The sequence below is a fragment of the Bacillus sp. FSL K6-2869 genome (genome assembly GCF_040869405.1).
In the GTDB taxonomy this organism is placed as follows: domain Bacteria; phylum Bacillota; class Bacilli; order Bacillales; family Bacillaceae; genus Bacillus; species Bacillus altitudinis.
In genome coordinates, this window is record NZ_CP152035.1 from 947672 (window position 1) to 1004951 (window position 57280).

62 protein-coding genes and 1 pseudogene (2 of these 63 cut by a window edge) are annotated in these 57280 nt (G+C 40.0%); 30 read left to right on the forward strand and 33 right to left on the reverse strand.

What is annotated here, in order from left to right; translation table 11 throughout:
• The 3 genes from MHI58_RS04725 to MHI58_RS04735 all read left to right on the forward strand — a co-directional run.
• On the forward strand, positions 1–812 hold the end of the coding sequence (locus MHI58_RS04725) for a phospho-sugar mutase (RefSeq protein WP_045034836.1). The gene continues 934 nt to the left of window position 1, outside the view; 812 of the gene's 1746 nt are visible here — the last part of the coding sequence; the start codon falls outside the window, past its left edge; the stop codon is at positions 810–812.
• 151 nt (positions 813–963) lie between these two features.
• The gene (locus tag MHI58_RS04730) at positions 964–2109 is read left to right on the forward strand and encodes a GAF domain-containing sensor histidine kinase (RefSeq protein WP_041507534.1); all 1146 of its coding nucleotides are present in this window, start codon (positions 964–966) and stop codon (positions 2107–2109) included.
• A complete protein-coding gene (locus MHI58_RS04735) occupies positions 2106–2756 on the forward strand; it encodes a response regulator transcription factor (RefSeq protein ID WP_007497084.1) in 651 nt (216 codons plus the stop codon). Before MHI58_RS04730 ends, MHI58_RS04735 begins: the two co-directional genes overlap by 4 nt.
• A 158-nt stretch (positions 2757–2914) precedes the next feature.
• Here the strand turns inward: MHI58_RS04735 and MHI58_RS04740 are convergent, their stop codons facing one another.
• Positions 2915–3163, reverse strand: a complete 249-nt coding sequence (locus MHI58_RS04740) for a YhdB family protein (protein WP_008349000.1) — start codon at positions 3161–3163, stop codon at positions 2915–2917.
• 128 nt (positions 3164–3291) lie between these two features.
• Between MHI58_RS04740 and MHI58_RS04745 the strand changes: the two genes are divergently transcribed.
• Positions 3292–3675 carry a YqzG/YhdC family protein gene (locus MHI58_RS04745; RefSeq protein ID WP_045034837.1) on the forward strand — a complete coding sequence of 128 codons (384 nt, stop codon included), beginning with the start codon at positions 3292–3294 and terminating at the stop codon, positions 3673–3675.
• Positions 3676–3720: 45 nt separating this feature from the next.
• Here the strand turns inward: MHI58_RS04745 and MHI58_RS04750 are convergent, their stop codons facing one another.
• Complete coding sequence (locus MHI58_RS04750) at positions 3721–5196, reverse strand: catalase (protein WP_045034838.1); 1476 nt, start codon at positions 5194–5196, stop codon at positions 3721–3723.
• 160 nt (positions 5197–5356) lie between these two features.
• Positions 5357–5788, reverse strand: a complete 432-nt coding sequence (locus tag MHI58_RS04755) for an Rrf2 family transcriptional regulator (protein WP_041507532.1) — start codon at positions 5786–5788, stop codon at positions 5357–5359.
• 183 nt (positions 5789–5971) lie between these two features.
• On the opposite strand from MHI58_RS04755, the gene MHI58_RS04760 reads away from it, so the two are divergent.
• A complete protein-coding gene (locus tag MHI58_RS04760; protein WP_045034839.1) occupies positions 5972–7171 on the forward strand; it encodes a globin domain-containing protein in 1200 nt (399 codons plus the stop codon).
• Between the two features lie 76 nt (positions 7172–7247).
• The gene (locus tag MHI58_RS04765; RefSeq protein WP_045034840.1) at positions 7248–8663 is read left to right on the forward strand and encodes a SpoVR family protein; all 1416 of its coding nucleotides are present in this window, start codon (positions 7248–7250) and stop codon (positions 8661–8663) included.
• 50 nt (positions 8664–8713) lie between these two features.
• Here the strand turns inward: MHI58_RS04765 and MHI58_RS04770 are convergent, their stop codons facing one another.
• Positions 8714–10078: an alkaline phosphatase gene (locus tag MHI58_RS04770; protein WP_041507529.1), complete on the reverse strand. Its 1365-nt coding sequence runs from the start codon at positions 10076–10078 to the stop codon at positions 8714–8716.
• Between the two features lie 354 nt (positions 10079–10432).
• Between MHI58_RS04770 and MHI58_RS04775 the strand changes: the two genes are divergently transcribed.
• Positions 10433–11263 (forward strand): C40 family peptidase, encoded by an 831-nt coding sequence (locus MHI58_RS04775; protein ID WP_007497097.1) that lies wholly within the window; start codon positions 10433–10435, stop codon positions 11261–11263.
• Between the two features lie 200 nt (positions 11264–11463).
• Here MHI58_RS04775 and MHI58_RS04780 read toward each other — a convergent pair whose 3' ends face one another.
• The 3 genes from MHI58_RS04780 to MHI58_RS04790 are packed head-to-tail and all read right to left on the reverse strand — an operon-like array spanning position 11464 to position 13284.
• Positions 11464–11754 carry a hypothetical protein gene (locus MHI58_RS04780; RefSeq protein ID WP_008348984.1) on the reverse strand — a complete coding sequence of 97 codons (291 nt, stop codon included), beginning with the start codon at positions 11752–11754 and terminating at the stop codon, positions 11464–11466.
• Entirely contained in the window at positions 11742–12800 is a 1059-nt protein-coding gene (locus MHI58_RS04785) for an anti-sigma factor (RefSeq protein WP_024719964.1), read from the reverse strand. Before MHI58_RS04785 ends, MHI58_RS04780 begins: the two co-directional genes overlap by 13 nt.
• Positions 12793–13284, reverse strand: a complete 492-nt coding sequence (locus tag MHI58_RS04790; protein WP_008348979.1) for a sigma-70 family RNA polymerase sigma factor — start codon at positions 13282–13284, stop codon at positions 12793–12795. Before MHI58_RS04790 ends, MHI58_RS04785 begins: the two co-directional genes overlap by 8 nt.
• Before the next feature lie 386 nt (positions 13285–13670).
• Here MHI58_RS04790 and MHI58_RS04795 point away from each other — a divergent pair, with 386 nt between their 5' ends.
• Positions 13671–14273 carry a 1-acyl-sn-glycerol-3-phosphate acyltransferase gene (locus MHI58_RS04795; protein ID WP_045034841.1) on the forward strand — a complete coding sequence of 201 codons (603 nt, stop codon included), beginning with the start codon at positions 13671–13673 and terminating at the stop codon, positions 14271–14273.
• Positions 14274–14313: 40 nt separating this feature from the next.
• On the opposite strand, the gene MHI58_RS04800 is transcribed toward MHI58_RS04795, so the two are convergent.
• The gene (locus MHI58_RS04800; protein WP_007497105.1) at positions 14314–15645 is read right to left on the reverse strand and encodes a hemolysin family protein; all 1332 of its coding nucleotides are present in this window, start codon (positions 15643–15645) and stop codon (positions 14314–14316) included.
• Between the two features lie 58 nt (positions 15646–15703).
• The gene (locus tag MHI58_RS04805; protein ID WP_008348973.1) at positions 15704–16144 is read right to left on the reverse strand and encodes a MerR family transcriptional regulator; all 441 of its coding nucleotides are present in this window, start codon (positions 16142–16144) and stop codon (positions 15704–15706) included.
• Positions 16145–16479: 335 nt separating this feature from the next.
• Here MHI58_RS04805 and MHI58_RS04810 point away from each other — a divergent pair, with 335 nt between their 5' ends.
• Both MHI58_RS04810 and MHI58_RS04815 read left to right on the forward strand, forming a co-directional pair.
• Complete coding sequence (locus MHI58_RS04810) at positions 16480–17862, forward strand: hemolysin family protein (protein ID WP_045034842.1); 1383 nt, start codon at positions 16480–16482, stop codon at positions 17860–17862.
• A gap of 89 nt (positions 17863–17951) precedes the next feature.
• Entirely contained in the window at positions 17952–18344 is a 393-nt protein-coding gene (locus MHI58_RS04815) for a hypothetical protein (protein ID WP_024719967.1), read from the forward strand.
• Here the strand turns inward: MHI58_RS04815 and MHI58_RS04820 are convergent.
• The 3 genes and pseudogenes from MHI58_RS04820 to MHI58_RS04830 all read right to left on the reverse strand — a co-directional run bounded on the left by MHI58_RS04820 (position 18341) and on the right by MHI58_RS04830 (position 19824).
• Positions 18341–18706, reverse strand: coding sequence for a CrcB family protein (locus MHI58_RS04820; protein ID WP_045034843.1), 366 nt, complete (start codon positions 18704–18706; stop codon positions 18341–18343). The genes MHI58_RS04815 and MHI58_RS04820 overlap by 4 nt on opposite strands.
• A complete protein-coding gene (crcB, locus tag MHI58_RS04825) occupies positions 18707–19108 on the reverse strand; it encodes a fluoride efflux transporter CrcB (protein WP_045034844.1) in 402 nt (133 codons plus the stop codon). It abuts the gene before it with no gap.
• Positions 19044–19824: pseudogene (locus MHI58_RS04830) on the reverse strand (glycerophosphodiester phosphodiesterase). The gene crcB and the pseudogene MHI58_RS04830 overlap by 65 nt, the downstream one beginning before the upstream one ends.
• Positions 19825–20130: 306 nt before the next feature.
• Between MHI58_RS04830 and MHI58_RS04835 the strand changes: the two are divergent.
• From MHI58_RS04835 to MHI58_RS04845, 3 genes are all read left to right on the forward strand, one after another.
• Positions 20131–20232: a YhdX family protein gene (locus tag MHI58_RS04835; protein WP_017360338.1), complete on the forward strand. Its 102-nt coding sequence runs from the start codon at positions 20131–20133 to the stop codon at positions 20230–20232.
• A gap of 164 nt (positions 20233–20396) precedes the next feature.
• Positions 20397–21485, forward strand: a complete 1089-nt coding sequence (locus MHI58_RS04840; RefSeq protein WP_024719970.1) for a mechanosensitive ion channel family protein — start codon at positions 20397–20399, stop codon at positions 21483–21485.
• 14 nt (positions 21486–21499) lie between these two features.
• Positions 21500–22246 carry an NAD-dependent protein deacylase gene (locus MHI58_RS04845; protein WP_045034846.1) on the forward strand — a complete coding sequence of 249 codons (747 nt, stop codon included), beginning with the start codon at positions 21500–21502 and terminating at the stop codon, positions 22244–22246.
• Between the two features lie 38 nt (positions 22247–22284).
• Here MHI58_RS04845 and MHI58_RS04850 read toward each other — a convergent pair whose 3' ends face one another.
• Complete coding sequence (locus MHI58_RS04850; RefSeq protein ID WP_024719972.1) at positions 22285–23139, reverse strand: polysaccharide deacetylase family protein; 855 nt, start codon at positions 23137–23139, stop codon at positions 22285–22287.
• A gap of 295 nt (positions 23140–23434) precedes the next feature.
• On the opposite strand from MHI58_RS04850, the gene dat reads away from it, so the two are divergent.
• Positions 23435–24289 (forward strand): D-amino-acid transaminase, encoded by an 855-nt coding sequence (dat, locus tag MHI58_RS04855; protein WP_024719973.1) that lies wholly within the window; start codon positions 23435–23437, stop codon positions 24287–24289.
• 47 nt (positions 24290–24336) lie between these two features.
• Here the strand turns inward: dat and MHI58_RS04860 are convergent, their stop codons facing one another.
• The gene (locus tag MHI58_RS04860; protein WP_017360333.1) at positions 24337–24843 is read right to left on the reverse strand and encodes a universal stress protein; all 507 of its coding nucleotides are present in this window, start codon (positions 24841–24843) and stop codon (positions 24337–24339) included.
• Between the two features lie 559 nt (positions 24844–25402).
• Between MHI58_RS04860 and MHI58_RS04865 the strand changes: the two genes are divergently transcribed.
• On the forward strand, positions 25403–27160 hold the full coding sequence (locus MHI58_RS04865) for an ABC transporter ATP-binding protein (RefSeq protein WP_024719974.1): 1758 nt from the start codon (positions 25403–25405) through the stop codon (positions 27158–27160).
• Positions 27157–29172, forward strand: a complete 2016-nt coding sequence (locus MHI58_RS04870) for an ABC transporter ATP-binding protein (protein ID WP_045034847.1) — start codon at positions 27157–27159, stop codon at positions 29170–29172. The genes MHI58_RS04865 and MHI58_RS04870 overlap by 4 nt, the downstream gene beginning before the upstream one ends.
• Before the next feature lie 126 nt (positions 29173–29298).
• On the opposite strand, the gene MHI58_RS04875 is transcribed toward MHI58_RS04870, so the two are convergent.
• From MHI58_RS04875 to MHI58_RS04905, 7 genes are all read right to left on the reverse strand, one after another.
• Positions 29299–29916, reverse strand: coding sequence for an NAD(P)-dependent oxidoreductase (locus tag MHI58_RS04875; protein ID WP_008348943.1), 618 nt, complete (start codon positions 29914–29916; stop codon positions 29299–29301).
• A 284-nt stretch (positions 29917–30200) separates the two neighbouring features.
• The gene (locus MHI58_RS04880; RefSeq protein ID WP_008348940.1) at positions 30201–30404 is read right to left on the reverse strand and encodes an alpha/beta-type small acid-soluble spore protein; all 204 of its coding nucleotides are present in this window, start codon (positions 30402–30404) and stop codon (positions 30201–30203) included.
• 226 nt (positions 30405–30630) lie between these two features.
• The gene (locus MHI58_RS04885; protein WP_008348937.1) at positions 30631–31737 is read right to left on the reverse strand and encodes an ABC transporter ATP-binding protein; all 1107 of its coding nucleotides are present in this window, start codon (positions 31735–31737) and stop codon (positions 30631–30633) included.
• A gap of 138 nt (positions 31738–31875) precedes the next feature.
• A complete protein-coding gene (locus tag MHI58_RS04890; RefSeq protein WP_045034848.1) occupies positions 31876–32751 on the reverse strand; it encodes a helix-turn-helix domain-containing protein in 876 nt (291 codons plus the stop codon).
• Between the two features lie 20 nt (positions 32752–32771).
• A complete protein-coding gene (locus MHI58_RS04895) occupies positions 32772–32981 on the reverse strand; it encodes a YheE family protein (RefSeq protein WP_008348933.1) in 210 nt (69 codons plus the stop codon).
• 145 nt (positions 32982–33126) lie between these two features.
• Complete coding sequence (locus MHI58_RS04900; RefSeq protein WP_045034849.1) at positions 33127–34485, reverse strand: YheC/YheD family protein; 1359 nt, start codon at positions 34483–34485, stop codon at positions 33127–33129.
• On the reverse strand, positions 34442–35548 hold the full coding sequence (locus MHI58_RS04905) for a YheC/YheD family protein (RefSeq protein ID WP_045034850.1): 1107 nt from the start codon (positions 35546–35548) through the stop codon (positions 34442–34444). The genes MHI58_RS04900 and MHI58_RS04905 overlap by 44 nt, the downstream gene beginning before the upstream one ends.
• Positions 35549–35762: 214 nt before the next feature.
• On the opposite strand from MHI58_RS04905, the gene MHI58_RS04910 reads away from it, so the two are divergent.
• From MHI58_RS04910 to MHI58_RS04930, 5 genes are all read left to right on the forward strand, one after another.
• On the forward strand, positions 35763–36896 hold the full coding sequence (locus MHI58_RS04910) for a DUF445 domain-containing protein (protein ID WP_024719981.1): 1134 nt from the start codon (positions 35763–35765) through the stop codon (positions 36894–36896).
• A 122-nt stretch (positions 36897–37018) separates the two neighbouring features.
• On the forward strand, positions 37019–37375 hold the full coding sequence (locus MHI58_RS04915; RefSeq protein ID WP_008348927.1) for a YlbF family regulator: 357 nt from the start codon (positions 37019–37021) through the stop codon (positions 37373–37375).
• Between the two features lie 446 nt (positions 37376–37821).
• Positions 37822–38688, forward strand: a complete 867-nt coding sequence (locus MHI58_RS04920) for a Cof-type HAD-IIB family hydrolase (protein WP_008348923.1) — start codon at positions 37822–37824, stop codon at positions 38686–38688.
• A gap of 113 nt (positions 38689–38801) precedes the next feature.
• Positions 38802–40301 carry a coproporphyrinogen III oxidase gene (locus MHI58_RS04925; RefSeq protein ID WP_045034852.1) on the forward strand — a complete coding sequence of 500 codons (1500 nt, stop codon included), beginning with the start codon at positions 38802–38804 and terminating at the stop codon, positions 40299–40301.
• A 75-nt stretch (positions 40302–40376) separates the two neighbouring features.
• Positions 40377–41651 (forward strand): lysine N(6)-hydroxylase/L-ornithine N(5)-oxygenase family protein, encoded by a 1275-nt coding sequence (locus tag MHI58_RS04930; RefSeq protein ID WP_045034853.1) that lies wholly within the window; start codon positions 40377–40379, stop codon positions 41649–41651.
• A 36-nt stretch (positions 41652–41687) separates the two neighbouring features.
• Here the strand turns inward: MHI58_RS04930 and MHI58_RS04935 are convergent, their stop codons facing one another.
• The 3 genes from MHI58_RS04935 to MHI58_RS04945 form a co-directional block, all read right to left on the reverse strand.
• Complete coding sequence (locus MHI58_RS04935) at positions 41688–42911, reverse strand: cation:proton antiporter (RefSeq protein ID WP_045034854.1); 1224 nt, start codon at positions 42909–42911, stop codon at positions 41688–41690.
• Positions 42912–42914: 3 nt separating this feature from the next.
• A complete protein-coding gene (locus tag MHI58_RS04940; protein ID WP_017366937.1) occupies positions 42915–43412 on the reverse strand; it encodes a cation:proton antiporter regulatory subunit in 498 nt (165 codons plus the stop codon).
• A gap of 64 nt (positions 43413–43476) precedes the next feature.
• Positions 43477–43803 (reverse strand): potassium:proton antiporter, encoded by a 327-nt coding sequence (locus MHI58_RS04945; protein ID WP_234710318.1) that lies wholly within the window; start codon positions 43801–43803, stop codon positions 43477–43479.
• Positions 43804–43938: 135 nt separating this feature from the next.
• Between MHI58_RS04945 and MHI58_RS04950 the strand changes: the two genes are divergently transcribed.
• Positions 43939–44754 (forward strand): enoyl-CoA hydratase, encoded by an 816-nt coding sequence (locus MHI58_RS04950; protein WP_080673864.1) that lies wholly within the window; start codon positions 43939–43941, stop codon positions 44752–44754.
• A gap of 35 nt (positions 44755–44789) precedes the next feature.
• Here MHI58_RS04950 and MHI58_RS04955 read toward each other — a convergent pair whose 3' ends face one another.
• Positions 44790–44978, reverse strand: coding sequence for a YhzD family protein (locus MHI58_RS04955; protein WP_024719988.1), 189 nt, complete (start codon positions 44976–44978; stop codon positions 44790–44792).
• A 173-nt stretch (positions 44979–45151) separates the two neighbouring features.
• On the opposite strand from MHI58_RS04955, the gene MHI58_RS04960 reads away from it, so the two are divergent.
• The 4 genes from MHI58_RS04960 (at position 45152) to MHI58_RS04975 (ending at position 50524) form a co-directional block, all read left to right on the forward strand.
• Entirely contained in the window at positions 45152–46366 is a 1215-nt protein-coding gene (locus MHI58_RS04960) for a DNA repair exonuclease (protein ID WP_045034855.1), read from the forward strand.
• Between the two features lie 16 nt (positions 46367–46382).
• Positions 46383–49169, forward strand: coding sequence for an AAA family ATPase (locus tag MHI58_RS04965; protein ID WP_045034856.1), 2787 nt, complete (start codon positions 46383–46385; stop codon positions 49167–49169).
• Between the two features lie 62 nt (positions 49170–49231).
• Positions 49232–50185 (forward strand): 3'-5' exoribonuclease YhaM, encoded by a 954-nt coding sequence (yhaM, locus tag MHI58_RS04970; RefSeq protein WP_007497151.1) that lies wholly within the window; start codon positions 49232–49234, stop codon positions 50183–50185.
• Positions 50186–50293: 108 nt separating this feature from the next.
• A complete protein-coding gene (locus MHI58_RS04975; RefSeq protein ID WP_017360318.1) occupies positions 50294–50524 on the forward strand; it encodes a sporulation YhaL family protein in 231 nt (76 codons plus the stop codon).
• A gap of 55 nt (positions 50525–50579) precedes the next feature.
• Here MHI58_RS04975 and MHI58_RS04980 read toward each other — a convergent pair whose 3' ends face one another.
• Positions 50580–51455, reverse strand: a complete 876-nt coding sequence (locus MHI58_RS04980; RefSeq protein WP_024719991.1) for a peptidylprolyl isomerase — start codon at positions 51453–51455, stop codon at positions 50580–50582.
• A gap of 161 nt (positions 51456–51616) precedes the next feature.
• On the opposite strand from MHI58_RS04980, the gene MHI58_RS04985 reads away from it, so the two are divergent.
• Positions 51617–51703, forward strand: coding sequence for a YjcZ family sporulation protein (locus MHI58_RS04985; protein WP_008361129.1), 87 nt, complete (start codon positions 51617–51619; stop codon positions 51701–51703).
• Between the two features lie 145 nt (positions 51704–51848).
• The gene (locus MHI58_RS04990) at positions 51849–51938 is read left to right on the forward strand and encodes a YjcZ family sporulation protein (protein WP_017360317.1); all 90 of its coding nucleotides are present in this window, start codon (positions 51849–51851) and stop codon (positions 51936–51938) included.
• Between the two features lie 53 nt (positions 51939–51991).
• Here the strand turns inward: MHI58_RS04990 and MHI58_RS04995 are convergent, their stop codons facing one another.
• Positions 51992–52177, reverse strand: coding sequence for a hypothetical protein (locus MHI58_RS04995; RefSeq protein WP_072368131.1), 186 nt, complete (start codon positions 52175–52177; stop codon positions 51992–51994).
• Between the two features lie 82 nt (positions 52178–52259).
• The gene (locus MHI58_RS05000; RefSeq protein WP_008348895.1) at positions 52260–52778 is read right to left on the reverse strand and encodes a DUF3267 domain-containing protein; all 519 of its coding nucleotides are present in this window, start codon (positions 52776–52778) and stop codon (positions 52260–52262) included.
• A 235-nt stretch (positions 52779–53013) separates the two neighbouring features.
• Here MHI58_RS05000 and MHI58_RS05005 point away from each other — a divergent pair, with 235 nt between their 5' ends.
• Complete coding sequence (locus tag MHI58_RS05005) at positions 53014–53358, forward strand: YhaI family protein (RefSeq protein WP_007497157.1); 345 nt, start codon at positions 53014–53016, stop codon at positions 53356–53358.
• Here the strand turns inward: MHI58_RS05005 and MHI58_RS05010 are convergent.
• A complete protein-coding gene (locus tag MHI58_RS05010) occupies positions 53336–53950 on the reverse strand; it encodes an HTH-type transcriptional regulator Hpr (RefSeq protein WP_008348891.1) in 615 nt (204 codons plus the stop codon). The genes MHI58_RS05005 and MHI58_RS05010 overlap by 23 nt on opposite strands.
• 187 nt (positions 53951–54137) lie before the next feature.
• Entirely contained in the window at positions 54138–54494 is a 357-nt protein-coding gene (locus tag MHI58_RS05015; RefSeq protein WP_007497160.1) for a YtxH domain-containing protein, read from the reverse strand.
• 128 nt (positions 54495–54622) lie between these two features.
• Here MHI58_RS05015 and MHI58_RS05020 point away from each other — a divergent pair, with 128 nt between their 5' ends.
• The gene (locus MHI58_RS05020) at positions 54623–54814 is read left to right on the forward strand and encodes a hypothetical protein (RefSeq protein WP_008348888.1); all 192 of its coding nucleotides are present in this window, start codon (positions 54623–54625) and stop codon (positions 54812–54814) included.
• Positions 54815–55067: 253 nt separating this feature from the next.
• On the opposite strand, the gene MHI58_RS05025 is transcribed toward MHI58_RS05020, so the two are convergent.
• The 3 genes from MHI58_RS05025 to MHI58_RS05035 form a co-directional block, all read right to left on the reverse strand.
• Positions 55068–55586, reverse strand: coding sequence for a tryptophan transporter (locus tag MHI58_RS05025; protein ID WP_008348886.1), 519 nt, complete (start codon positions 55584–55586; stop codon positions 55068–55070).
• 125 nt (positions 55587–55711) lie between these two features.
• Positions 55712–56791: a 3-phosphoserine/phosphohydroxythreonine transaminase gene (gene serC, locus MHI58_RS05030; protein WP_045034858.1), complete on the reverse strand. Its 1080-nt coding sequence runs from the start codon at positions 56789–56791 to the stop codon at positions 55712–55714.
• A gap of 158 nt (positions 56792–56949) precedes the next feature.
• Positions 56950–57280 carry the 3' portion of an HIT family protein gene (locus MHI58_RS05035; RefSeq protein WP_008348883.1) on the reverse strand. 98 nt of this gene lie beyond the right edge of the window, so the window shows 331 of its 429 coding nt (coding positions 99–429); the start codon falls outside the window, past its right edge — the gene reads right to left on this strand; it ends in the stop codon at positions 56950–56952.

A 57280-nucleotide genomic window follows, 5' to 3' on the forward strand; every position in this document is an offset into this window, starting at 1 on the left:
CTGTGAAAAATCATGATGGTGAATTTACCGTTTTGACCGGCAACCAAACAGGCGCTTTACTACTTCATTATTTATTATCTGAAAAACAAAAACTAGGTCAGCTGCCGCCTCGCCCCGTTGTGATGAAAACGATTGTGACAAGTGAGCTTGGGCGTGCTGTTGCCTCAGCATTTGGAGCTGACACGATTGATACGCTCACTGGCTTTAAATTTATCGGGGAAAAAATCAAGCAGTTCGAGGAAAGCGGAGAATACACGTTTCAATTTGGCTATGAAGAAAGCTACGGCTATTTGATCGGTGATTTTGCACGAGATAAAGATGCAGTTCAAGCTGCGTTATTAGCAGTTGAAGTCGCAGCCTTTTATAAGAAACAAGGGAAGTCATTATATGATGCGCTTGTTGATATTTTTAAGGAATTTGGATTTTACAGAGAAGGGTTAAAGTCATTAACCTTAAAGGGGAAAGTAGGAGCAGAGCAGATTTCTGCTATTCTTCATACCTTTAGATCAAACCCGCCAGCTTCTATCGCCGGTCAGCGCATTACGGTCATTGAGGATTATCAATCAAGTCAAAGGCACCTTGTGGCTGAAAAGAAAGAAGAAACGATTCATCTGCCGGCATCAAACGTCCTGAAATATTTCCTTGAAGATGGCTCATGGTTTTGTTTACGACCTTCTGGTACGGAGCCTAAAGTCAAATTTTATATTGCAGTCAAAGGTACATCGTTAACAGACAGCGAAGAAAAGCTGAAACACTTATCAGAAGAAGTCATGAAAGTCGTCTATGACATTGTGGAAGAAACGGCTAAATAAAATATCACAAAGCCATCATGTCATGCATGATGGCTTTTTCTCAGTCAAAAGGATGAGAAAAAATCATCCTTTTTGAGAAAGAGCCGCACAGATGCTCATGGTATAATCAACATATTGATAAGAGAGGCAGTAAAAGCCGGGGGTACACACGATGGGAGATTACCAAGAAAAAGTCAAAACATTAAAAACGTTAAAAGAAATTGCTGAAAAGCTAAATGAAGGGATGGAAATGAAGGAAACGCTTCATGAAGTGCTTCATATGCTTATGGAAGTGACAGGCTTTCAAACAGCATGGATTTATTTTATAGAAGAAGACGGATCGTATGAACTAATGGCAGAAGTGTGCTTACCTGAAGCGTTGGCAAAGGATCGAAAGCAATTGATGTGTCAAAACGATTGCTATTGCATCAACCGCTACACGAAAGGCTCACTGCAATCAGCTACCAATATCATCAATTGTAAACGGATTGAAACGGCGATTGAGCAAAAGCTTGGAGATACAGAAGGAATTACCCATCATGCAACCGTTCCGCTCCAAGCATGTAAGCGTACGTTTGGCTTATTAAATGTGGCGGCAAAAGGGAAGGTCACATTTACACAGGAGGAGCTGAATCTGCTTGAAAGTATTGCACTGCAAATTGGTACGGCTATTCAGCGCATGAAGCTTGTGCAAAATGAGCAGCAGCATGCACTTTTAGAAGAACGAAACCGGCTTGCGCAGGATTTACACGATTCTGTGAATCAAATGCTGTTTTCCGTGAGTTTGACTGCAAAGGCAGCGCGTCAAATGACAAGTGATCAAAAATTAGGTGAAATGATTGATTTTATTCAGCATTTATCACAAGATGCCCTCATTGAAATGCGATCACTCATCTGGCAGTTAAGACCAAAAGGGCTTGAAAAAGGATTTACAACAGCGATTGAAGAGTATGCACAGCTTTTAGGTCTAAATTGTTCATTGTCTTTATCAGGCTGTATGGAAATAGATCATTCAAAGCACGAAACCTTATTTCGCGTATGCCAAGAAGCTCTAAATAATTGCCAAAAGCATGCGGGCGTTGAGAAAGTAGAGGTCAAACTGGAGCAATCAGGAGATACGTTTGGTATGAAAATCATCGATCAGGGAAAGGGATTTCAGTATGATGAACAAATGAGTCTTCCTTCATTTGGGCTGAAAGGGATGGCTGACCGTATCCGAAGAGCAGGAGGTACATTTTGCATCAATTCTGAGCTAGGGAAGGGAACGACGATTGATGTGAAAGTACCATTTTCTCAAGAAAGGAAGGGATTGTCATGAGGGTAGTCATTGCAGATGATCATCACATTGTCCGAAAAGGACTGGTCTTTTTCTTGCAAACCCAGCCAGATGTGGACATCGTTGGTGAAGCATCCAATGGAGAAGAGGCACTACAGGTAGTGAGGCAGACAAAGCCTGACATTGTCTTGATGGATCTTTCTATGCCTGTAATGAATGGGATTGAGGCGACAAAGCAAATGACGCTGGATATGCCGGATGTCCGCATTGTCATTTTGACAAGCTATGCAGATAAGGACTATGTGATCCCTGCTATCCAAGCGGGAGCAAAGGCTTATCAGCTTAAAGATGTAGCACCTGAAAAGCTTCTCACGACAATGATTGAGGTGCAAAATGGTACGTACCAGCTAGATGGTCATATTACAGCGTTTCTTGTCCAGCATCTAACTGAACCTAAAGAGCAAAAATGGGCTCTGATGAACGAGTTGACCAATAGGGAACGTGATGTTTTATTTGAGATTGCGAAAGGGAAAAGTAACAAAGAAATTGCCTCATCGCTGTTTATTTCTGAAAAGACTGTGAAAACTCACGTGTCTCATGTGTTATCAAAGTTAGAGCTGGCAGATCGAACTCAGGCCGCTCTATATGCGGTAGATTATCAAAAAAATCAGCCGAAAGAGCTGTTGTAAACAGTCATGGTGGATATTCCAAAAGACTTCATGAGTATTTCTCATGAAGTCTTTTCTTCTTTATGAAAGGTGGTGAGTAAAAGGCTGAAAACAAAGAGCTGAAATAAAGTTCATTCTAGCCCTATGTCAACAATCTGAAAGAAAATTAACCTTTTCCTTTATGTGTACATTGGTTCAGCATATGCTTCAGCAACGGCAGCCTCTGAAGCATGGTCGATATACTGCAGGAGTCCATATAAACATTTTTCAACATCTGCATCGTTCCGGTTAAATTGATACGCGTGTAAGAAATGCTCAATACGTTTCGAGAGCAAATCATCTTGCGTACGGACCATAAGAATAAGTAAATTATCCCATTGCGAGCGATGCGTATAATAAAGTGCTTTATCATAATCCGCCACATTCATTAAACCTTCTCCTTTCCCTTGAGAAGTCCTCATTAGTTTGCTCGGATCAGGTCGACTTTTTCAGGGGAAAAGTTGGTGTCTGCATAAACTGGGTACCGGGAATTATAGGCTGAATAAATGCTTGATGTATGAAAAAGAACCAACCAGCAAAACCTAAACAAAATAGATATGAAAGTGAGAATATTGATATCATGCACCCGAAATTATGGATGCTTTTTGCAGCAGGAATTGTTTTATTCGGCAGTCTCATGGTTCATCCATCTTCACAAGCAGCCGAGCAGCCGGCAGAGAATTGGGAAAGACTTGCGTATACTGCCTTGCAAGATGAATATGAAGGCGCCGCTTTAAACGATTATCATTACATTGGACGTACACAAGTGAATGAAGATCAAACAAAAGATGTGTTTCGCGTGACCGTGAAGGAAGGCTCCACACGATTTGCAGCACATGCAGAAATTTATTTTCATCCGGTGACGGGTCATTTGATTAGTATTAACGTATTTCGGCTATAAAAAAGCACCTCTTTTAAAAAGAGGTGCTCCAGCTGAAAAGAAGATTTATTTCATGCTTCCTTGAAGATATGAGCGAATATCCACACCGAGTGAATCCGCTAAACGCTGTCCATAATCTTCATCTGCACGATAGAAGTTGCAGATCGCAAGTAATTTCGTTTTTTCATTTACGTCTTTCAAGTCAGCTGTCAAGTTTTTGATCAATGCTTGTTTCTCTTCTTCAGAGTAGCTTCGATATTTTTCTCCAGCTTGTTTGAAATCGTTTGGTTTTTCGATTTTTTGTCTCACCATACGGTCACCGTGAAGAACCGGTTCACTTTCTTTGTAGTGAGGGTTTTCTTTTGGCTGATCGTCATAACGGTTTGGTTCATAGTTAATATGACCGCTTGGACGAGTTGTTGTCATAAAGCCATCCTGTTGGTTATTGTGAACAGGCGCATAAGGACAGTTCACTGGGATGCGCATGTAGTTTGCACCTAGGCGGTGACGCTGCGTGTCAGGATAAGAGAACAGACGACCTTGAAGCAGTTTGTCTTCAGATGCTTCAATTCCTGGTACTAGGGCACTTGGCGTGAAAGCAGATTGCTCTGTTTCAGCAAAGAAATTTTCTGGATTGCGGTTCAGTGTCATGCGGCCCACTTTTTGCAGCGGATAATCTTCCTCGCTCCACGTTTTCGTCGGATCACATGGATCATAATCTAGTTCATCATAATCACTGAGCGGCATAAGCTGAACGTAAAGATCCCATGCTGGATAATTTCCTTTTTCAATACGATCATACAAGTCTCTTGTCGCATGTTGGAAGTCGTTTGCTTGAATTTCTGCAGCTTCTTCCATCGATAAATTGCGAATGCCTTCTGATGGTCTCCAGTGGTATTTCACATATTTTGTTTCTCCGTATTTGTTTACCCATCTAAACGTATGAACACCAGAACCGCGCATTTCAGCGTAGTTCGCAGGAATACCTTCGTCAGAGAAGAGCCATGTGAGCATGTGAGTGGATTCAGGTGTTAACGTCATAAAATCCCAATAACGGTCAGGATCTTGAATGTTTGTTACAGGATCTGGCTTGAGAGAGTGAACCATATCAGGGAATTTGAGTGCATCACGAATAAAGAAGATCGGCAAGTTGTTCCCAACTAGATCATAGTTGCCTTCTTCTGTATAAAATTTGACAGCGAAGCCGCGAGGGTCACGTAATGTTTCAGGCGAACCTTTAGGATGAATAACCGTTGAGAAACGGACAAAAACGTCTGTTTGTTTGCCTTTTTCACTTAAGAAGGCTGCTCTTGTATGTTTCTCCATGCTATTTTCTACTTCAAATACACCATAAGCGCCGGCGCCTCTTGCATGAACGACACGCTCTGGAATACGTTCACGGTCAAAGTGTGCAAGTTTTTCAATCAAATGGTAATCATCAAGAAATGAAGGCCCCCTGTGACCAGCAGTTCTTGAGTTTTGATTATCGCCAACTGGCACGCCTTGATTCGTTGTCAAATTTTTATGATTAGAATTTGTCATTCTTTTTCTCCTCCTGTAAACAAAAAATGGTTTCTAGCAATCTATATACCCTAATTATATTGAATCAAACATGATAGTCAATATTTATTTATAATAATTTTAAATAAATTATTATTACAAGGAGGTAAAGAAAAAGACGAAAGAAATAAATTCTTTCGCCTTAGAGCAGAAGCTCTCTTAGAGCATCTTTGTTTTGTGTTAAATCATTTAATGTGTATTGGTCAAGAACGCGTAAATAAGCAGTGAGTGCTTCATGAAGTACGTGCTTTAATGAACAAATCGGGGAGATAATACAGCTGTTTTTCTTCGGATCAAAGCATTCAACCATGACTAAATCATCCTCTGTATAGCGGACAACCTCACCAATATTAATGCTTTCTGGGCTTTTCCCCAGCCTAATCCCACCATTTCTTCCGCGGATCGTTTCTACATAACCACGTTTTCCTAGATGGTAAATTACCTTTGTCAGGTGATTTTTCGAAATGCCATAAATATCGGCAATCTGCTGAATATTTGACAGTTCATTGTTTTCTCTCGAAGCTAAATAAATGAGTACCCTTAATGAGAAATCTGTATAATTCGTAAGTTTCATTTGGACGACCTCTAAACCTAATAGAGTTTTGTATCATCGTAACACATTTTAGACAAAAACTGTTCGAGAAAGTGCTAAATGTGACAACATTTAAAACATGTATTATAAATATTGCTTTTATACGTTGTCTTCCATTACGATAAAGATGTATTTAAAATACATCTTTTGAAAGAAGGAATAACGATGTTATCCACAGATCAAATGAATGCCATTAAACAATCAGCCCCTCTTCTAAAAGCTGAGGGAACAAAACTTGTGACAGTTTTTTATCAAAATATGATTAGACAGCACCCAGAGCTACTCAATCAGTTTAATAAAACAAATCTCATGAATGGAAGCCAGCCAGAGGCGCTTGCCGCAACACTCTATCAAGCTGCACTGCACATTGACCGCTTGGCAGACTTGCTTCCTGCTGTGAAACAAATTGCCCATAAGCATGTCAGTGTCATGGTGAAAAAAGAGCAGTACCCAATCGTCGGATATCACCTTCTTGAAGCAATGAAAGAGGTATTTGGGTTATCAGAGGAAGATGACACATTGTTGGCTTGGAAGGCTGCATATGACATCATTGCGAATATATTCATCACCATTGAGGCAGAAATGATGGCTGAAAATGTGAAACAAACTGGTGGATGGGCAGATGTCAAACCGTTTATTCTGAAGAAAAAGAAACAAGAATCTCCATCACTCATTTCCTTTTATTTAGTACCAGAGGATGAATCTGAGCTACCAATGTATGAAGCTGGTCAATACATTACGGTGCAGGTAGATATGCCGGGTGAAGCCTATGTATGCAGCAGACAATACAGTTTATCAGATCAATATCACCCATCTTACTATCGCATCACAGTGAAACGAGATGGGCATGTCTCCACATTCCTGCATGATGAAATGGAAGAAGGCGATGTTCTTCACGTCAGTATGCCGCAGGGAATGTTCTGCTTGCAAGATGACACAAAAGAACCCGTTTATTTGATTAGTGCCGGTTCTGGTGTCACACCAATGATTGGTTTAGTGAAAACAGCGTCGCATAACAATCAGCCATTCACGATGATTCATGCAGACAGACTAGAGGATGTAACTGCTTTTGAACAAGAGTTTGAACACGTCCTCACTTCATCTCCAGAGGGGCGTATTATCCTTTGTAACGAACAATTTGAAAAGAGTATAAAGAGTGAGCTGGTTGAGAAGGTGGCTACGCGGATTGACCGACCTTTCCTTCAATCAGTCATTGGTGAAGGAAAAGGCCAATTTTATGTTTGCGGTTCCCCAGCATTTACTCAAGAGATGATCCTTATTTTAAAAGCGTTGGACATTCCAGAAGAGAATATCCATTTTGAAGCGTTCGGCGGGCAGTCCATGAAAGAGATGGAAGTCGTCTAAACAACTGGCTGAACATCATGTTTTTTTAGGTACGCTCATATAGTAGGGATAAGTCCGATGAGGAGGGATGGTTTCCTTGAGCGTATCTGAAAAGCGTCTTTTACAACGAGCCATTGATGAAATTACAGAAATTGCAGAAGGATTTGGTCTGGATTTTTATCCGATGAGGTATGAAATCTGTCCCGCGGAGATTATTTATACATTCGGTGCATATGGCATGCCAACACGATTTAGCCACTGGAGCTTTGGAAAGCAATTTCACAAAATGAAGCTTCATTATGATTTAGGATTAAGCAAAATTTATGAGCTGGTGATTAATTCAAATCCTTGCTATGCCTTTCTCCTTGATAACAATTCGCTTGTTCAAAATAAACTAATTGTGGCTCATGTCTTGGCACACTGCGATTTCTTTAAAAACAACTGCCGTTTCCAAAACACAAAACGAGATATGGTGGAAAGTATGTCAGCGGCAGCAGAGCGAATTAAAGAATATGAACATATCCACGGTACAAAAGAAGTCGAGTCCTTTTTAGATGCTGTATTGGCATTGCAGGAGCATATTGATCCGTCGCTTGTTCGTTCAAAATTAAGCTGGAATCTCGACGATGAAGATGAATATGAAGAGGACAAACCAAAACGTCATACGCCATATGATGATTTGTGGGGAATGGATGAACCGAAAACACGTGAGAAAAAGAAAACGATCAAGCAATTCCCACCAAAGCCAGAAAAAGATATATTGCTCTTTATCGAGGCACACTCCCGGGAGCTAGAGCCTTGGCAGCGGGATGTGCTGACGATGCTGAGGGAGGAAATGCTCTATTTTTGGCCACAGCTAGAAACGAAAATCATGAATGAAGGCTGGGCATCGTATTGGCACCAGCGGATTATGCGTGAACTTGATTTAGATTCAAGTGAATCGATTGAATTTGCCAAATTAAATGCAGGTGTCGTGCAGCCATCTAAGACAGGAATCAATCCTTACTATTTAGGGCTGAAGATTTTTGAAGATATTGAAGAGCGCTACGATCATCCATGCGAGGAATTGAAAAAAGCAGGAGTGACGGAAGGGTCGGGTCGCAGTAAAATGTTTGAAGTGCGGGAAATTGAATCAGACATTTCTTTTATTCGAAATTACTTAACGAAAGACCTTGTGATGAGGGAAGATTTGTACTTGTTTCAAAAGCAGGGGAGAGACTATAAAGTCATTGATAAAGAATGGAAGGCAGTCCGTGATCAGCTAGTCAGCATGAGGGTCAATGGCGGTTTTCCGTATTTGACAGTCATCGATGGCGACTATTTAAAAAACAATGAACTCTATATTAAACATTGGTATGAAGGCATTGAGCTCGATCTCAAATACTTAGAAAAGGTGCTTCCATATTTGTATCAGCTATGGGGAAGAAGTGTGCACATCGAGTCAGTTCTTGAAGGAAAAGAAGTGATGTTTTCATACGATGGAAAAGGGGTTCATAGGAAGTATCTCACTTAATGATCAAAAAAGATGTCTACGAATAGACATCTTTTTTTGTGATTAGCACTTTATTGGTTTTTCAGCAGTTTGAAAATGTGTTTCGCTTGATCTGTATTTTCCATGAGCCCTTTTAGCTGTTCGCTTGTTGGCCCATAAGCATAAAATGGTACTTCATCCCCTGTATGACCCGATGTGGTCCAGCCTGTATGAGACCTCGTATTGATGACTTTTTCGATGGCATCATCAATTTGAACAGGATCTTTTGTTTCAGCTGCCTTTTGAATAGAGGCGATTTCCTCTTTTGTGAAATCAAGGTCGATGTATTGTTTAAGCGCAGTCTCGACCGTCATACCCCCTACAATTTTGTTTGCAATGAAATCAGGTGTCTTTTTTGCTGCTTTGACAGGCTGATAATCCCAGCTGCCCGAGCCGTCTGCCCCGAAGGAAAGGCCGCCAGTTGAATGATCTGCTGTCGTGATGACTAACGTGTTTTTATCCTTTTTTGCGAAACGAATGGCTTCTTCAAATGCTTTTTCAAAATCTTTCATCTCACTCATTGCACTGACAATATCGTGGTCATGTCCAGCCCAGTCAATTTGACTGCCTTCAACCATGAGGAAAAATCCTTTTTTGTTTTTAGACAGCTGTTTGATGGCTGAGGATGTCATGTCTTGCAAGGAAGGGGTCGTTTTATCACGATCAATTGCTTTATCGAGACCACCGTCAGCAAAAATGCCTAACAATTTTTGCTGTTTGTTTTTTTGTAAGTCCGCTTTATTGGTTACGTAACGATAGCCTGCTTTTTGAAATTCTTTCGTCAAATCACGATCTTTGCGGACAAAATCGATCAGTCCTCCGCCAAGCATGACATCGACTGTATGCTGTTTGCCAATTTTCTCATCGAAGAAATCATCAGCAATGGCTGCTGTGTTTTTTCTAGAAACATCGTGGGCGGCATACGCAGCAGGTGTCGCATTGGTTAATTCAGATGTGACGACAAGGCCAGTAGACTTTCCTTTGCGTTTTGCTTCTTCTAATACTGTTTTTAGTTTTTTGCCATTTTTGTTTACACCAATGGCGTTGTTGTATGTCTTTTGACCAGTTGCCATGGCTGTCCCAGCTGCTGCTGAATCAGTAATGTTACTTTTAGAATCATCAGGGTATGTTTTATGCATGCCAGTGAGGTAAGGGTCAAACGCTGTTTGCTTGGAAAGATCACCGTTGTGTTTAAATGAGCGGTAAGTTGAAAGGTAAGGTGTTCCCATGCCATCTCCAATGAGCACGATCACATTTTGTACGTCATTTTTTGGTTTCTTTTTAGCCTCAGCTTTGTCAGCCTGTCCAAATTCAATTCCTGAAAAAATACCAATCGATAACACTGATGCGGCTGCGATTGCAGCTATTTTCGTTTTCGAGCTTTTCAACACACTCATTCATTTTGCCTCCTCATTGTTTATGTATCGCTCTCACGTTTACAATGGTAGAACAGAAGTGTGGATTCCAAATGACAGCACCGTAAAGTTCACTTTAAAATTGTAAAGGTCCACTTTACATAGAATGAACCAAAAAGAGAAATGAATGTATGATTTATCTATGACAAGATGCATTTGTTTTGTCATGATTGTGTAATAAAAATGAAATAAAAAGAACCCTAAAAAAAAATATTTTTTGCCGAATTAATAAGCATAATGTCGTAGGAAGTCAAGACTATTTCTTCTGGTATTCGATCCTTATAATAGAAAGTAGATAAAAATTCGGATCACGATAGATACATACAGGAGGAACAAATGAAAAAACAATTGATCACAGCTGCAAGTGCAGTTCTACTTGGGACGACATTATTTGCCGGAGCTGCCTCAGCACAATCAGTAAAGGTTCAAAAAGGTGACTCTCTTTCTGTTCTAGCGAAAAAATACAAAACAACCGTGAGTAAGATTAAATCAGACAATAAACTGAAATCTAACACGATTTATGTTGGACAAACCTTAAAAGTGAATGGTACTTCTTCAAAAAAGGTAACGAAAACATCAAAAACAACAACAAAAGTAAAAGCGTCTTCAACGACAGCCACTCATAAAGTTGTCAAAGGAGATACTTTATCTAAAATCGGCAAAAAATATGGAATGACAGTGAAAGAGCTGAAATCGTTAAATAAACTCAAAACAGATCTGATTAAAATTGGACAAAAGCTGAAAGTGAAAAAGACATCCAAAGTGAAACCAACACCTGTCAAAGAAAAAACAGTTGCTACTTCTTCTTTAAATACGTCTAAACTCGTAGCAGATGCGAAAGCACAAAACGGTACACCATATAAATGGGGTGGAACGACACCGAAAGGCTTTGATTGCAGCGGTTTTATGTGGTATATCATTAACAAACAAACAAAGATTTCAAGACAAACGACTGAAGGTTTTTGGGGATCAATGAAAAGCGTTTCAACACCTAAAGTTGGAGATTTTGTCTTCTTTACAACCTATAAATCTGGCCCATCTCACATGGGTGTCTACCTTGGGAACAACAAGTTTATCCACGCTGCTTCTGATGGTGTGACGATCAGCGATATGACTTCAAGCTATTGGAAGCCAATTTACCTTGGCGCAAAGACATTTGTAAACTAACATCATCTAGAGACTGCTTATAAAGCAGTCTCAAATTGTTGACAAAGGGCTAAAATGAACTTTATTTTAGCCCTTTGTCTTCTTTTTTCAGCGTGATAGAAAACCTTTGCAGTCAATGAAAGAAAATAAAAATGATATCATAAAAAAGCCCATGCTGCTTGGTATTAGCCAAGTAACACGGGCTTTTTATCTAATGAGTTTTAAAAACCTAATTGAAGATCGACATCAATCGAGACGATCGCATAGACACAAACGATGACAAAAATATTCAGAACGACGCCTAGGAAACCTGGTCCAGTGCGGCCTTTTTTAATGAACAGTTCAATCACACCGAATGGAACTGCGGCCATTGCAAAAGGAAGCATTTGAAACGAATAAAATGTCACATTGCTAATAATGGCGAGGTTCAGCATGAGCAGCGATAAAATAGCGGTGCCGACCGAAATCCAGCCAAACACATTATGCTCTTTAAAGATTCTTACCAATTCCATAATTCCACCTCGCTCACTTTGGCCGTTTTAATGCGTTTTGTCTTCACAAATTTCTCTATTTCTTTAGAAGGACCTGTGACAACAGAACCGTAAACCGTGACACCATTTTGATTGATGTAGCGTATTCGGTTAGAGAGGTCAAGTTCAGGTCTGCCAGAGATCGTTTTTGCCCAGGATGGATGCTGGTTGACATAGGCGAGGGCATCTTTGAACTGATCAACCTCTGTTTTTGATGTGTGCTGAAGCTCTTTTAAAAATTCAGAGTCTTTCCCGGGAAAACCGATTGGACGCTGATTTCCACTTAATGAATCTTCTGTTTTTATCGCATTCCAAAGCACTTTCATATCATATTTTTTAGCAAATGAATACACGTCTTTCGGTGTGTATGCTTTGTCATAGGATACATACACTTCACTCACTGTTCCTTCAGGTAGCTTGTCTAGAGTAGTGAGTGTTTGTTTTTTAGATGTATCTGCCTGAGACGAAGGGTGCGTAAAGAAATCCTCCGTATTACGTGCGCTGTCTCCATAATAAGAGATCGTAGGCTGCTTTAATTTATCGAAAAACATTTCGATTTGTTCACTGCCGATGGCTTCTGTTTTATTGCCAATTTGTTTTTGTAGCTTAAGTTCTGTGTTCATACCAAACAGTTTGACTTGCCCTTTTAAATCCTTCATATCAATGGCGACATTCGGTTTTGTTAGGGCGACTGTTACAGCGGCCGTTTCCATAAAATGATTGCCTTTACTGTCTGCTCCGCCAACGCCGTAGTATAGATAACTACCTAGTGTACAAAGCGGTAAAATAATCAGTGTAGATATGACAGCAAGCACAGAAATACGTAAATAGGACTTTCTTTTTCCGTATTGTAAAATGGCTTTTTGTTTTTCAGGACTGATGGAGAAGTCTGTCCAATCTGAGTCATTCAGTTCTTGGCTTAAGCGTTTTTCATTTTCTTCGAGCTCTTCTTCAAACGCCATCATTTCTTCTTCATTCATCTCGCCATTATTATATTGTTCCCATCGCTTATTAAACTCTTCATTCATCATTAACACCTCTGTTATATAGTGCTTTTAGGCGCTGCCTTGCACGAAATAAAACACTTTTAAAATTTGCTTCAGTAATATTCATGACCTTGGATGCTTCTTTGTAATTCAGTTCTTTTAAATAATACAATGTCAACGCTTCCTTGTAGTTATCTGGAAGCTGCTCCAAATACATGTTGAGGACTTCTTTTATTTCAATCTGTTCAGCGGGACTTTGTACAGACGTTTGTAAAAGGCCGCCAATGAGATCATCCGATATGGTCACTTCTTTTTTATGTTTCCTGACATAATCAATAAAAGCATTTCGTGCCACCTGAAATAACCAAGGTTTCACTTTGCTATGGTCGTAGGAATGAATATGTATATAAGCACGCATAAAGGTTTCCTGCAATAAGTCCTCTGCCAAATGTTTGTCTTTTGTCATGGAGAGCAGAAACCTGTAAACATCGTTCATATACATTTGATAAATTTCATCGATCGTCACTGATTTTTCTCCCCTCTATGTTATACACGCATAAGAAAGGCATAAAGTTGCACGAAACTTCTCATAGGCCGTACATTACTCATCTCTTTCACCGAATCAAAATCATTTCTCCTTATCATAGCGAAATTTGCATCATTTATAAAGTGTTTTCAATAGAACAAATCAGGAAAAAAACTCAAAAAACGACAATTTCGGACACATTTCTTCCTCTATTCTCTCCTAAAAACACATGCTTGAATACAGAAGGAGCGGTCATCTTAAGTGAAAAGATGATTTTAGTGAACCGTCTCTATTTTATCAGCAGGAGAAAATTTTTAGTACCAGGTAATAAAAAATTTGTTATAATAGAAACAAATCCTTCATTCTTCAAACAAAGGAAGTGCACTATGTATAAATTTTCAGGCTATACCGTCAAAGCATTTTTTGCTCTCCGAGGCGGAATCAAAGTATATCAAAAAGAGAATCTGCCAACAGATCGGGGGTTTGTCATTGCTTGTACGCATGAGGGTTTTGTGGATGTTCTTGCATTAGGCGCAGGAATTCTTCCGTTTGAGATCCACTACATGGCGAAAAAAGAATTGTTTGCAAATAAATGGATCGGCGGATTTTTAAAGAAGATTCATGCTTTTCCAGTTGATCGAGAGAATCCTGGGCCAAGCAGTATTAAAACGCCCATTAAATTATTAAAAGAGGGGAAAATCGTTGGGATTTTTCCAAGCGGAACACGTACAACGGAAGATGTTCCTTTAAAAAGAGGGGCCGTTACGATTGCGCAGCTCGGCAAATCACCAATCGTACCAGCAGCGTACAAAGGACCTTCTAATGCAAAAAGCCTTTTTAAGAAGGGGAAAATGCGCTTAATCATTGGTGAACCGATTGAGCAGTCTGAATTTGATCATCTGCCGCCAAAAGAAAGATTAGGTGCGATGACAGAAGTATTAAACACAAGAATCAAAGAACTTGAAGCTAAGTTAATCGAAAAGGGATAAAGAAAACGACCACTTGCTAAGGCAAGGGTCGTTTTTTTTCTTAAGAAGCGCCTTCTTCAGCTGCTTCTAATAGTTGTTCGTTTAGTTTTTTGACTTCGATGTATGCCACATGGTGTCCATCGACTTCATTAATGATAAATTCATAGCCTTGTTCACGAATCGCGTCATTTTTCTCGACTTCATATTTTTGTGTAAGGAACCAGCCGCCGATTGTGTCGACTTCTTCGTTATCAAGTTGAATACCTAGTAGCAGGTTGACTTGATCCACAAGGACCTTTCCATCAAAGATATAGTGGTCTTCTCCCAGTTTACGCACTTCGTTGATTTCATCAATATCGAATTCATCACGAATTTCACCGACGATTTCTTCAAGGATGTCTTCAACTGTTACAAGTCCTGCTGTACCGCCATATTCATCTGATAAAATGGCCATGTGTACACGCTCACGCTGCATTTTAAGCAGTAGATCATGAACAGGAACTGTTTCAATTACATGAATAATCGGGTTTACAAAATGTTCGATCGTATCACTTGTGGAACATTCACCACTAATACATGCAGTGAGTACTTCTTTAATATTCACAACACCGATGATGTTGTCTTTATCGCCATCTTCAATTGGATAACGTGTATATTTCTCGACTTTGGTCACTTTCAGCATTTCCTCAATCGTAATATCGTGCGGGAAGCTGACAACTTCGGTACGAGGAATCATAATTTCTTTCGCCAGACGGTCATCAAATTCAAAAATTTTATTCACATATTTGAATTCAGACTGGTTAATCTCGCCGCTTTTATAGCTCTCTGATAAAATAATCCGCAATTCTTCTTCAGAGTGCGCCATGTCATGCTCAGAAACTTGCTGAAGACCGAACGCTTTTGTTAACAAACGAGCAGATCCATTTAATACCCAGATAAAAGGGAACATCACTTTGTAAAAAATCATAAGCGGTCTAGCAAATAGAAGGGACACTTGCTCAGCCTTTTGAATGGCGAGTGTTTTTGGTGCAAGCTCTCCAACCACGACGTGTAAAAACGTCATAATACTAAACGCAATAATAAAAGTGACAATATGACTGGCTGATTGAGGAATCGACAGCTCTACAAATAGTGGAGCAAGCATATGCGCAATTGTTTCTTCCCCTAACCAACCAATACCAAGGGCGGTAATGGTGATACCGAGCTGACAGGCCGACAGATACTCATCAAGGTGAGTCGTGACATGCTTGACAGCAACTGCTGTTTTATTACCTTCTGCGATTAACTGATCAATTCTTGAGCTTCTTAAGCGAATGATCGCAAACTCTGATGCAACGAAAAATGCGGTTAAAGCTATAAGCAAAGCAACTATAAGTAAATTAACTATGTCCAATTAAGGCCTTCGTTCTGACTTTGAGAACGAAGGTAACACCTCCTGTTTAGTAAAAATTTTAACTTAACAGCAGTAAAAATGATTGGACAGCCGTCATTTTTTCAGGAGTAAGCTGCTCTTTTAGTTTTTCACGTTGTTCTGGCTGAAGCTGCTTACAACGTGCCAAAATGCGGTCCATATGCTCATTCATCCGATCGATATCAGAGGTTAAATGGACAAGTTCATCAGGATCTTCCTTTTGAGAAGGGAATTGTTCATCTAATCTGGATTTGATGTCAGAAAGAGCCAATCTCTGCTGTTTGCAAAGAACGATTAATTGTAATCGTTTTAAAGCATGTTCATCGTAATAACGATAATTAGAGCAAGATCTAACAGGCGCAAGCAACCCTAGATTCGTATAATAATCTACAGTTCGTTTCGTCACCTGTGCAATCTGTGCTAGTTCACCAATACGATACTTTTTCTCAGCCCCATCTGAACATCTCCTCCTAACCGTCACGTTATAGTTTATGAAAATAGTTTAATATAATTCGAGTCTGAAATACAAGATAATTGTTCAGATTTCCTGCCAATATGAAGAAACAAAGGGCATTTCCATCAATTTAGGTTGTCATCTCTAAAATACTGTAGCGATACAGGAATTTTCAGATTATTTATGGTAAGATAAAATGAATACCGTTTCATATATATGTAGAGAGACGGATTTTACGTGAACCGGAGGTGGTTAAGTGGGGCCCTCAAAGTAGTCTTATTTAATCAGTTAACCGTTTTGCAAAAGACAACATCATCAATCAGGAGGTGACTCCTTGTTCTTCTAAGAAAGAGCAAGGTTAAATGGACGATATTGTTAATCTGAGTATAGTCGGAGTTTTGATTGCTTTAACAGCTTTCTTTGTTGCATCTGAATTTGCCATTGTAAAGGTGAGAAGTTCAAGAATTAATCAGCTTGTTGCCGAAGGGTCCAAAAAGGCTATCATGGCGAAAAAGGTGACATCAAGGCTAGATGAATATTTGTCAGCCTGCCAGCTCGGTATTACAGTGACATCCCTTGGTTTAGGGTGGATCGGTAAACCGGCAGTAAAAGAACTTTTAGTTCGAGGTTTTGGTTTGACAAACATTCCTGATTCAGCAATCAGCCTGATCTCAGCAACACTTGCGTTCTCTATTATTACCTTTTTGCATGTAGTTGTTGGCGAGCTTGCACCAAAAACACTTGCCATACAAAAGGCAGAAAAAATGACGCTTTGGCTGTCAGGACCGCTGCATGCATTTTATATCCTTATGTATCCTTTCATTTATGTGTTGAACGGGTCAGCCCGTGTGCTAACGAAAATGATGGGTATCGATATGGGGTCTGAAAAAGAACATTCCCATTCCGAAGAGGAATTAAAGATTTTATTATCTGAAAGCTTAAAAAATGGGGAAATCAACTCATCAGAGTATAATTATATGAACAAGATATTCGATTTTGATAATCGAATCGCAAGAGAAATTATGATACCGCGAAGAGAAATTTGTGCGATTCCAGAAGATATGGCGTTAGACGAAATACTGGCGATCATGACAAAGGAAAAGTACACACGCTTCCCCGTGTTTTCAGGGGATAAAGACCATGTCATTGGCATGCTCAACAAAAAGCAGCTCTTTGCAGATATTGTGTATCAAGGAGAAAAAGATCAACTGAAGCTTCAAGATTATATTTATCCAGTGATTGAAGTGATTGACACGATTCCAATTCAAGAGCTTCTCGTCAAGATGCAGCGCGATCGAATGCATATGGCGATTTTAACGGATGAATATGGCGGGACATCTGGACTTGTCACAACGGAGGATATTTTAGAAGAAATTGTTGGAGACATTCGAGATGAATTCGATGAAGATGAGCAGCCTGTCATTCAAAAGAGAGCGGAGCATCATTATATATTAGATGGAAAAGTGAGATTAGAGGAAGTTCAAGATTTGATCGAAATGTCATATCATGATGAAGAAATTGATACGATAGGCGGGCTAATCTTAAATGAGAACATTGATATCCGAGAAGGACAATCCATTTATCTTGATGATATTCGGATGAAGGTCTTGGAGATGGATGGACGCTATGTGAAAAAGATCGACCTGAAAAAAGGCGTCACATCATCAGAAAAAGAAAATACACGCACAGGGCTTGATATAAAAGAGCCGCTGTTAGTAAATGAAATGACCTTGAGCGAAAAATAAGCTCAAGGTTTTTTTAGGTATTTAGCCTCTTTTTTAAGAATATATGTTCGTATATAATAAGAACAAACGTTCGTAAAAGGGGGATGGACATGCTCTGGTATGAAACAGCAAGTATCGCGGAGAAAAAAACCTCAATGAAACGTATTGAGTTTCATTTAAAAAATTTCAAGAACTATCAAGCAGCCATTTTAAATATTGAAAGACAGCTTGAAAAGCGAAGTTCTCTCCAACATCATCATATGGCACGTCAAAAATTAGAAGAGCAGAAAAGTCAGTATGAACTGATTGTTGCTTGTATTGAAACGGCTTTAAAAGAATTGGATGAAATAGAGCAGCAGCTCATTGATTATAAGTATTTTCGAGATTGGCGCATGGCAAAATGTGCAATCGAAATCGGCTATAGTGAGAAGACACTATTTTTAATGAAGCGCCAGCTGATGGATCAACTGCTCATCAGCCTAGCTGCCATCACAGATATTTAAAACAGAAGTTGTCCTATTTGATAAAACGCCGCAAAAAGGCATAAAGAGCCGATAATTGTCACAAGTAAATAGGCAGCAAGATTTCCTATTTGACGCTGCATCAGCATCGTCGCAGATTCTACACTAAACGTAGAGAATGTGGTAAAGCCGCCAAAAAAACCAGTTCCTATGATCACTAGAAGTGGATGATTGGACGTTACAGCGCCTGTGAGAAAACCTAAACCGGCTGCACCTAATAAATTAATGAAAATAATACTGTACGGGAAAAGGGCATGGGATGGAGTTTTCTGGATTGTTTGGCTGATGAAGAAACGACATGCACTACCGATCCCTCCAGCTACAGCTGTACAAAAAACAATCATTTATCTGCTTCCTTTCTGCTGCTTATTTTGATGAAAGAGCCGTTCAGCAAGGATCAGGCCAGCTAAAGCAGCGGCTACTCCAGCAATGACTGAGAGCAGGATGTACATCATACTTAAATTGAACTGCCCTGCCTGTAACAGAAGAACTGTCTCTTTAGAAAAGGTGGACATGGTCGTAAACCCGCCGCAAAACCCTGTTCCAATCAAAGCTGCAAGATATTTTTTTCCTTTCTGAAATAGAAAGTATCCTGTCGCAAAACCAAGAAGCAGGCTGCCGGAAATGTTTTCAATCATCGTTGCATAAGGGAAGGTCTGGCTGATGACAGTTTGGCTTAGTTCATATCTGCAAAGTGTACCAATCAATCCACCGATAAAAACGGCGAAATAAGTTTTCATGTGCATCATTTCTCCTTTTGAAAAAATAGCGGGTTATCCGTTACCACACCATCAATTGGATATTTTTTGATTCGATCCGCTGTTTTTTGATCTTTTACAGTCCATATAAACACATCCATCCCGAATGTGTGGATGCGGTCTATCCACCATCTATTGATCATCGTTTTCTTCATATTAAGACAATTTGCAAACGAGCTGTATGTCGTTAACTTTCGTTTCGTTAGTTTAAATGCATCAGGCTTTATAATCAAAGCTGTGCGAAGAGAAGGGGCGAATGCTTTAATTCTTTGTAGTGCATGAACATCAAAAGATTGAATGATGATATGACGAGAATAGGCAAACCGATTGATGATGCGGGCAACGGCCTTTTCGATTCCTATCTGCCGTTTTGGGTGTTTGATCTCGATCAATATCCCAATCCGCTGACTGTATCTTTCAAGAATTTCTTGTAATGTTGGAATTCGTTCATTCGTATACTGTTGGTCAAACCAGCTTCCTGCGTCCAGTTTTTTCAACTGATCAAGTGTATAGCTTTTGACTAAGCCGTTTCCGTTCGTCGTTCGCTCAACGGTATCATCATGGATGACGACGACGTGCTGATCCATTGTCATTTGTACGTCTAATTCAATATAATCTGCTCCTTGCTCGACAGCTACATCAAACGCAGCGATTGTATTTTCTGGGGCTGCGCTTGATGACCCTCTATGTGCGATAATATACACTTGCTCCAGCTCCCTGACATAAGTTCTGGTCTTATCATATCAAATGCTTTGGTGGTTTTCCTTCTTTACTATATGGAGAAGAAGAGCGCCGTATTATCATGGAACCTCATGTACCGAAAAAGCTTGATGTATCATTTTGAAAAATTTACAGGAATAGAGCAAGCTTTGATTGAGTAAACCTGAATTACATCAATTTTTCTTCGATCAATTTTGTCCAAATCGTCAGCGTTCGTCAAAATATTAGTGCTTTCGTCATGTTGACTGAAAATTCTGATGTTTTATAATGATGAAAAGGAGGCGAGATGATTGGGTAAAGGGAGAATTAGAGTGGAAGAACGTATTAAGGCCGAAACGGATGCTGAAATGTTTAAAGCGACTCTCCTTGATCAGGCTCAGAAGAAAAAGTAGTTTGCTGCCCGTCGATATGTCTCAAGCCAAAATTTCATAATTGAACATCATGCCTCGGGATAGGTCCCGAGGCTTTTTATATAGAGGTCAGACATTTAAGAGAGGACATAAACGAAGGTTATATTATAAACTAGAGAGGATTGTTTTAAAGGAGAGAGACAGAGATGTTTACACAAAAATGGATGGATACATATTTTACAGTTGATATTGCGATCCAAATAGGCATTAGCCTTTGTATTTTATTGCTTTTTTTATTACTTCGAAAAGTATTTACGAAATACTTGTTTCACCTGCTCTTTAAGCTGACAAATCGGTCTAAAACCGAAGTCATTAACCAAATTGTCGTGGCGTTTGAAAAACCTGCGAGACTGTTTTTTGTGGCACTAGGTTTATATTTTGCGTTAAGACAAGCCCCATACTTTGAGCACCATATGGATGTCATTGTCAAATTGTATAGATCTTCTATTATTTTGATGCTGACGTGGGGGCTTTGTAATCTAACCGCAGCTTCTTCCTTCTTATTTCAAAAAGTGAATTCAAAATTTGAATTAGAGATGGATGATATTTTAGCCCCATTTTTATCAAAGGTTCTTCGGTTTATGATTATTGCACTGAGTATTAGCGTCATTGCACAAGAATTTAATTATGATGTGAACGGACTTGTGGCAGGGCTTGGCCTAGGTGGTCTTGCTTTTGCACTCGCTGCGCAGGATACAGTGGCGAACTTTTTTGGAGGAATTGTGATTATTACAGAGAAGCCTTTTACAATGGGCGATTTTGTAGAGACTCCAAGTGTACTTGGGACTGTAGAGGACATTACCTTCCGAAGCACAAAATTTAGAACACCTGCTGAAGCGGTGGTGACCGTGCCAAATTCGACCCTTTCAAAGGAGCCGATCACAAATTGGACGAGAATGAATAAACGTCAAATTACGTTCTCCGTTCGCGTATCTTACAATACACCGAAAGAAAACATTGATAAGTGCATCAAACGTCTGAAGCAAATGCTTTATGAGCATGATGGGGTTCATAAGGAAACGATTATGGTGAATTTCGATGTGCTGGCAGACAGCTATTTAAACTTATTCTTTAACTTTTATACAAACACAACGGCTTGGTCTGAAAACCTGGATATTAAGCAGGATATTAACTATCGCATTATTGATATTTTCCATGAAGAAGGGGTAGAATTTGCTTTCCCTGGACAGACCATTTATATGAAACAAAAAGGTGAGAAACAGCTCGGTGAATAAAGGAGGAATGGTGGTTGGATCAAACAAAAGTGGCAGCGCTAAGAGAGAGATTATCAAAGGCCTCACATATTACAGTCCTTTCAGGTGCTGGGATGAGCACAGAATCGGGAATTCCCGATTTTAGATCAACGGGTGGACTATGGACAGAAGATACTTCTCGCATGGAGGCAATGAGCCGGTCCTACTTTTTATCACATCCTCATCAATTTTGGCCGAAATTCAAAGAATTGTTTCAAATGAAGATGAGTGGAGAGTACGAGCCAAACGCTGGACATGCTTTTTTAGCCAATTTAGAAAAGCAAGGAAAACGCGTGGATATTTTCACGCAAAATATCGATGGTCTGCATAAAAAAGCGGGAAGCCAGCATGTGTATGAACTGCATGGTTCCATTCAAACAGCTACATGTCCATCATGCGGGTCAACATACGAACTGCCTTATTTATTACAAGAAGAGGTACCGGTTTGTGAGCGGATTTCATCAGACGGCCGCGCGTGTGGGCGAGTGCTCAAAACAGATGTTGTCCTTTTTGGAGACATGGTGAAGCACTTTGATCAAGTGGAGAAATCACTCCAGCAAACGGACATGCTACTCGTCATGGGAACTTCCTTAGAAGTGGCACCAGCCCGATATATTCCAGAAGATGCTGCTCATCATCCTTCCATCTTTAAGGTCATGATGAATTTAAGTGAAACGGAATTCGATCCGCTGTTTGATCTTGTCTTTCACGAACGAATTGGCGAGCTTGTGAATGCTTTATAAATTATAAAAAACCCGCATCCAATAGGTGCGGGTTTGCTTTATTGTTGTAGTGGCTTCATTGTTTCATCAAGGACTTCAAACGTGTAGCCCTTCGCCTTTAATTGTGTGATCAGACTGTTTAAGTATTTTGCGGTAGCTGGCTGATCATGCATTAAGATGATTTTTGGCTCTTTCGGGTACTTGGTTTCAAGCACTTGCAGCTGATTTAATACTTCTGGTACATATTTTGAGCTTTTATATTTCCAGTCAAGACTGTCAATGGTCCAGTCCCAGTATACAAAGCCTTTTTGTTTTAAACGTGTTTTTTGCTGGTCTGTTAAGTTTGGTGAACTGCCATAAGGTGTTCTCACAAGATGTGTATATTCACCAGTAACAGAAGCCAATATACGTTGATCTTCTTTCATCTCATTTACAGGAGAATCACTTTTTTGATAAAAGCGTTTCACATCATGCGTGATGCCATGAAGTCCTAATTGATGACCTTCTTGATGAAGTCTTTTCACAGCTGCTGGGTGTTCTTTGATTTGCGGCCCGAGCATAAAAAATGTGGCCTTCACTTGCTGTGACTTTAGCACATCTAACAGCTGATTTGATGTAGCAGAAGGGCCATCATCAAAGGTCAAAAAGATCGTTTGATCCGTTACATGTTTGTTTGGATTGATCTTAAAATGTGCATCTAATGTTTTTGGCGAATCATCTTTTGCTTTCAGACTTGTACTTGTGTCTCGAAATGGACTGCTCGCAGACACTTCATTCGGTTGATCTGCTGCCTGCATATTGGTTTTAGACATATCCCAAATGAAAAAAAGGATCAATGTCAGGATGACTAGACCAATCGCCTTTGAGAGCAGCATCGTGTTTGAAGGTGTCTGTTTTTTCGTAACCCGTTGCATTACAATCGCTCCAATAAATCAGTAGTTTGTGTCGAATCATGTAGTGGATTCTGTCTTTTTTCGCTGTTTTTTGTCGTGCTCATATGGAGTAAGTATACAGGAAAAAAGAGCCTATGAATATAGAAGATGCTAAAAAATTGGAATCTTTTTGGTTATGAATCTATATTTGTTACAATAGAAGGTTATCCAGTCAAATGGATATGAAATAATTCTGAATAATCATTGAAACGTTTACATTTATCCGCTAAGATAGCATCAGATTCAACCATTAAGCAAAGCGAAGGGGAGATTCCATATGAAAGTATTGTACAATGGGGATTTTATTGAAAAAAAAGATGCACATGTTGATATTGAAGACAGAGGCTATCAATTTGGCGACGGAGTCTATGAGGTCATCCGCGTATATAATGGGACTTTGTTTACATTAAAAGAGCATACTGAGCGTCTATTCAAGAGTGCAAAGGAAATTGGCATTCATCTGCAAGGTACAGTATCCGATATGGAAGAGAATTTGAAGAAGCTAGTCGCAGATAATCAAGTGATTGATGGCGGCGTGTATATTCAAGTCACGCGAGGCGTCGCACCTCGTAAACATCAATATGGTGTACTTACCCCTCAAATTACGGCATATACATTTCAAGTGAAAAAGCCTATTCAAGAGCAGACAGCTGGTGTGAAAGCTCTATTGTCTGAAGATCTTCGCTGGTTAAGGTGTGATATTAAAAGCTTAAACCTTTTATATAACGTCATGGAAAAGCAGAAAGCGTCTGAAGCTGGTGCGTTTGAAGCGATTTTAATAAGAGACGGCTTTGTGACAGAGGGGACGTCCTCGAATGTATATGCCGTCATTGACGGTGTCATTCGTACACACCCAGCAAATAACCTGATTTTAAACGGCATTACACGTAGAAAGCTGCTAGAGGTTTGTCAGGAAGAAGGATGTCGTGTGGAAGAAACCCGCATGAGTAAAGACGAACTTTTGCATGCACAGGAAATTTTCATCAGTTCAACGACAGCTGAAGTGATTCCAATTGTAGAGATAGATGGTCAGCCAGTTGGGGAAGGTGTTCCAGGAGAGATCACGAAGCGTGTACAGGAAGGGTTCCAGAAAAAAATTAAGCATGAAAGCGAAGCATCTATTTCTTCGTAAAAGGAAAAAGGCTGTAAACCAATGTTTACAGCCTTTTGTGATGACATTTATTTCACGATCAGTACAGGTATATCTGATTTGGACGATAACTTTTCACTCACACTGCCAAAGAGCATTTTTTTCAATCTGCTTTGGTCACGTGCTCCCATGACGATGAGGTCTGCTGAAATCTTTTCAGCGTATTCGATAATCGCTTCTGCAGGCTCCCCTTCAACAATTTCAATCGCAGCTTCAAACTGCTCTTCATTTAACAGCATTCTTGCTTCTGCAACGACCTCTTCTGTATGATCTTCAAAAATCAAGGGACTTTGCTGTTCATCATGAGGTACGTACACAGGGGGTGTTTGAAGGTCTGCCATGCCGCCTCCGATATAAGCGCCGCCAGTCATTGGGCGAGGTGCATCAAACACCTGTCTGCTGGATTTCCCATCATGAGCGTAGGCAACGGTCAGCTTGGCATTCAACGTTTTGGCTAAAGCGATTGCCTTCTTTAATGCTTTCTTACTGTCTTCATGTCCATCAAACGCAACGACCATCCGATCAGCTTGAAACAATGTCCTCATTCCTTTCAAAAGGAGTCTATACGTTCATGGTATACCCGTTATGAGAAAAAGATACACATGAAAACGATTGTGTTTTTGTTAGAAAATTTCATTTATTGAAAAAAATTTATTGACAAAATGGTGACAGCCACTATAAGATAAAAAAAGATTCAAGAGCCAAAAGGAGGAAATGTCATGTGCAACATCATTGGAAGAATGAAATCAAACTGCATGAATGGGTTGATTCACGTGACAATTACACCTTCATTGGTCATTGAAAAGGGACTCGTATGTTCCAATTGATCGGATGAATCAAGGCGTATGTTGCGTATTTGTCAACATGCGCCTTTTTATCATGTATAAAAGAGGCGTACCAGTTAGCTGGTTGCCTCTTTTTTTGTTGTATACATTTCGTATCTCGAAATAATGGAATGCATCAACAACTAAATGAAGAGGAGTGAAAGCATGTGAACATGCCAAAGGCAAGACAAATGACAAAAGTTCAAAAAACGAAACAAGGTGACAATCAGGAAAATATAGAAAGCGGCTAGCTTTAAAAGGAGAGACAAACATGTTTTCAGTATTTGTGAAATTAGGCTGGTTCTTTAAACAAGAGTGGAGGCGCTATACAATCGCCATTACGCTGCTGCTCATTGTGAATGTGCTTGAAATGCTGCCACCGAGGTATCTGGGGCAAGCAGTTGATGACATTCGGTCTGGTCAATTTACAACATCCAGTATCTTATTTTACGTAACCATTTTTTGCTTACTTGGTGTCAGTGTCTATGCGCTCACCTACTTTTGGATGTATCAGTTATTTGGCGGCGCGAATGTCATGGAGCGTGTGATGCGCGGAAAATTAATGCGCCACTTACTGAAGATGACACCCACCTTTTATGAAAAGAAAAAAACCGGAAATCTAATGGCGCTAGGTACAAATGATTTGAATGCTGTGGCTTTAACAACAGGCTTTGGCGTTTTAACATTAGTCGATTCCACTGCTTACATGCTGATGATCTTTTTTACGATGGGGCTGACGATCAGCTGGAAATTAACTTTAATGGCCATTATTCCGATGCCGCTGATGGCGATTTTGATAGCGTTTTATGGCAGTAAAATTCATGAACGCTTTACAGTCGCTCAAGATGCATTTGGTGATATGAATGATCGTGTATTAGAATCAGTTGCCGGCGTTCGGGTGATTCGGTCTTTTGTACAGGAAAAACAAGATGTGAATCGCTTTCGAGAAATGACAGATGATGTTTTTCAAAAAAATATGAGAGTAGCGATCATTGATTCATTGTTTGAGCCGACGGTGAAATTGCTTGTGGGGATCAGTTATTTAATCGGTATCGGTTACGGCGCATATCTTGTGTTCCAAAGTGATTTAACCATTGGTGAGCTTGTCGCATTTAACGTCTATCTGGGGATGATGATCTGGCCAATGTTTGCCATTGGTGAATTGATTAATATCATGCAAAGAGGAAATGCCTCATTAGACCGGTTGAATCATACACTCAGTTATCAACCGGATGTAACTGACGCAGCCAAGCCAAAAAGATTACAAGAGCCTGGCGATATTCAATTTGAACATGTGACATTTAGGTATCCAACTTCCTCTAAAGATAATCTAACGGATGTCTCCTTTACTGTACGAAAAGGGCAAACGATTGGTATTACAGGAAAAACGGGAAGCGGAAAAACAACGATTGTCAAACAGCTTCTTCGTCAGTATCCGACAGGTGATGGGAAGATCTTGCTTTCAGGTGTTCCAATTGAGGACATTGAATTGGATCAACTGTTCCAATGGATTGGCTATGTTCCGCAAGATCATGTCCTTTTCTCAAAAAGTGTAGAAGAGAATATGCGTTTCGGTCATAGAGACGCGAGAGAAGCTGAATTAGCACAAGCGATTAAAGATGCTTACTTTGAAAAGGATTTACGCCTTTTACCAGAAGGCTTGGAAACCATGGTTGGAGAAAAGGGAGTGGCGCTGTCAGGAGGACAGAAGCAGCGGATTTCCATTGCACGTGCTTTATTAATTGATCCAGACATTTTGATTTTGGATGACTCGTTATCTGCAGTTGATGCAAAAACAGAAACGGCTATTTTAGAGAATTTAAGACAAAATCGTCATGGGAAAACGACATTTATTACAACCCACCGTCTATCAGCTGTAGAGCATGCGGATCTCATTCTTGTCATGGAAGAAGGACGTATTGTTCAAAAGGGAACCCATCAAGCGCTTATTCAGCAAGATGGATGGTATAAAGAGCAATTTCTGCGTCAGCAGCTGACAAATCAGCTGGAAGGAGGGGATGAGGCATGACAACAGGGAGAAGACTTCTTGCCTATGCACTCCTGTATAAAAAAGTATTGTCTGTTGCTTTGATCTTTCTGATCATTGCAGTTGGTGCTGAGTTGACAGGACCTTTCATTGGGAAAAAAATGATTGATGATCATATTTTAGGTGTAGAAAAACCGTATGTTGAGGTAAATGAAAAAACAGATAAAACGGTTTATTACCAGGGAAATAACTATATAAGAAGTGACCGGCTACAGAATCAAAATGAAGCTGGAAAGCAAATCAATGTCGTGCAAGTCGGATTTGGGTACTATTTTGTGAATGAACCGATTCGATTTGACGGGAGCCGGACAATAGAAGGGGATCAGCTCACCATTGAAAATGGAAGCGAGCGTGAGACGTATCAGGTACAGCGTTTATCCAAAGAGGAAATCTTTGCTTTTTATCAGCCGGAAATCAGTGGTTTGGTACAGCTTGTTCTATTTTATTTTGGGATGCTCGTCATTGCGATTTTCTTTCAATATGGGCAACACTATTTACTCCAGCGTATTGCAAATCGCATTATTCAAAAAATGCGAGTGGACGTATTTGAACATATTCAAACGCTTCCGATTCGGTATTTTGATAATTTACCGGCTGGAAAGGTTGTCGCGCGGATTACGAATGACACAGAAACCATTCGTGATTTATATGTTACAGTACTAGCGAATTTCGTCACAAGTGCCATTTACATGATTGGCATTTATACCGCCATGTTCTTATTAAATGTGAAGCTGGCGCTCATTTGTTTAGTGGCTGTTCCGATTATTTTCCTATGGTCGATGACTTACCGAAAGTTTGCGTCAGTTTACAATCATCGCATTCGATCCATCATCAGTGAAATTAATGCCAAGCTAAATGAAGCCATTCAAGGAATGACGATTATTCAAGCATTTCGACATGAACAAGCAACGAAAGAAGAATTTGATGAGCTGAATAACAATCACTTTCGATATCAGCGAAAGATGCTTCATTTAAATTCACTGCTTTCACATAACTTGGTGAATCTACTTCGGAACTTAGCCTATGTCGCACTCATTTGGTATTTTGGCGGTGCGTCCTTAAGTGCGTCGGGCATTGTGTCGATTGGGGTGCTCTATGCATTTGTCGATTATTTAAATCGTTTGTTCCAGCCGATTACAGGCATTGTGAATCAATTCTCTAGATTAGAATTAGCAAGGGTTTCATCTGAACGGGTCTTTCGATTATTAGATGAGCCAGGTACTGAAGTGGAAGAACCAATTCAGAAGAAACTAGAGGGACACGTCCAATTTCAGGATGTTACCTTTGCGTATAATGAAGGGAAAAATGTATTAAAGAACATCACCTTTGAGGCGAAAAAAGGTCAGACGGTGGCACTCGTTGGACATACCGGTTCTGGGAAAAGTTCGATCATGAATTTGCTGCTACGTTTTTATGATATTCAGCATGGGGACATCCTCATTGATGGAAAAAGCATCTATGATCAGTCGCGCCAAACGCTGCGTAAACAAATGGGCATTGTACTGCAAGATCCTTATTTATTTTCTGGAACGATCGCATCCAATGTCAGTTTGGGAAATGAAGACATTAAAAGAGAAACGATTGAAACATCGTTAAAGCAAGTGGGCGCAGCAGAACTATTAAAGCATTTGCCTGAAGGTTTTGATGAACCAGTTGTTGAAAAGGGGAGTACTCTTTCCTCTGGGGAGCGTCAATTGATTTCATTTGCCCGTGCACTGGCATACGATCCAGCGATCTTAATTCTAGATGAAGCGACGGCTAACATTGATACAGAAACAGAAGCAATCATTCAGCGGGCACTGGATGTCGTCAAAGAAGGACGAACCACTTTTGTCATTGCACACCGATTATCTACTATTAAGAAAGCTGACATGATTTTGGTGTTAGAAAAGGGTGAGATTGTCGAGCGCGGCAGCCACGAAGAGCTCATGGAGCAAGGTGGACTGTATGCGCAAATGTACGAATTACAAAAGGGAGCTGTGACGAGCGGCTGATAGGATGAGTAGCAAAAGCCTCTTTCAAATTGAAAGAGGCTTTTTTCATGGCAATGAAAAAAGTCGAGGCTTCATGATATGATCTCGACTTTTACTGGTTGTATATCATTTACATGAACTAAATGGTCAATAAGCGATACCGACACGTTGATGCACAAATTCTTTTGAGTTTAGCTGCTGATACAAAAAGTGTGCGGTATCTTCAACTGAAATTTTCTGTCCATCTATAGGGAGAAAATTCTTTTCATAGCGATATGACCGTGTCACTTCTCCATCTGGTAAATAGGTTGGGCAAATGATTGTCCAATCTAGTTCAGTTGATTGAAGAATTTCAAATGCTTTGGCATGTTCTTTAGCAGCTCGGGAAGTGGTTCGCCTTGATTCATTTGTTTCAAAGCGGTAAAGCTCAGGCTGCTGCCTTGCTTTCAAAATCCCTGCTGTACCAATCGTTATAATTCTTGATGTTCCTGTTTGCTTCATGGCTTGTACGATATGCTCCATTGAAACAGATAAAGTATCATCACCATCTGTTGATAGACAGCTCACGACAATATCTGATCCTTTAATTGTTTCAAGCACATCCTCTTGATTTCTGGAATTGCCGGTGACTTGAAACATACCCGCAAGCATTTCTTCCCGGTTTGTCCGAATTAACGAGCGAACCATGTAACGATCATCTTCTTTTACGAAACGAAGAAATGCTTGTCCTACACGTCCATGAGCACCGAAAAGAGCTATTTTCATCTGATCGATCCCTCCACTACATACTATAAGTGAAAAGAACTTAAAATGGTACAGTTTTATGTCATGCTTTTTTTATAAAGATGAAAGGACCGAATACTATGAGCATATTCACATAATAGAGAGAGACCGACAAATTGTAGAAGTTCAAAATTCACACCTGAAATAATGTCCATAAAGATCCGCTCCTTTCTAATACATCATATGAATTCAAAAGGAATCGGTGAGGGATAAAACCAAAAAAAGAAGACACCATAAGAGGTGCCTTCTATGATCCAGATATGAAATTAAGCTTTTGTTCCGCCAAGGTTTTGCTGAGCGTAAGATACAAGACGTTTCGTGATTTCTCCACCAACTGAACCGTTAGCACGAGCTGTTGTTTCTGCTCCAAGGTTTACACCAAACTCAGAAGCGATTTCGTATTTCATTTGATCGATTGCTTGCGCTGCTCCAGGAACTAGTAATTGATTTGAACTATTAGAATTTGCCATGATGTGAATCTCCTTTTTATATAAGATTTTTTTGGTTGGGTTTGCTGGAGTCGCACCAGCGAAATGACCAAGTCATTTGCCACTTGGCGAAACCCAATGCGGTAACTGCTTTGTACTAAATATTATGGTTCGCTACGAAAAAAAAATACGGAAAAAGAACATGGTAAATGTTGTTTTCACATACAAAAAACCACCACCCAATGGTGATGGTTTGTGGAACGTCTTCTTATTCAGCTGAGCGAATGCGCAGCTCAGTCTCTGTATCAAAGAAGTGCGCTTTATTCATATCAATGGCAAGAGGGATCGTCTGACCTGCCTGAATATCTGTGCGAGAATCAACACGTGCAATAAACGTTTGACCAGCGAGAGAAGAATAAAGCATCGTTTCGGCTCCCATTAATTCAGCCACTTCTACGTTTGCTTCAATTTTTGTTCCTTCAGAAGCCTCTATAAACACAGGCTCATCATGGAAATCTTCTGGCCTGATGCCTAGAATCACATCTTTTCCGATATAGCCCTGACTGCGTAATACTTTCATTTTTCCTTCTGGTACACGAATGTGCGTATTCCCAATGGCAATGGCTCCGTCAGACAGTTTTCCTGTAAAAAAGTTCATCGCTGGAGAGCCAATAAATCCTCCTACAAAGACATTCTCTGGGTTTTCATACACATCCTTTGGTGCGCCAACCTGCTGAATAAAGCCATCTTTCATGACAACAAGCCGAGTAGCCATTGTCATGGCTTCTGTTTGATCGTGTGTGACATAGATGAATGTTGTCTGCAGCCGCTGATGAAGTTTAGAAATTTCGGCACGCATCTGAACACGAAGTTTAGCATCTAAATTAGAGAGAGGTTCATCCAAAAGAAAGACTTTTGCATCGCGCACAATGGCCCTTCCAAGTGCAACACGCTGTCTTTGACCTCCAGACAATGCCTTAGGTTTTCGATCTAAGTATTGTTCAAGCCCTAATATTTTCGCAGCGTTTCGTACCCGCTCATCAATTTCTGTTTTAGGAAATTTTCGAAGCTTTAATCCAAAAGCCATATTATCGTACACATTCATATGAGGATATAAGGCATAGTTTTGGAAAACCATCGCAATATCCCGATCTTTTGGTGCCACATCATTCATTCGCTTGCCGTCTAATAGAAAATCTCCTTGTGAAATTTCTTCAAGGCCTGCAATCATGCGGAGGGTTGTTGATTTTCCGCACCCAGATGGACCAACAAACACAATAAATTCTTTATCCTCAATATGTAGATTAAAGTTATCTACTGCTGTTACTTTGTTATCGTACACTTTATAAATTTGATTCAGCATCATTTCAGCCATAGGTGGTAGCCTCCCAGTCCTTTTTTGAAAGCGCTTTACTTATAAATGAAGTGTATAAAAAGGAAGGGTGTCTGTAAATGGACAACGTGCACAACATCTTATTTTCATTTTTAGGCAAGGTGCTCATGATAGGATCATTTAAGAAAGATCGAGAAGGTTCATCATGAAGTAAGCAGCTGACGCTTCTTGAAAATGACGTATATCTAGTCCTGTCCGTTCAATAAATTTATCAATCCGATACTGAAGGCTGTTTCGATGAACATATAACGCTTTTGCTGCCTGCGATGCATTTAAATTACACTGCATATAGGTCGTGAGAGTCCGGTAAACGTCCCGATCAAAGATTGTTTCTATAAATGCATCTGAAATAGCAGCAGAAACTATGTCTGTATCATGGCGAATGAAAGCAGGTAGACATTGATAAAATGTTGCAACCCCTGACCTAAGTTTTCCTTGCTTAAGATGCCATAAAAAGAGCTGATGTTCATTTAATAATCTCATTTTTAAATTTCCATTCGGCAAATGCAGCTGTCCTTGCATGAAGACAACGTCTGTTAAAAAATCACTTGTGATGGCTTGAGACAAATCATGTAGCTGTTCAAGTTGACCATTTTCTGATGTAGCGTTTGTTTGAATGAGCATAGCTGTTTCAGTGCCTGTCCATATGAAATGAATATGTTCGAGGCTGCTGTTCACAGCCTCTTTTATTTGCTGCCTTTGTTCTGCTTGGTGATCCATTTTGAAAAAATGAACACGGACGGATTGATCGATGGTGATTGATTTGTTTTCAAAGAGATAGCTGTACCATTTCTGTTCTTCTTCCGTTTCCTGCGTATGAGGTACATCAATTGGTGTGAGGAATGAATTGAGAAGAAGCGTTTCCCTTTCTGTTAGCTCCGTTTTGTTTACTCCGAAAATTTCGCCTTCGTCTGTTTGATACCAGAGAATTTGTTTATCATTTGTTGGTGAACTGATGATATGGTGTCCGTAAACAAGTTTTAGTTTTTCTAACATGGCGAGGCTCCTTAAACAGTTTAATCATACACATGGAATAGCATTAATTCGTGGATTTCTTCTTTTAAGGTTGGTTCAACTTCATGAGGCGGAAGCTGAGAGCCCCATTCAATATCACCCGTTTTGTGATAAATGCCTTCATAGTGTGAACCATTATGAAAAAAGGATATTTTCCAGCCAGGTAATTGCGCTTTTTTAAAGAGTGGTTTCCATTGAAAATGAGAAATCATATCATCATTGCCTCCTTGCTTTTATTGATGAAACAATAAATACACACGACAATACGGAAACAACCTTGAACTTGGTTTTATTGTATCTCATCTGATGAAAAGAGCATAGGGAAAGCACAGATTTCAGAGACATGAAAAGAAAACATCAGTAGGCGTTTGCATGGTCTATAGGAGTAAGAGCCATTTGTGTTAGGTAAGATGCGTATTCAACGATTCTTTTCCCAATCAGCCATTCTGAGTGTTTCAATGGTGCATGCAGAAAAATCTCGCGGCCTGGACGAGAATTGGCTTCAAACATCCAGATAGCACCTAAGTGATCAATACCTAAGTCAAAACCAATTTCGCCAATCAGACCGGGCATTTTTTCATCTATCACACGACTAAGTGCGAGGGCAGTATCAGAGAGCTCTTGCAAAACCTTCAAACGTTTCTCTGCATCAGGAAAGATATCATATAGTGTTTTTACTGAACCACCATGCAGTTGATGGGTTGTGACAGTGTGATCTCCTGAAACTTTTCCAGCAGCGGCTGTAACAGTCCAATGACCATACTTATTTTTATTCGTATGAATTCTAAAATCCATTGGTTGATTGTCTATTTGAAGAAGCTCAATGCCTTGTTGTGCAATCAAGTCGTGAATTGCACAATCTTTTCGCAGTTTTTTCACGAAATGGTCTACGGAATGATATGAAGTGGATTTCCCTTTATTTGAGCAGACAGTGATCCCGTTTTCCGCCTTCTTTAACTGATAAATACCGTCTCCGTGACTGCCGTTTGTTGGTTTTAAATAAATGACATGATGCAGATGAAGGAGTGTTTCTATTTTAATTAAAGCATCAAAAGGATCTAATCGTATGGAATGTGGTAAGAAAGAGCTTGTGTTTTCATCTGTTAATAGCTGCTCATGAATGTCCCATTTATTAAAAAAATAAGGATTGAACCAAGGGATATCGTAGTCTTGAGTGAGTTTTCGTTTTGTTTCTTGAATGAATGCCGACTGAGCAGCCTTTCTATTAGGCAGTCGGTCATAAACAACGGATGGGAGGGGCATCTGCTTTTTTACCCAGCGCTCCTCTTGGTAAAGCAAACCTTCCACTATTCCTTTATCCCAATCGATAGAATGAGTACCAAAAAGATATGCAAAACCAGCATGCTGCCTGCAAGATTGCAGCAATTTCATAAAATAGGAAGATCTTGCGCCTAAAGGTGCTGTATTTTGTTCGAATCCTGCAGTGAAAATGCCGATGAGAGGTCCTATATAGAGTGTATGTTGAACTAATATGACATCAGCTTTCGTTTTGTATGGAATGAGTAAAGCGCGATAAAGGTCTTCTGATAATAAAATCATTTGAGATTGATGATGATAGGAAATGGTGAAATCATCTACTAAACAAGAACCTAAAGCAATAGATAAAATTGCCTCCTGCTCTTTAAACTGAGCAGGGAGATGTACTGTTTTTTCACTTGCTGAATGAGGAGCGATGATGTAGCGTTTTCTCTTCATAAGGAACCTCCTTTTCTTCAGCCATCATCGATTTGGCATGTTCAAGTATGGTCTGAATCAATTGATTCTCCTTCTCAGGATAAGCTTTTAAAAAAGAGGATCGTCCTGGCTTTGATCTTACATTTGAGATAAAAAGTCTGCCTTCATTTGTATGAAGCAAGTCTACAGCGAATTCAATACACGGTGAGAAAGTTTTGTCTATAAACGCTGGAAGAGATGACTGAATGGAGGCAATATCATCTAACAACAGCTCCTTGATGTGTGGCTTTAATGAGTTTAAATAGTGATCAAAGGCTACCACATGAATGGAATTTTGTGTATTGCTTAAAAGGCTGTTTTCTACTGATGGTTTTGTATGAATCCCCATGCTATTCCATTGATTTTGTGAATTTTTTATAAGAAAAATCCTAATTTCATTGAATATAACGTCTTTTTGATCATTCGTGTTAAAAAATTGAAGGAAAGATCGGCCGATATACTTTTTGCACCAGCGTTCAACCTCTGCTGAATGTGAAAAGGTGATGATTTGCTTAGCGTTTAGCTGCACAGTAATGAGTGATTTGTCTCTTAAAGAAATGAAGCAAGAGGGTGCTGCGTGCTGTTGAGAAAGCGGCTGTATTTTACAATATCCGCCCTTTCTGACCAAGTTGAGAAGGTCTGAAGGCTCTGTCAATAGAGAGCAGACAGGTAAGTATGGTTGTAAAGAAGGGAGGAGACGGAGCTGCTCGAATAGCCGCATTTTATTTGAAATTCCAGTATTCAAAAAAACGGTTTTCGGATACTTTTTTAACCAATTCATGATAGGTTTTGCTTTTTTAGATTGTGCGTCATGCTGATAAAGACAACGATCATAAATCAAGTCAGGAATCTGAAATTCTGACGCTTCAAATCCTTTGCCAGTCTTAAATTTTTGACCGTGAATGACATTTGAAGCAGGCTTTAAATCTAGAGGTGAAAAACGAACAACTTCTAAATCAAAAGAAGAGGCTGCTTTGGCAAGCTGATGTGTGAATGCTTCTTCATGCTTCGGAGAAAGAGTGACAATGCCGAGCGTTGACGTCATGAAACAACACCTACTTTTCAAATTCTTTTTTTAACATCTGAAAAACACTTTTTGTTGATTTTACATAAACTTGGCGTTCCTATATCATTACGACAGATCGTTGTCTCATATGTCACATTGAATGCTTCATTTGCTTGGACTCTTGACAACAACTATAATACGTATAGATAAAAACAATAAACTTCAGGTGTTGTTTGAAAGGTAGATGACGACTTTGGATATATTCACAACGTTTATCTTTATGATTGTGATAGGTGCAGTGATAGGGGCAGCAACAAACCATCTCGCAATTAAAATGCTTTTTCGTCCGTATAAGCCATATTATTTATTTGGGAAGCAGCTCCCATTTACACCGGGTCTCATTCCTAAAAGAAGAGATGAAGTAGCCAAGCAGGTTGGCGTCATGGTGATGGAGCATTTACTAACGCCAGAGGGTATTAAAAAACGATTTGAATCATCAGAGGCAAAGCAAGAGATATTGCGGACAGTGCACCGATATATTGATAAAGGTGCTGATATGGAAATGACGGTTTTCTCCATGTTAGAAAAATACGGTTTTTCACAGGCTGACGTTAAAGCTGACGCATGGCTTCATCAGTGGACTGATCATAAGCTCCACTCACTGCTTGAAAAGTATGATCAGCAAACATTGTCTGAGCTGTTGCCACAGGATGTAGAAAATAAGCTTGCATCAAAAATTCCAGATGCCGCAGATTATATTTTAAAGAGAGGCATTCATTATTTTGAAAGTGATGAGGGAAAAGCAAGACTCGGTCATATGATAGATGATTTCTTAAAAGAACGAGGAATGCTTGGCAGTATGGTCCAAATGTTTTTAGGGAATTCAAGCTTAATTGATCGCGTGCATCCTGAAATGATGAAGTTCTTAAAGAATGCAGAGACAAAAAGGTTTTTATCAGATTTACTTGTTCAAGAATGGGACAAGGTAAAGCAATTTTCTTTACATGAGCTTGATGAAAAATGGAATGTGAAAGAGCTTCTATTTAGTGTGAAAAAGCAATTGCTTTCACATTTTTCTACAAAGGTGCTGTTAGATAGACCAGTAGGAGTTTACATCAGTGCAGTAGCGGATGATCTTAAGACCAAATTTGCTCCATCTCTCATTGATAAAGGGATTGAAGCCGCATCTAATGCGCTTGAGGGACTGCTCGCAAAGCTCCAATTTGAAGAAATTATTCGTGAACAAATTGAACTTTTCCCGCTTGAAAAAATGGAAGAGCTTGTGATCAGCATATCTAATAAGGAGCTGAAGATGATCACATTTTTAGGCGGTCTTTTAGGTGGATTGATCGGTGCTGTCCAAGCGATTTTTGTCACCTTATTCTAAGGCAAGATCGAGAAATTTCGATGAATTTATTGTATATATGTGAAACGAAAGCCATAGTTTGTTATAGTGGAGTGGTGTCCGCCGATCCATATCGGTGATAACGGATAGAAAGGAGACATAACATGTCTGTAAATCTTTATGATGTTGCATATGACCTTGAAAAAGCACTGCGTCATAGCGAAGAATATTCAGCGTTAAGAAATCTTTATGATGAGGTAAACGGGGATGAATCCTCTAAAAGAATGTTTGAGAACTTCCGTGACATTCAAGTAAACCTTCAACAAAAACAAATGACTGGTCAAGAGATTACACAAGAAGAAGTAGAGCAAGCGCAAAAAACGGTTGCACTTGTGCAGCAGCACGATAAAATCTCTCAGTTGATGGAAGCAGAACAACGCGTAAGTGTTCTCATCGGTGAATTAAATAAAATTATCATGAAGCCTCTTGAAGAGCTTTATGGAAATACTGAAGAAAATTAATTGAAAGGGCGATCATATTCGCCCTTTTTTTCATTCATATCGCCGCTTGTATATCTTTAAAAAAAGGGTTGTCGAAGCTCGTAAATTCTGCGATAATACTTATTGAAAGTGCTTTCAAAAAGCGCTATCGTGATGAATTGGGTGCGTTCCACTTTGGATTTACGGCGATGAGCCAAATGAGAGAGAAGCGCTTCTGGGAGAAAAGCAAAGCATAAGGGGATATGATATAAGCAATGCTTTGGTGTGTGAAAGATGAGGGGATCATGGGGAGCTTCATCACGCCATTGTTACGCATCCAAACCATACATAAAAAAAAGCCTAGGGGTAGGCTTTTTTTATTTGCGATTGAGGCATAAAACAAGGGCTGCTTCAACTGCATGTTCTAAAGCGCTAAGCTAGGGCATATCCTCATCGTAAGTACAGTCATCAAGAAGGGGGATGCCTCAGTGTCAAAAAAGCTACTTGCACTCAATATAGATGGAACGTTGCTTCGTTCCAATGGGAAAATCCATTCCGCTACAAAAGAAGCTGTGGAATATGTTAAGAAAAAAGGGGTTTACGTGACGATTGTCACCAACCGTCATTTTCGATCTGCACAAAAAATTGCCAAGGCGTTGAAAATACCAACTTCAACTCTTGTGACGCATAGTGGTGCATTTATCGCTGATAAGCTTGATGAGCCGCTCCATGTGAAGAAATTAACGGAAGAGAAAACATTTAATCTTGTGCAGATCCTTGAAAGCTTTGATTGTAATGTTCGCTTGTTACATGAAAAATTCTCAATCGGCAATCGGAAAAAAACACAGTCTCAACTGATGGGAAAAACGTTGATTCATCCGTCTGATCCAATTTTCTATCCCGTTCAATTTGTTGAATCATTAAGTGATATGCTCATGGATGAACCGGTTAGCACACCTGTCATTGAAGTGTATTCGACGGCAGCACTTCAGCCTGAAATCCACACAACCATTCAACAAGCATTCCCATCTGTTGATCTGATTAAGATCAGTGATGAGAAAATGAACATTGTATGCAAAGGGGTATCGAAAGAAGCAGGACTTTCTCTTTTAACTTCAGCACTAGGTTTTACATTAGAAGATACGGTCGTGATCGGTCACGGGACAGACGACATCCCGATGCTTGAGTTAGCTGGCTTAGGCGTTGCGATGGGGAATGCACCTCATTCGGTCAAACGTAAAGCCGATTGGGTGACACGTTCTCATGATGAACAGGGTGTTGCTTATATGATCAAAGAATACTTTAGAATGCAGCAAAGGGAAGGTTTTTTACATCAATTTGATATTAAACGATAATATAGTGAAGGCCCTGTCTATTAAGAAATGGCAGGGCCTTCGTCTGTTCTCTTCATTGCTTTTCCTAGATGAATTTTGTAAAATGAAACAAGTTTGAAGATAAAGGTGATATGATGCGAATTTTAGTTAAAGGGCTGTCTAATGAACGATTTCATCGACCGCTTGTCAATATAGCCAATTTATTCGAGGAAGATAGTGAAGTGCTGTTTGATTCAGGTGAAGCGAACGATGGCCTGGTCATGGTGTTTGATTGGAAAGAAACTGGCGGTATGGTGGAGGCTTCTGGCCATATCGCTGGAACAGATATGACGAGTTGTTTTACAAGAGAGATGCCGGAGGGCTTGAACGATAAAGAGCGCTGGAAGCAAATCAAAAACACTGTGCTGTCTGTTTATTTACATCTGCTTCAGGAATATACAGGAATGACGCAAAAATGGGGGATTCTTACGGGGATACGCCCTACGAAATTACTTCATAAGATGCTGAGAGAAGGCATGACAAAGGAAGAAGCACATGCAGCGTTAAAGCGCGATTACTTGATTCATGATGAAAAGATCCATTTGATGCAGGAGATTGTTGATCGTCAAATCAAAGCCATTCCAGATCTGTACGATCTACAGGAGGAAGTGAGTATTTATATCGGTATTCCTTTCTGTCCAACAAAATGTGCTTATTGCACGTTCCCTGCTTATGCCATTCAAGGACAAGCTGGAAGAGTGGGAACGTTTCTTTTTGGGCTGCATTATGAGATGCAAAAAATGGGCGAATGGTTAAAGGAACATGGGATTAAAGTGACGACTGTTTATTTTGGCGGAGGTACTCCAACGAGTATTACAGCAGAAGAAATGGATTTGCTGTATGAGGAGATGTATCGCTCTTTTCCAGATGTGAAACATATTCGGGAAGTCACTGTAGAAGCGGGTCGACCTGATACGATTTCACCTGATAAGCTGGAAGTGCTCAACCGTTATCATATTGACCGGATTAGTATCAATCCGCAATCATATGAGAATGAAACATTGAAAGCGATTGGCCGGCACCATAGTGTGGAAGAAACGATTGAAAAGTATCATTTATCAAGGCAGTATGGTATGAATAATATTAACATGGACTTAATCATCGGGCTGCCAGGAGAAGGGCTAAAGGAATTCCAACATTCCTTGCAGCAAACAGAAGAACTGAAGCCTGAATCTTTAACGGTGCATACCCTTTCCTTTAAGAGAGCGTCTGAAATGACCCGCAATAAGGAAAAGTATCAAGTGGCAGACCGTGAAGAGATCACACGTATGATGGATGAAGCGGTTGCTTGGACAAAGGCACATGACTATCATCCGTACTATTTATACAGACAAAAAAACATTTTGGGGAATCTCGAAAATGTCGGGTATTCGTTAGATGGACAGGAAAGTTTGTATAATATTATCATTATGGAAGAGGTGCAGACGATCATTGGCATTGGATGCGGCGCTGCGAGTAAATTCATTGATCCGCGAACCGGAAAAATTACGCAGTATGCCAATCCAAAAGATCCAAAGTCTTATAATGATCGTTATGAGCACTATACGGAAGAGAAGATTCAGTTTCTTGAGTCATTATTTGTTTCTCACATGTAAACACTGCGGTGACGCAGTGTTTTTTTCATTTGTAAAAGGGTATATAGGGGGTAAAAAGGTAAAGCAGGTGTACATATGATGGATGTGATCGGAATTGGGATTGGGCCAGCAAATTTAGGATTGGCCGCTTTATTAGAGGAGTATGAAGATGTGACATGCTGTTTTTTTGAACAGGAAACCGAATTTGCTTGGCATCCTGGTATGCTCATCAAAGGAACGGACTTACAAGTTTCCTTTCTAGCGGACCTTGTGACAATGGCTAATCCAAGGAGCAAGTATACATTTTTAAATTATTTACATGAATCAAACAGGCTTCACCGATTTTATACATTTGAACAATTTGATATCCCCCGGAGAGAATTCAATGAGTATTTATCATGGGTTGCAGGTGAATTAGATAGCTGTCAGTTCGGGATGAAGGTGGAAGAAGTGACCGACTGTGAAGACGGGTATCTTGTAAAAGTTAGGCGGTTGAAAGATGGGGCGCTTTCTGAATATCGTGCAAAGCATGTCGTCCTTGGAACTGGAAGCAAGCCGATGATTCCTGTCGATGTGCCAGAAGCTGCGGTGCCGCATGTGACCCATAGCAGCCGTTATGTGGATCAACAAAAAGAACTTCATGAAGCTGAAACGTTGGCGGTGATTGGTTCAGGTCAGAGTGCAGCTGAAATTTTCTTAGACCTGCTTCAGCATCAGAAGAAAGGACAGCAGCTTTCGTGGTTTACACGTTCAAGTGAATTTAGAGAACTAGAGACAGCGGAGCTTGGTCAGGAGCTATTTACACCTAAGTATGTTGAATATTTTCATTCCCTTCCTTATGAAGAACGGATGAACACATTGCCTAGACTGGCAGGATTAAGGAATGGCATAGATGCATCGACGCTTTCTCGTATTTATCAGGAATTGTACCATCGCTCCGTTTCAGGTGAAGAGCCTTCTGTACTCATTCAGCCAATGACTGAGCTTGAAGCAATACATATGGAGGATGAGCAGCAGTTAGAGCTGCATTTGAAACAATGGCAGCTCAAGAAAGAAAAGAAAATGACAGCCGATCATGTGGTATTGGCTACAGGATATACGCCTAATATTCCGGAATGGTTTAGCGCATATGAACCATTGATTGAATGGGAGAGCGATGAGCATTTTAAAGTGACAGACGACTTCAGGCTTGTGTTTAAAGACAAACGGTTTCATCATTTCTTTACATTCACGAACCTCGATCACTCTCATGGAACAGCGGCGACCAATTTAAAACTATCGATCTACCGCAATCAGAAAGTCATCCAAACCATTCGCGGGGATACGAAAGAACAAGTGAAGCAAGAAACAGCATTTCAGCAATTTGAATAGATATAAAAAAGGGCCCCAGCACAGGGCCCTTTTCAATTAAATGGTTGTTTCTCTTTTTACTTTCGGTTTTTCAGTTTGCCATTTGAAGATTTTGTTTAGGATTTGATAGATACGCTTTGATTCTTTCGTCACTAGCGGTCCTAAAATCGCAAGGATTAATACATATAATGCAGCAAATGGCTTCAATGTAGCGGCAAGCCCGCCTGCAATCCCAAGTTCGGCTACAATGATGGAAAACTCTCCTCTTGATACGATGGTTAATCCAATATTAGAAGAAGCTTTATGAGAGAAACCGGCTCTTCTTCCAGCAAACATCCCGGCGGTGAAGTTCCCAATTAAAGTGAGAATGACAGCACCGATCGCAAGCCAGAAGGCATCTCCTAATGTAAATGGATCAATACTCAATCCGAAGCTGAAGAAGAACATGGCGCCAAAGAAATCTCTAAAAGGAACAACGAGATGTTCAATGCGGTCTGAGTGCTCTGTTTCTGAAAACACAAGACCTAGTAAGAGAGCGCCAATGGCCTCTGCGACATGAATCGTCTCTGAAAAACCAGCCACGAAGAACAAAGCGGCAAAAATGACAATGATAAATACTTCATTTGAACGGATATCGAATAGTTTGTTTAATAGTTTTGGCAGCTTACGTGCGATGATAAAGAAAATCATCATGTAACCAAAAGCGATTAAAATAGATAATAAGGCACCGCCAACGGACGTGGCATCTCCAAGGACAAGACCGGATACGACAGATAAATAGACGGCGAGAAAAATATCCTCAAACATAATAATCCCAAGAATTAACTCTGTTTCAGGGTTCGCTGTCCGTTTTAAATCGACAAGGACTTTGGCGACAATGGCGCTGGATGAAATGGTGATAACGCCTGCCATAATGAGAACTTCAAGGAATCCAAAGCCTGTGATAAACCCATAAAGCAATCCTAAGCTAAAGTTGATCAAAATATAAATAGATCCGCCGACTGCAATGGATTTACCCGATTTTATGAGTTTGCCGACAGAGAACTCAAGCCCGAGGTAGAATAGAAGGAACAGGACACCCATTCTACCAAAAAACGAAATAATCTCGGTGCTCTCGATAAACTTCAAATCAATGATCCCGATGGTTGGTGCATGCGGACCAACAATCATCCCGAGGACAATGAGAAAAGGAATGATAGAAAATTTAATTTTATTGGCGATTAAGCTGGCAATGGCGATGAGAATAAGCGCCGTTCCAACTTCAAAGACTAAATGATCCATTCATCACTCTCCCCCTCTAGAAAGAAAATCACGTATCAATCGCTTCAAGTGTTTTCTTTCGCCTGAAATGACCATCGTATCATTTGCTTGAATTATCGAATCGGCACCGGGGTTGAGTAATTTTTCATTTGTATGTTTAATGATCGCAATGACGGTGACTTCATAATTTTGTCTCACATCTAAATCGCCGAGTGTATGTCCAACCGCTTTTGCGTCTTTTTCTACCTTAAACCATTCAATGATCAAATCATTGAACGCCATTTCAATCGTTTCAAGTGCTTGCGGCTTATACACCATACCGCCAATAATGGCAGCAATTTGCCGGGCTTCAGCATCATCGAGAGAAATGGTGGACAGTACTTCATCTGGATCTTCATCGTCGAAACGATAAATCTCCCGTCTGCCATCATCATGAATCACAATCGTCATCTTTTCTCTATTTCTCGTTTCAATTTCAAATTTCTTTCCAATCCCAGGAAGATCATTTTCTTTAATGTTCATTTTATCCCTCCGAATATGATAGGTTTTGTTTTTCATATAGTGAGTACGGATGAAATAAAATGAATCAGTCGAGGTAATTTGATTGGTACATAATGGGGATTGCACACTTCATTTCTAAAAAACATAAATCAATGGATAACGCTGTGGCTGGTGCAAGCTTTACAAGAAAAGCTTTTGAAGCGCCCATTGATAACCTCTGTTTTAACAGAAGAGATGATGCATGTTTTTTTGAAAATGGAGGTGTCTTCACAGCGTTGATTTCTTCATCATAAATCGATGGAGAAATCAGGCTCGGTGTGCTCGCTTCTGCTTGTGAAGCAAAAACGACATTTGAAAAGGGAGAAAACATGACGATGCAGCTAATCAATATACATATGGAACTTCTTATCAATCATTCTCCCCCTTTCATATGATGTTTTATTTCTTATTTTACTATATAAAAATATATTTCTCGTTTCAACAATTATGCTTATTTTAGTATCAGTTGATCTTGAAATTTTTTATGTAGAGGAAAAGGAATTGCTTGATGGAAATTGAAGTAAGTCATGAGTTTGAAAAGAAAGAGGGGGAATGGATGATGACATATATTAATTGTCAGGTAGATGGGGATATTTTTGAAATCGTTTTCAATAGACCTGAAGCGTATAATTCGTTTCATGTTGACATGTTTGCTGAATTGAAGGAAGCGTGTGATACAGCGAGTGAGAGCAGTGCGAAAATTGTTGTTCTTAAGGGGATGGGCAAAGGGTTTTCAGCAGGCGGAGATATTGGCATGATGCTAAAGCAAGATCGTGAAGAAGATTTTCATCGCGTGATGGATTTGATCGAGGGAATTACACTTTCTTTAGCCAGTATGAAAAAAGTGACGATTGCACTTGTCCACGGGGCAGCGGCTGGTCTTGCTTTTAGCTTTGCCCTTAGCTGTGACTATTTGTTTATGCATCAAGATGCTAAACTTGCCATGAACTTTAATGGAATCGGGTTAATCCCAGATGGCGGAGGGCATTTTTTCCTCACCAAAAGAGTTAGTGAACAAACCGCTAAACAATTGATTTGGAGCGGACAAAAGCTGCCGGCTGAAGAAGCGCTCAAGCTTCGTCTTGCAGACGGCGTGTTTCAAGATGAGGTGGATACGTATCAAAAAGCGTGCGTCAAGCCATTTTTAAATATGCCGCTTCAAGCCTTTGTTGAAACAAAGATGATTTATTTTCAGCAGTCAGAATCACAGCTGTTAGCCGTTCTTCAAAAAGAGCGTGCTGCACAAGCTAGACTGAGACAAAGCCGTGATCATCAGGAGGGTGTTCAAGCGTTTTTGGAAAAAAGACGTCCTGTGTTTCATTAAATAGAAGAATGAATGGCCGGCGGATGCCGGCTTTTTTAACGTTCAAATAAAAGAAGTTTACCTGCATCATTTACGAGCCGGTGAGAATGCTTTGTGTATTGTTGTTCGATTAAACGATGACGTCCTAATTCTTTTGCTTTTTCATCACTATCTGTGGTGATTTTTTCGTTTAATAAGGTTTCACCTGACGAATCAAATACAGTCAAATAGTAGGTTTTCTCCATCACTGATCTTCCCTTTCTTCTTGTTTTTTAATGAATTATACAAGGAGGAAGTTAAAACCTTTTTTTTCACCCCTAAAAATGTGTTTTTTAGAATGAGAGCGATAGAACGTGCATTCGTAAAAACGGCGTGATAAAATATGGACAACTACAGTAACGTACAAGGAGATAGACGTTTGACGAAGCTCACTTTTATTCATGCCGCAGATCTTCATTTAGATAGTCCGTTTGCGGGAATGTCCAATATACCGAACCGAATTTTTAAGAGGTTGAAAGAAAGTACATTTCAAAGTGCCAAGAACATGTTTGAACTTGCAATTGATCGAGAAGTAGACTTTATGCTGCTGAGCGGAGATATATTTGACGAATCGAATCGCAGCCTAAAAGCACAGCTTTTTTTAAGAAATCAGTTTCTTCAGCTACAATCACACGGGATTGAAGTGTTTATTATTTATGGTAATCATGATCATTTAGGTGGTGAATGGACACCAATTGAGTGGCCAGAGAATGTTCACGTTTTTTTGAGCAGTACGCCAAGTGAGCAAGCCTTTTATAGAGAAGGTCAGCTTGTGGCAAGTATTTACGGGTTCAGCTACAAAGATCGAGCTGTCCATGAAAATATGACACCTTATTATGAAAAAACAACAGATGCCCCCTATCATATTGCAATGCTTCACGGCACATTAGCAGGTCAAGAAGGGCATGATGCGTATGCACCATTTCAGCTTCAGCAGCTTCTAGCGCGGGATTTTGATTATTGGGCGCTTGGACATATTCATAAGCGGGCTCTTCTGCATGAAGACCCAATGGTGATCTATCCTGGAAACGTACAAGGAAGACATATAAAAGAAACAGGAGAGAAAGGCTGTTATGTCGTTTACCTATCTGAAGATGCTCAAAGAGCGGAGTTTATGAGCTGTTCAGATGTCATCTTTGAGACATTGACAATAGATATCACACATACCGCTCATATGACCGATCTTGTGATACTTGTGGACAAAAAGATGAGTGGACTGAAAGAGAGAGGTGTTCCTCATTTTGTGAAAATCGAACTAACTGGCGATGCTCCTGCTTATATGGAGCTCACGCAGCTTGAAGTGCTTGAGGAGCTGATGGCTGTTCTTCATGAACAGGAGGAAGATGAAGACTTGTTCGTTTGGGTGATGTCGATTGACTGCCGGACACATGAAGATGCCGTCTATCCAGAAGATTCTTTTTTGACAGAACTAACAGCAGAAATTGCCGAGTTTGATGCGTATGATGAGCTGCTTTCACCGATCAAGCGTCATCCAACCTATAGAAAGGCAGGAAGAGCTTTTACAAAAGAGGACGAGATCGATATTAAAGAAGAGGCACAAAGGCTGCTGGCAGAACAGCTGAAGCATTTATGAGAGAAGGAGAGGCATGATGAAAATACGTTCACTCCATATTGCGAATTTCGGGAAATTTTCCAATCAAACCTTCCACTTTTCTGATGACGGTTTTCAGTTAGTTTATGGCCTGAATGAATCGGGGAAAACGACATTGAAGGCGTTTATTGAATCGATGTTATTTGGTTTTTCCAAAAGCCATATGTATAAGCCAAAGCATGGCTCATTTTATGGCGGGTCTCTTACATGTTTAGATGAGGAATTAGGTGTGATTCATATTGAAAGAACATCTGATCATGGCGGCCAAGCTCAGGTGTTGCTGCCAAATGGTGAAGTGAAAGATGAAGCGTTTCTACATGCGATGTTAAAGGGAACAGATCGCAGATTATACCAATCGATCTATTCTTTTGACGTGTTTGGTCTGCAAAATGTACAAGCATTAAATCAAGATCAAATAGGGGAATTTCTACTCTTTTCAAGTTTGTTTGGCTCAGATGCGGCATCCAAAATGGACAGCAGGCTGCTAAAGCAGCAGGAGCAGCTTTTTAAACCGAATGGACGTAAGCCTGAATTAAATCAGCAGCTTGATCATGTAAAAGAGCTGTCAGGTAAGTTGAAACAGGCCAAATTGGTAGAAAGTCGTTATACCGCAAAGAAAAAAGAACAAGCTGAATTAACCGAAAAGGTAGAAATGCTTCAGCATGAAATGAGACAGACTGAAGAAGAGATTCAGCTTTTGACTGAACATATTCGACTTTATCCTATGATAGAAAACAAGATAGAGTTAAAAAAAGATTTGGCTAGTTATCCTGAACGAGTCAAACGGTTTAGACCGGAAACCGCGCATGAACTTGATAAATTAGAATCACACCTTCACCCAAAAAAGGCGCAAGTGACGGCACTGAAACAAAAATTAGATCATTTGCAAACGTCGCTCACGCAAGTTCAGCCACTCTATGACAAGGATACGGTATTGGAGATGAAGCGAGTCATAGCTGAATCATCTGATGCTGAACTTGTGAAGAAACGCTTAGCAGAAGGGAAAACAGAGCAGAATTCTTTGAAACAAAAAATAGAAGAAGCATCAGCGAAGCTGAAGTGGCATCGTCCAATCAAGCTTGACCAGCTGGACGATTCACTTGACTTTGAGTGGGAATTAAAAGAGGCTGTGAGCCAATACGTTCGTTTAATGGATAGGAAAACACAGCTCGATGACCGGTTTGATCATGCAAGACATGAGCTGGAAGAAGCGGAAACCGCTCTAAAAGGATTAAAGGAGCAGCCTGTTAAACAGCAAGATACAGAAGATGTCAGGGGCACAAGGGCTACAGTGAAACAGAATCATTCCAGAGTGTGGTTATTCCCGCTGATGTTCGTGCTATGTGCTGTCATTCTCACGGTCTTATTCGTTTTAGCAGAGAGCTGGGTGACGTTACTGTTTGCAGGATTTTCCGTTTTTGTCTTGATCGCTATTTATCCAGTGCTTAAACAGACTCAGATGAAGGAAGCAAACGACAGTAACGCCTATCATTCCTTTCAAGTTCAAACAGCTTCAGCTGAAACGCTAGTGAAGCAAAAGGAGCTTTTATACGAAAGAATGATACAGCAATATGAAGACTGGGAGCGGGAACTGGAACCTCTACAGCAACAAGTAGAAGATATGAGAAGGCAGCTGGGTTTGTCCTCAGAGCTCTCATTCCTTGTGGAAGCTTTCCATATCTTGAAACAATTAAAAGCGAATACAGCGGCATATGAGGCGCTTAACAAGGAAATAGAGATGCTCACACAGCAGCAATCGACCTACGAGCAAAGAGTTTCAGCGCTCATGAGTCTCCTTCAAAGAAAAGAAGGGACCATTCAAGAGAATATCTCAGCCTTTCAAGAGATATTGAAAGATGAGGAAAAAAGAGAAAAAGAACGTCAGACATTGCACGTATCCATTCAACATGTAGAGCAGCAGCTGACAACATTAGAAGGAGAAGTTCAATATTATGAAAAACAAACGGACGAGCTTTTTCGAAAAGTAGAAGCAGCGTCAAAAGAAGATTATCATGTCCTATCTCATCTATCCAAAGAATACCGGGAGCTGCTGTACAATTTGCAGCAGCTGAACCAAGAGCTGCACAAAAGCGGTTATATAGATGAGGAAGAGGTCATTGTCCGTAAAGGTTTACGCACCCTTGAGGAGCAGTGTGCACAAGCAAAAAGACATCTGAATGACATGCAAGAGAATGTGACGAATATGAAAAAACGCTTGGCAGAATTAGCAGTTGAAATACGCCAAATAGAAGCATCAGGTACAGTGTCTGATTTGACTCATCAGCTTGCTGTAGAGCAGGAGCAGGCAAAGCATCTAGCGAAAAAATGGGCGGCTATTCAGCTCGTTCGTTCCGTCATTCGAGAGAAACTCAATGAGCATAAAGAAACGAGGCTACCAGCACTCCTCCAAACAGCTTCCCGATTTATTCAGCCGTTAACGAATGATCGATATGAAGTGATTTTATTTTCTGCCGAAGATGACCGGCTGATTGTGAAACGGAGGGATGGACGCCTATTCCGCCCGGAGGAGCTTTCACAAGCAACATGTGAGCAAATTTATCTCTCGATTCGTTTTGCACTTGCTTTGTCCCACCAGCAAGATTGTCAGCTCCCATTTATGATGGATGACAGTTTCGTTCACTTTGATCATGTCCGTCTAGACAGGGTGCTGGAGCTGATGAATGAACTCACTCGTTTTGAAACACAGCTGTTTTATTTCACTTGTCATCATTATATGAAACAAGCAGCGGAAGACGGGCAGATTACGAGCTTAGCAGTGGAATGATTGACAAATTATGACTTATGTTATACTTATATGAGCAGAAACATGGAAGGAGCATTTATTGAATGGCTAAAGGGATCATGACCTATGACGTCGGCGAACAAGTTGACCTGCATTTATTAATTAAATCATCTACTAAAGGGATTGCGAGTAATGGCAAACCATTTTTAACGTTAATTCTTCAAGATCAAAGTGGAGATATTGAGGCGAAGCTATGGGATGCAAAGCAGAATGATGAACTCACATATGCTGCGCAAACCATTGTGAAGGTAGTAGGTGATATTCATCATTATCGCGGAAGGAATCAGCTGAAGCTTAGGAATATACGTCCTGTTGCTGAAAACGAGCAAATCCGCATTGATGATTTTCTAGAAACAGCTCCTATTCCAAAGCACGATATGATGGATACCATCATGCAATATATTTTTGATATGAAAAACCCTAATATTCAGCGTGTCACAAGACATTTGCTGAAGAAATATGGACAGGAATTCGCTGATTACCCAGCAGCTACGAAAAACCATCACGAGTTTGTTTCGGGTCTTGCCTATCATGTGGTATCGATGCTTCATTTAGCGAAATCCATTGTTGATCTATACCCATCACTAGATCGAGATCTTTTATATTCAGGGATCATTCTACATGATTTAGGTAAAGTCAAAGAGCTTTCGGGTCCTGTCTCCACCACATATACAGTAGAAGGGAACTTAATTGGCCACATTTCTATTATGGTGACAGAAATTGCGAAAGCCGCAGAGGAGCTTGGCATTGATTCTGAGGAAATTCTGATTCTGCAGCATTTAGTGCTGAGTCATCATGGAAAAGGGGAGTGGGGCAGTCCTAAACCACCAATGGTGAAGGAAGCCGAAATTCTCCACTATATAGATAATTTAGATGCAAAAATGAACATGATGGATCGTGCGCTTGAGCATGTGAAGCCAGGAGAATATACAGAGCGTATTTTTGCACTAGAGAATCGTTCGTTTTATAAACCAACCTTTCACAATGAATCCTCATGATAAAACGCCCGTTTGATGCGGGCGTTTTTTTTCATAACTTGTCTTCTTTTCGCATAAGCATGTAACACAAAGGAAGAGAGATTAGTCCTGAAAAAGGAGGCGAAGACAATGTTATTTTTTCCATGGTGGGTATATGCATGTATCATTGGTATTATCTTTTGTGCCTATAAATTAATGACGACAGCCAAAGAGGAGCAAGAGATTGATCAATCCTTTATTGAAAAAGAGGGAGAAATCTTTATCGAACGAATGGAGCAGGAGAGAGAGCGTAGACGTCAAGGACAGCAAATGAAACGATCCCAGGAAACGGCGAAGCATGAGGACCATTCGATTGCATAATCAATAAGAATAAAAAAACCCCTCTACAAGTTCATGTAGAAGGGTTTTTCGTTCATTATTGGTTTGGTGTTTGTTGTGTGGTTTGCTCAGATTTTTCTTTGAATGTATTTTCAAGTTCTTTATCTTTTACTTTCACATCAGCATCTTTCACCAATTTGTTTAAGATCGTTTGAATTTCATTGTTATCTGCTTGTTTTTGATCAAGCAGTTCTTTTTTCAAGTCTGCTTTCATGTCATCGTATTTACCGCGTTCTTCGGTCTTTTTAATGATATGGTAACCAAATTGAGATTTTACTGGTTTGCTGATTTCATTTACTTTTAGTTTGAAGGCAGCTTTACTGAAGTTCTCATCCATTTGGCCTTCTTTTGCGAACCAGCCTACATCGCCGCCTTGTGCTGCTGAAGCAGTGTCAGTTGAATATTCAGATACAAGGTCATCCCATTTTTCGCCTTTATCTAATTTCTTTTCTACTTCATCTGCTGTTTTCTTGTCAGCAACTAAAATGTGGCTTGCGCGGATTTTTCCTTTTAGGTCATCGTAATACGCTTTTACTTCTTTGTCAGTGATTTTGATGTTAGCTTTGGCAGCCTTTTGAGTCAGCAGCTCATATTTTACTTGATCTTTGATGTAATCTTTTCCGAATTCATCTTGAAGTTGTTTTAAACGATCTTCACCAAGTGTCTTTTTATATTCTTCCAATTTCTTATCAATTTCTTTATCTGATACTTTGTATTTGTCAGCAAGAACCTTTTGTTGAACAAGTAGGTTTAAAGCATCTCCACCTGCTTGTTTCTTAAGTGTTGTATAAAGCTCTTCTTTTGTGACATCTCCTGATTTTGTTGTTGCGATCACTTCTTTGTCACCGCTACTGCATGCGCCAAGAGTTAAAACACTTACTGCTGTTACAGCTGCTAAAGCCATTTTTTTCATTCAAAAAACACTCCTAATCTTTCCAATTTATTTATCATTGCTTGTATCATAACATATTGTGACATGCTGTAAAAAGAAATGCAAATGGGAGGGCATTCGTCTAGTCAAATTTTTGCGACCAACATACACATATATTGATCACAAAAAGGAGGCTGAATTATATGGGAGCAGGATATTCTAATGGGTTTGCTTTATTGGTCGTGCTATTCATTTTGCTGATCATCGTTGGTGCAGCATATCTTTATTAATTAAATCGCTGTGACAGAAAGGAGCCGTCCTGCCATGCGTGCGGGCGGTTCTTTTTTAAAACGATGACAAGTGCCTAAACGTTTTAAAATTTTCTGCATACACTGAGCTTAGAACAGAGGAAGAACTGGCAGGAGGTGTTTTCACATGGGAGGAGAAGTCTTTGCTGGCGGTTTTGCACTAGTCGTCGTATTATTTATCTTATTGATCATTATCGGTGCATCTTGGATTTGCTAATAGATCATCATACACAAAAAGCTGCCATCAAACAGGCAGCTTTTGCTTTGATCTTAAATAGATATGGTAATTTCAACAAATGATGAGATCAGTAAGATCAGTATCGATACATTGATAAAGCGAAACACCTTATCTTGCCGTTCTTCAGGAATCTCTCTGACAAGGCATAATGTATTAGTAAGCCTGTTTATTGAATACACAATAAACGCGGCAAAGACGATGAAGTAAAATAAAACTATCGGAGATCCCCCCTCTCTATGCTATTCCCATACTACATTACCAAATTTTTTATGAAAAAGATAGAAGTTGGCTTTAAAAACCTCATGATGAGGAAGTTGGGTCAACTAAAATATCAAACTCATCTTGGGCTTGATCAATGATGCATGATTTTGGCGCTTTTAGCAGTTTCCAAGCAAATAAAAAGTCAGGCAAACAATAGCCTGCATGAATACTTGCGATCATGATAAAATAGTGTGCGTACATTGGAAATGCCATTCCTAAAACAAAGTAAACAGGTGAGATGACACAAAACGGGCTGAGCAGTGAGAAAAGCATCACTCTCTTAGGCACGCGCTGCCAGCAATTTCGTTTAAATAACGTCATTTTTTTCTTATGTTTCATGACTGGGATCAAGTGAACCACGCGGTGGACAAGCAATGTCGCAAGTAAAAGCACGATAAAAAGCGGTGCATTGTGACTGCTGAGTCTCGTTTCAGGATGAGTCAGTTGAAAACATAAAAATGCCATAATGAAAAAAAATACAGTCAGACATATGGCTGAAATCATCATTCTCGTATAACCATAATCCTTTTCAAGATTAATGGTCTTCCAACAATTCATTTTTCATCCTTCCAATCTCAAAAAAAACTAATTGAATATCTCAAGATAATTTACTCTTCCTGAGGATAAAAATCAATGGTTTTCAAGAAAAAAAATAAATTGTTACATTCATATGGAATAAAGAGAGGAAACTTTGGGTTTTTCAAGAAAAAAAGACATAAGAGGGAGGTTCGTCTCTTTCGTCAATGAGTAATTTCGGCTAAAATAGAGTGACTAAGAGAAAGAGGGAACGTACATGAGTATTGAGGAACGAATGAGCCAGCTCGAATATTATATGGAACTGTTACTGACGGCGACAGATATGAGCCGTTATCCATATTATGCGCTATTGATCCGGCAGCGTGTATCGAAAGAAGAGGCAAAGGACATTGAGCGTATTTGTGCTGAGCTCTCAGATGAAATGGACAAGCAAAAAGCACAAGGCTACGTCATGTTCGACGATCTCCTTGCGCTGTTTGCGGGACAGTTAATTGAAAAGTTGGATGTTCATGAGACGATTTTTGCTTTGCATGATCAAGGGCTGTTTCAGCCGTTAATGAATGAATTTATAAAGATCATTAAACAATTTGATTTGCTTTAGCCGCTTTTTCCTCCGCTGAGTCTTCAAGTTCTTCAGGCTTTTTCGTGACTTTCCCACGTTCATTCAAAAAGTCCTTCTCAATGTTTGAAAACGATTTCTCAAAAATCTCCATGAAATCCTCACCATAAATGTTTCGGATAATACACATCATTTCTAAAATTTCAGGGAACTTTCCGTAAATGTCATGAAGCGGCTGTGCGCCTTTGACAATACCAGTTCGGGCCGGGTCGTAATCTTCGAGTAGTTTATGGAATGTCTCTTCGCCTTTTGGCGTTAGTTCAATATACGTATTGCGTTTATCGTTTAACTTTTTAGAAAATTTTAAAAATCCTCTTTCCTCTAATTTTTTAGAGAAGTTAAACGCCGTTGATACATGCATGACGCCAAACTTTGCAATTTCTGATATTGAAGCTCCTTTTAATTGATACGCAATCCACAAAATATGATGTTCATTGATATTTAGGTTATACGGTTTGATCCACTGCTGCCAGTCCTTTTCAATGGATTTCCAAAGAGCTTTGCTCAATTGGGCCATTCTTTGACTGAATAAAAGTGCTTCTTTTACATCGAAAGGCTGTTCCGAATGATTCATCCATTTCACCTACTTCTCTTTTTCTTGTAATTCTATTATGCCAATAAAATAAAGATTAATAAAGCTGAAAATTCAAGAATTTTTAAAAGTCATGAAAAACATTGACAAAATAACCTTTTTTCAACAAAAAAAGTGCGGGATACGCACCCCGCACACTTTTGTAAACGAATATTTTTTTGTGAGTATATTAGTTTTGTAAGGTTTTCTCCAGTTGTTTGAGCTTTTCCTCAATTTCCTGAATTTCCTTTTGTAAGTCCTGCTGATGAGGTTTGATTTCCTCGCGCCATTGCTGAATGGATGTTTGCAATTCAGTTCCGACCTCTTTAATGACCTCAGCACTTTCTTTTGCGGTTTCAACAATCTGCTCTTTTAAAGCTTGTCCATCTCTTTTTAATCTTGTCAGCGTATCTTCGAATTTGTCATAGCCGTCTTTCATCTTTCCGCGTACATCTCTGCCAGAAGAGGGAGTCGTCAGGAGCACTGCCGCACCTCCGAGGAGACCGCCTACAAATAATCCTGTTAATAAAGAACGTCCACTAGCCATTCCAATCACCTCTAGTCAAATTTTACACATTCGCATGTTCTCTCTGAGCTGACGATCAGCTTCATTGAACTTCCATACATAGCTTGCTTTATTTTAGCATACTTTTGAAGAAAAGGGAGGGGAGAAGGTTGTCTGTCTTTCTGTTCGTTTTTACGTGTATGTGTGTGATTTTTGCAGGTGGTTCTATTCATTATGTAAGGCAGCTTGGGTATGCAGGGTCTTATCCGCCAAAACATGTATTAAGACAAAAAGCAATTGTGTGTGCGGCAGGTGCAGGGATTTCGCTCTCCATTTTGCTGCTTACCCTTTTTCTTTTATAGAAGCATGAAAAAAACCTCTTCATCTAATGAAGAGGTTCCAGCATGTAGACAAACCCTCGCATTCTTTGTCAGTCCTGCGTGCTGGTGCTCACGAATGTCAAATTCGCTCCGCGCCAGTACTCGTCCTTCCTAGACTTCAAGGGCTTTCAATCATGCTGAAAAGAAGACAAAGGGCTAAAATAAAGAATCATTTTAGCCCTTTGTCAACAATATGAAAAAACCTCTTCATCTAATGAAGAGGTTCAGTTATTCGTTAAGCGACTTCAATCATTCTTGCACGCTTTAATATCGACTGAGCAATCGGGAAGACAAATACCATAGCTATCGTATTGATCACAGTTGCTGGCAGGACAACACCTACAAGAAGTGCTGGTAACGCAGCCGGCAGTCCAGTAATCAGTAAAGCGGCAGATAGGAAAATCACGCCCGATACGACGGTCCCAACAGCGGTGAGTACAGCGGTCAGAACGACTTTGTTCTTGATCTTCTGGCAAGATAAGAAAAGGGCTAAGAAGATAAAGGCTGTCACCGGTTTATCAATCATATTTGGAATTTGTCCGCCTGGAAAACCTGTTGTCAAAGCGGAAATGACCCCAGTGACTAGGGCGATCACAACGACATGCTGTACCTTTGGAAAAAGGATGATGCTTAAAAACATCATGACCAGCATCATATCAGGTTTCATTCCGAAAAAGATGGGCGGGAAAATCGTATGCAAAACAGCTCCCATTGCTGCAAGCAATGACATAATCACTAATTCTTTTGTTTTCATTTCTATGCTCTCCTCTGCTAAGCTCTTAGAACTCTCCAATAATATGGCTGATCATTTATTGCAAGAGTCATGACTTTATATTTCTCGTTATTATAACAAATTTATTTCACGATAGAAAAGCCTTTTTACTCATTTTCTTGCTGGAACTTTTTCATAAAGTCCGCAAGCTTTTGGCAGTCTTCTATAGAGACGGCGTTGTAAATCGAGGCTCTGCACCCGCCAACAGAACGATGGCCGGCGAGTCCAACCATTTGTTCTTGTTTTGCTTTCTCCACAAAGGATGCAGTGAGTGCATCATCACGCAGGGTAAACGTGACATTCATATGTGAACGGCTGTCAGCACGTGCATGTCCTTTGTAAAAACCGCCGCTTTGATCAATCGTATCATACAGAAGCGCTGCTTTTTGTTCATTGCGTTTTTCTGCTGCTTCTACGCCGCCCGCCTGTTTCACATGCTCCAAGACAAGGGACAGCATGTAAATCGCAAAAGTCGGTGGTGTGTGATAAAGAGAATTGGCTTTGGCATGTGTTGAATATTTTAAAATTTTAGGTGTGCCGCTTTTTTCTTTCTCTAATAAACGTTTGCGCGCGATCACAATTGTGATGCCAGAAGGCCCTAGATTTTTTTGTGCCCCGGCATAAATCAAATCAAATGAAGACACGTCTATTTTTTTGCTGAGAATATCACTGGACATGTCGGCAATAAGCGGGAGTGACGTGTTCGGGAACGTTTTCCACTGAGTACCGAAAATGGTATTGTTCGATGTGATGTGCAAGTAAGCACCGTCAGTTAAAACGGAAGCATCTACATCTGGAATATACGAATAGTTGTCGTCTTCACTTGAGGCAAACACTGATGTTTCACCAAACCCTTTTGCTTCTGACAAGGCTTTCTCTGACCAAGCACCTGTTTGGATGAAATGAGCCGTTTCGCCTTCATGTAAGAAGTTCATCGGAATCATTGCAAATTGAAGACTTGCCCCGCCTTGTAAAAAGAGGACCTCATAATCTTCTGGAATGTCCATCAATTCTACCAAGAGTGCTTTCGCTTTATTGTGGACTTCTTCATACTCACCGCTGCGATGAGAAAGTTCCATCACGGACATCCCGGTTTGTTTAAAATCAACAAGTTCTTCCTGTGCTTTTTGAAGCACTTCTAGCGGCAGCGCCGCCGGACCAGCATTAAAATTCGTCGTTCGCTTCATCACAATCTCTCCCTATTTCTCGCGTTAATGGATCAAAAGATAAAACCATCCTATCACAAATTTGAAGCATTTGGACAAAAAATTTGAATCGTCCTAAATATCTTACGATTCAGAGGATAAGCACAGAAAAGAAGTGAAAAAAAGAAAAACCTCATCAATTAAGATGAGGTAAGGCGCGTATGGATGGCAGAAGAAATGTCTTTTAAATCCTCTGATGTATATTGATCTTGGTGAGATTTCCATACGGCACCAAAGCCGTCGCCTTTACCATAACGTGGAATGATGTGCATATGGTAATGGAACACAGATTGCCCGGCTTTTTCACCGTTGTTGTTCAGAAGGTTTAAACCAATTGGTTCAAATTCTTGTTTGATGGCTCTAGCGATTTTTGGAATCGCTTGGAAGTAATGATTAGACACTTCTGGTGTCATGTCATAAATGTTTTCTTTATGTATTTTCGGGATTACAAGGGTATGTCCTTTTGTTACT

Coding starts and splice junctions, on each gene's coding strand:
- MHI58_RS04890 (WP_045034848.1), bottom strand. CDS start 32,751: ATGTTAGAAAAACTAAAACTTGTTTACGGACACCATATCATCAGTTCA.
- MHI58_RS04990 (WP_017360317.1), top strand. CDS start 51,849: ATGGGAGGAGAAGTCTTTGCTGGCGGTTTTGCACTAGTCGTCGTATTA.
- MHI58_RS04815 (WP_024719967.1), top strand. CDS start 17,952: ATGCTCTGGTATGAAACAGCAAGTATCGCGGAGAAAAAAACCTCAATG.
- MHI58_RS04735 (WP_007497084.1), top strand. CDS start 2,106: ATGAGGGTAGTCATTGCAGATGATCATCACATTGTCCGAAAAGGACTG.
- MHI58_RS04940 (WP_017366937.1), bottom strand. CDS start 43,412: ATGAACATTAAAGAAAATGATCTTCCTGGGATTGGAAAGAAATTTGAA.
- MHI58_RS04925 (WP_045034852.1), top strand. CDS start 38,802: ATGCGAATTTTAGTTAAAGGGCTGTCTAATGAACGATTTCATCGACCG.
- MHI58_RS05025 (WP_008348886.1), bottom strand. CDS start 55,586: ATGAAAACAAAAGAATTAGTGATTATGTCATTGCTTGCAGCAATGGGA.
- MHI58_RS04770 (WP_041507529.1), bottom strand. CDS start 10,078: ATGAGTGTGTTGAAAAGCTCGAAAACGAAAATAGCTGCAATCGCAGCC.
- MHI58_RS04850 (WP_024719972.1), bottom strand. CDS start 23,139: ATGCAACGGGTTACGAAAAAACAGACACCTTCAAACACGATGCTGCTC.
- MHI58_RS04930 (WP_045034853.1), top strand. CDS start 40,377: ATGATGGATGTGATCGGAATTGGGATTGGGCCAGCAAATTTAGGATTG.
- MHI58_RS04955 (WP_024719988.1), bottom strand. CDS start 44,978: ATGGAGAAAACCTACTATTTGACTGTATTTGATTCGTCAGGTGAAACC.
- MHI58_RS04885 (WP_008348937.1), bottom strand. CDS start 31,737: ATGGCTGAAATGATGCTGAATCAAATTTATAAAGTGTACGATAACAAA.
- MHI58_RS04895 (WP_008348933.1), bottom strand. CDS start 32,981: ATGATTTCTCATTTTCAATGGAAACCACTCTTTAAAAAAGCGCAATTA.
- crcB (WP_045034844.1), bottom strand. CDS start 19,108: ATGCACATGAAAACTTATTTCGCCGTTTTTATCGGTGGATTGATTGGT.
- MHI58_RS04935 (WP_045034854.1), bottom strand. CDS start 42,911: ATGGATCATTTAGTCTTTGAAGTTGGAACGGCGCTTATTCTCATCGCC.
- MHI58_RS04740 (WP_008349000.1), bottom strand. CDS start 3,163: ATGAATGTGGCGGATTATGATAAAGCACTTTATTATACGCATCGCTCG.
- MHI58_RS04795 (WP_045034841.1), top strand. CDS start 13,671: ATGTATAAATTTTCAGGCTATACCGTCAAAGCATTTTTTGCTCTCCGA.
- MHI58_RS04980 (WP_024719991.1), bottom strand. CDS start 51,455: ATGAAAAAAATGGCTTTAGCAGCTGTAACAGCAGTAAGTGTTTTAACT.
- MHI58_RS05015 (WP_007497160.1), bottom strand. CDS start 54,494: ATGGCTAGTGGACGTTCTTTATTAACAGGATTATTTGTAGGCGGTCTC.
- MHI58_RS04900 (WP_045034849.1), bottom strand. CDS start 34,485: ATGAAGAGAAAACGCTACATCATCGCTCCTCATTCAGCAAGTGAAAAA.
- MHI58_RS04865 (WP_024719974.1), top strand. CDS start 25,403: ATGTTTTCAGTATTTGTGAAATTAGGCTGGTTCTTTAAACAAGAGTGG.
- MHI58_RS04760 (WP_045034839.1), top strand. CDS start 5,972: ATGTTATCCACAGATCAAATGAATGCCATTAAACAATCAGCCCCTCTT.
- MHI58_RS04905 (WP_045034850.1), bottom strand. CDS start 35,548: ATGACGTCAACGCTCGGCATTGTCACTCTTTCTCCGAAGCATGAAGAA.
- MHI58_RS04975 (WP_017360318.1), top strand. CDS start 50,294: ATGTTATTTTTTCCATGGTGGGTATATGCATGTATCATTGGTATTATC.
- dat (WP_024719973.1), top strand. CDS start 23,435: ATGAAAGTATTGTACAATGGGGATTTTATTGAAAAAAAAGATGCACAT.
- MHI58_RS04915 (WP_008348927.1), top strand. CDS start 37,019: ATGTCTGTAAATCTTTATGATGTTGCATATGACCTTGAAAAAGCACTG.
- MHI58_RS04745 (WP_045034837.1), top strand. CDS start 3,292: ATGAAAAAGAACCAACCAGCAAAACCTAAACAAAATAGATATGAAAGT.
- MHI58_RS04840 (WP_024719970.1), top strand. CDS start 20,397: ATGTTTACACAAAAATGGATGGATACATATTTTACAGTTGATATTGCG.
- MHI58_RS04755 (WP_041507532.1), bottom strand. CDS start 5,788: ATGAAACTTACGAATTATACAGATTTCTCATTAAGGGTACTCATTTAT.
- MHI58_RS05005 (WP_007497157.1), top strand. CDS start 53,014: ATGAGTATTGAGGAACGAATGAGCCAGCTCGAATATTATATGGAACTG.
- MHI58_RS04870 (WP_045034847.1), top strand. CDS start 27,157: ATGACAACAGGGAGAAGACTTCTTGCCTATGCACTCCTGTATAAAAAA.
- MHI58_RS04785 (WP_024719964.1), bottom strand. CDS start 12,800: ATGAATGAAGAGTTTAATAAGCGATGGGAACAATATAATAATGGCGAG.
- MHI58_RS04985 (WP_008361129.1), top strand. CDS start 51,617: ATGGGAGCAGGATATTCTAATGGGTTTGCTTTATTGGTCGTGCTATTC.
- MHI58_RS04875 (WP_008348943.1), bottom strand. CDS start 29,916: ATGAAAATAGCTCTTTTCGGTGCTCATGGACGTGTAGGACAAGCATTT.
- MHI58_RS05010 (WP_008348891.1), bottom strand. CDS start 53,950: ATGAATCATTCGGAACAGCCTTTCGATGTAAAAGAAGCACTTTTATTC.
- MHI58_RS04750 (WP_045034838.1), bottom strand. CDS start 5,196: ATGACAAATTCTAATCATAAAAATTTGACAACGAATCAAGGCGTGCCA.
- MHI58_RS05000 (WP_008348895.1), bottom strand. CDS start 52,778: ATGAATTGTTGGAAGACCATTAATCTTGAAAAGGATTATGGTTATACG.
- MHI58_RS04775 (WP_007497097.1), top strand. CDS start 10,433: ATGAAAAAACAATTGATCACAGCTGCAAGTGCAGTTCTACTTGGGACG.
- serC (WP_045034858.1), bottom strand. CDS start 56,791: ATGAAGCGAACGACGAATTTTAATGCTGGTCCGGCGGCGCTGCCGCTA.
- MHI58_RS04820 (WP_045034843.1), bottom strand. CDS start 18,706: ATGATTGTTTTTTGTACAGCTGTAGCTGGAGGGATCGGTAGTGCATGT.
- MHI58_RS04950 (WP_080673864.1), top strand. CDS start 43,939: ATGGAAATTGAAGTAAGTCATGAGTTTGAAAAGAAAGAGGGGGAATGG.
- yhaM (WP_007497151.1), top strand. CDS start 49,232: ATGGCTAAAGGGATCATGACCTATGACGTCGGCGAACAAGTTGACCTG.
- MHI58_RS04965 (WP_045034856.1), top strand. CDS start 46,383: ATGAAAATACGTTCACTCCATATTGCGAATTTCGGGAAATTTTCCAAT.
- MHI58_RS04730 (WP_041507534.1), top strand. CDS start 964: ATGGGAGATTACCAAGAAAAAGTCAAAACATTAAAAACGTTAAAAGAA.
- MHI58_RS04780 (WP_008348984.1), bottom strand. CDS start 11,754: ATGGAATTGGTAAGAATCTTTAAAGAGCATAATGTGTTTGGCTGGATT.
- MHI58_RS04880 (WP_008348940.1), bottom strand. CDS start 30,404: ATGGCAAATTCTAATAGTTCAAATCAATTACTAGTTCCTGGAGCAGCG.
- MHI58_RS04810 (WP_045034842.1), top strand. CDS start 16,480: ATGGACGATATTGTTAATCTGAGTATAGTCGGAGTTTTGATTGCTTTA.